Raw genomic sequence first — 56,607 nt, forward strand, 5'->3', positions numbered from 1 at the left:
CTTCCGCGAGGACCTCAAGGCCATAACGTTCGGCTGCCCGGCGCGAGGCGATCGCCGCCACGCCCGGCTCGGGGTGCTGGGCGAGTTGCCGGGCGGCCCCCGCCGTGTCGTATACTGGCACGCCTTCCAGGTGGTAGCGCGCGAGGAAGCCGTCGCACTGCGCGAGGGCCTGGGGGTGGCTGATGACGCGCCGGACCTCCTCGATCCGGGTGCCTTTGGGAGCGACCAGGCAGTGCTGGACCCGGAGGATCACCTCGCCCACCACGTGCAGGTCGTGCTCGAGGAGGAGGTCGTAGGTTTGGTTGATGCTCCCGGCCAAGGAGTTCTCGACCGGAACCACGCCGCAGTGCACCGCGCCCCCCGCGACCGCCTCGAAGACCTCGTGGAAGGTGGCGTACCCTACCGTTTCCGCGTCGGGGTACGCCGTGAGGGCCGCAGCTTCGCTGAACGCACCTTCCGCCCCCTGGTACGCCACGCGTGTCATGCCCCTAAGTATACTGAAACCCGTGATTCGCTTCCTTCAAGGCCGACTCGTGGATAAGCGCGAGGACCGCGCGGTCATCCTCACCGGGGGGATCGGGTTCGAGGTGTGGTGCCCCACCCCGACGCTCGAAACCCTGCGCGAGGGGGAGGAGGTCGCGCTCCACACGCGGCTCGTGGTGCGCGAGGACGGGTTCACGCTGTACGGGTTTCATGACCCCGTTTACCTCGAGCTCTTCGACCTCCTGACCTCGGTCTCAGGGGTCGGCCCGCGCGTGGCCCTCGGGATGCTCGCGGCCCTCCCCCCCAGCCTTCTCGGCCGCGCGGTCGCGGAAGGGGACGCAAAAGCCCTCACCGCAGCCCCTGGGGTGGGGAAACGCCTCGCGGAACGGATCGTGCTCGAGCTGCGGCACAAGATCCCCGCGCACCTCACCGCCGGTGGGGGCGCGCACCGCGCGAACCCGAACGCGCACGAGGCGATCGAGGCCCTCGCCGCCCTGGGGTTCCGCGAGGCGCAGGTCCGCACGGTAGTAGGTACCCTCGCGGCACAAGACCCGGAAGCGCCGGTAGAGGAGTTGATTCGCCGGGCGTTGCGCCAGCTGCGCTAAAGCGCCGCGGGTATAATGGCGGGCAAAGATGTTTCGTAAAAGAAGGCGGTATCAAGAACCCGTTGATATACTGGCTGAATTTAATGAGGCGCTGCTTTCTTCCCTGGAGCTCAGGCCTGTCCTGCGCCATCTGCTCGAAGCCGCCCTCGAGACCCTGAACGCGGAACGCACCGCGGTCTTCCTGTACCGCTCGGAAACGGACGAGCTGCGGGGGGAGGTGGCCACCGGGCGCGGGCAAAACTATACCGTCTCCGCCATCGCCCTGCCCGTGCGCACGCCTGGTGCCATCCAGGACGCGTTCTTCGCCCCGCCAGAAGGCTTTCTCCAGGACGGCGAGTACCTCGTGCCCATCATCGAGCAGGAAGCTCCAGCCGGAGGACGGCCCCTGTGCTGGATCGACCCTCCCCAGCGCTGCAACCTCACCCCTAGAATCACTTACGAGGACCGCCCGAAGATCTGCCCGCGCTGCCCTCACTTCGGCAGCCTCGGGGTGCTCTCCGTGGAAGGGCGGCTCGAGGAGGAAGCTGAACACCTGCTCCCGGTCATGGCCCGCTCCACCGCCCTCGCGGTGCGGAACGCCCGGGTTTTTGAAGAGGTGCAGCTGCACCGCGAGGAGCTCTCCCGTCACGCACAGCAGCTCGAGCTGATCAACGACCTCGCCCGAAAGGTCATCCGCAACCTGAACCTCGCGGACATCCTGCGCACCCTCGCCGCACGGCTACACAAGGACTTCGGGTACTACCGCGTCACCATCGCGATCAATCAAAACGGCACCCTCCGGGGGTACCTCACCCTCGTGGAGGGCCGGGAGTACTGGACCCGCGAGCGCACCCGGATCCACATCCCCATCACCCAATCCGACGACCCCTTCGCGCGCGCGGCACGCTCCCGACGCCCCGTGATCGCACAGACGGAGGACCTACCCCCCCTGGGTGGACGTCACCTCCATGGGGTACGTGCCCATCACGGCCTACATCCCGATCTCCGCAGAAGAAGAAGTGATCGGCGTGGTGGCCGTGGATTACGGGCCAAACGGCCAGCATGTCGACGAAGAGGAACTGAGCTACATCGAGATCCTGGCGAATATCGCTGGCATCGCGATCAAAAACGCCCAAGCCTACCAGGAGCTTAACCGACTGGTCACCGCGCTGCGCGAGGAACAGACGACCCTCGAAGCCCGCGTGCGGGAGCTTGAGACTCTCACCCAAGCCAGCCGGGCGTTGCGCGAAGCGGAAACTCCCTTGGATGTCGCGGAGCGGCTCGTTGAGCTGGCGCCGGCCCTCCTGCCCGCGCACGGGGCCGCGGTGCTGTTCCTCGAGGGGGAGCACCTCAGGGTCGTGGCGACCCACGGGAGTTTCCGTTCCGCGCAAGGACGCCACGTCCCGCAAGGGGGAGGCCCGGCCTGGGAGGTGCTCGAGCGCGGCACCACCCTCACCTCCCAGGCTTTCGCGCCCGGCACCCAGGTCCTGACCCCCCTCCACACCCCCGAGGGGAACGTTCTCGGGGTGCTCGCCATCGGCCGAGAGGAGGCGCACCCCTACACCCCTCACGAGGTTCGCTTGGCGGAGGTATTGGCCGAAGCTGGCGCGACCGCCCTCCTGCGCGCGCAGCGCGACCGCGAAGCGCGTCTGCTCCTCGAAGGGGCGTTGTTCGTCACGACGGAACGGGACCCCACCACCCTCGCCCAGGTCTTCGCGCACATCCTCGCCCGCGTCCTGGGGCAGGGGCGGGCCGGAGTCTGGCTCAACCCGGAGGGCGACGCGCCCTACACCCTACTCGGGGCCGCCCACCTCCCGCGCGAAACGCGGGAAGCCCTGAACCCGCACCCCCTCGATCCCGACCAGGAAGGCTGGGCGAACCAGGCCGCCACCGCGCAAACGCCCGTCACCACCCGTGCCGTAACGCTCGCCCCGGGCCCCGTAGAAACGCAAATTCGCGAAGCGCTGGGGAGCGAGGTGCTGCTGGTCGTTCCCATCCCCGGGTTCGGCATCGCCTACCTCGCCCCCACAGAACCCCGCCTCGGGTTCTCCGATCACGAGCTTCAGGTGTGCGCTACCCTCGCCCGCCTCCTGTCCGCTGGGCTCGAGCGCAGCCGGCTCGAGCGCGAACAGGCCCGGCGTGCTAAGGAGCGCGAAGCGGCCGCCGCGGTGGGCGAAGCCGTGCTCTCCACGCACGCACCCGAGCCGCTCCTCGAGCGGCTGGCCGAGCTGAGCCTCGCGTACGCGCAGGCCGACGGGGCGTACCTCGCGGTATTCCACGGAACAAAAACGCGGTTTGTGGCCACCTCCGGAGCGTTCGCCGAAACGGTGCGCACCCTGCCGCCCTTCGACGCGCACCCGCTGCCCTCGTACCTCTTACACGCAGCGGCCCAGCCCGTGCCCGACCTGGGCAGCCTCCCCCTCTTCCCCCAGAACCCCTTCCCCACCCCCCTTCCCGGCCTGCTTCTACCCCTGCAAGCCCACGAGCGCCTGATCGGAGCGCTGATCCTCGCCCGGAAGAACCGCCCCTTCACCCAAGAGGACACCGCCTGGGTCCACCTTCTCCGCACCCCCTTGGCTCTGGCCGTGCAAAGCGCCATCACCCAGGCCGACCTCGAGGCGTACACGCGCGCCGCTGAAGTGCGGGCCGCTATCGGCGAGGCGCTCGTGCGGGAACCGGAGGCAGAGCGCGGGGCGATCATCTGCGAAACGCTCGGGCAGTACCTGGACGTGCCGCACGCTTGGGTCTTCCTGACCCGCCCTCCCGAGTCCCGCCTTGCCCTCTTTGGTCGGTACGGCCCTGACCTTCAAAACCCCAGCGTCTTGCGCAGGCTCGCCGAACAAGCCGTGCGTCAGGATACCCCCGTGGTGCACCAGGATCTCACGCCTGAGCTACCGTTCGCGGCCGCTCTTCCCCTCAAAGCCCACGGCGAGACGAGCGGGGTGCTGCTCCTTGCGAGTCAAACTCCCATCCCCTCCGAGACCCTCGCCAAAGCCGCGAACGTCACCGACATGCTCGGCCTCGCCCTGGACGCCCTCAAACTCCACCAGGCGCTCACCCAGGAGCGCGCGAAGCTCCAGGACGCGCTCGAGTACATGGGCGACTGCGTCATCGTACTGGAGGGCGACATGGGGTTCGCGAACCTCGCGGCTCGGGAGGCCTTGGGTCTCCCCTGGCGCGTGCGCACCGAGGACCTCCCCCCACCCCTCCTACCCGCCCTTGAGGAGAAGGAGCTCGAGGTGCAGCTCAAGGAACGGTTCTACTCGGCCATCGGCACCCGGAAGGGAGAGCTCACGATCCTGGTGTTGCGCGACCTGACCGAGCGCAAGCGGGCCGAGGCCGCCTTGAGGGAGAGCGAGGAGCGGTACCGCCAGCTGGTGGACGCCTCTCCGGTGCCGATCGCGGTGCATACCGGGAAACGGTTCGTGTACGCGAACGCCGCGGCCGCTCGCCTGCTTGGGGCCGAGCACCCCTCCGAGTTGATCGGGAGGGAGGTGCTGGAGTTCGTGCACCCCGACTCCCTTCCCGCAGTTCGGGAACGCATCGCCCAACTCATGGCCGGCGCAGAGGAGGTGGGGCTCGCCGAAGAGGAGCTGGTCCGGTTGGACGGCCGCGTGATCCACGTCGAGGCGATCGGCCGGCGCACCGAGTACATGGGCGCGCCGGCGATCCAGGTAGCCTTTCACGACATCACCGCTCAAAAGGCCGCGGAGCGGATGAAGAGCGAGTTCATCTCCGCCGTTTCGCACGAGCTACGCACGCCCTTGGCTTCGATCATGGGGTTTACGCAGCTCCTCCTCGAGGAGCAGGTCTCCGAGGAGGAGGCTCGTGAGTTCATCCGCATCATTCACGACAACAGCCAGCGGCTGAAGAACATGGTGGACAACCTGCTCGACACCTCTCGCCTCGAGGCCGGCCGCTTCGCGGTCTATCCTAAACCCACCCCTCTCACCCCGCTGTTGGAGGATATCGCCAAGAGCTTTTTAAGCTGGGCGCAGCTTTCGAACATCACGTTCGAGCGCGAAATCCCCGAGCTGCCTTGCGCGAACGTGGACCCGGAACGCATCGGGCAGGTGGTCATGAACCTCTTATCCAACGCCTTCAAGTTCACGCCCCAAGGGGGGAAGGTCACGCTGCGGGCCTGGGTGGAGGCCGGGCAGGTGTACATCCAGGTGCAGGATACCGGTAAGGGCATCGCGAAGGAAGAGCTGCCGCACCTGTTTAAGCGGTTCTCCCGCACCCAAAGCGCGGTGGGGCAGGGGATCGCGGGTACCGGCCTTGGCCTGTACATCTCCAAGGCGATCGTCGAGGCGCACCAGGGGCGCATCTGGGCGGAGTCCACGCCCGGCCAGGGCGCGACCTTTACCTTCACCCTTCCCCTGGAGGAGAACGCCCCGCATAATGGGTAGGCGTGTTGAGCGTACGCGCGATCCATGACCCCGAAGCCTGGAACCGGCTAGTCTCGGGGTTCCCCGTTACCAGCGCCCTTCAATCCTGGGGTTGGGGGGAGGTCAAACGCCTGAGCGGTTGGGAGCCCTTCCGACTGGCCGTCTTCGAGGACGACGTACCCGTCGCGGCCGCGCAGGTCCTCCAGCGGCGGTTCGCTGGTCCGCTCGCCATGCTTTACGCGCCGCGCGGTCCGGCCCTACGGGCGATCGAAGACCTGCCCCGCGTCGCCGAAGCGCTCGCCCAATGGGCGGGGCGGGGCGTGTACCTCAAGCTCGAGCCTGAGGTGGGCTGGCCGGCGGAGGCGCCGCCGCCGGAGTTCGCACCGCTCGTTCTGGAGGAGACGATCCAACCCGAGTACTCCTTGTGGGTGGACCTCACGCTGGATCCGGACGCGGTCCTGGCCCGCATGAAGCCTAAAACCCGCTACAACATCCGCCTTTCCGCCCGCAAGGGGGTGGTGGCCGCGGTCGAAGAGGACTTTGAGGCCTTCTGGGCCTTGTTCACCGAAACCAACCAACGAGCGAAATTACTCCAGCATGATAGAAGCTATTATGAGGCCGTCCTGCGGGAGATGAACCAGCCCCATGGCGCGGCCTTCCTCTCCATCGCCCGCCTCGAGGGCAAGCCCCTTTCGGCCGGGTTGTTCGTGGCGTTCGCGGGGAAGGTGGATTACCTCTACGGCGGGTCCAGCCGAGCGCACAAGAACGTCATGGCGCCCTACGCGATGCACTGGAACGCGATGCAGTGGGGCATGGAGCGCGGCTACCGCGTCTACGACCTCTGGGGGGTGCCGCGCGTCCTTTCCCCGGAATCCCACGCCTACGGCATCTACCGCTTCAAGGAAGGGTTCGGCGGGGCACGCGTGCGCTTTCCGGCGTACGACTACCCCCTCTCCCCCCTGTACACCCCCCTCAAGCGCGCCCTGCGCCTCCGGAAAGACTTCATGAACTGGCGGATGAGGGGCACGCGCCGCGACGTGCTGTAACCAGCGGCGATCGAAGTTTAGCGAAGTTTCACGCTTTTCAGGGCCATCCTGCCTAGATTGGGAGCGTGGTTCGGTACGCCTTGGTCGTACTCGTCCTCATCGGGGTCGCCTCCTACTACTTCGCTCGCCTTCCCGTCCCCACCCCCACACCGCCCAGCACGGGCGTGACGCTCGAGGAGGTGGACCTCACCCTGTTCCCCAGCGCGGACCCTGAGGCCCGCTGGACATTCCACGCGGCTCGCGTGGAGCACAACCCCGCCCGGCGCGAATCCACGGTGTACGGGCTCGAGGCAGGCGCGCGGTACGTGGGGGAGGAGCTTGATCTTACCTTGCACGCTCCGGAGGTCGTGATCGACCGCAACGACAACCTGCGGCTGCCTTACGCTACGGTGGTGATCCCGCGGTACGAGTGGGAGATCCAGCTGGGCAGCCCCGAGATCCGCACGCCCGTCTACATCCGACAAAACGAGGGGTTCGTCGCCCCCACCATGCGCCTTAAAGGACCGGGCATCCGCATGATCGGGCGCAATTTTCGCTCGGACTTCGCCCTGGAGGAGATGACGGTGGAGAACGGGTGCGACCAAGCCAAGCTCGAGGGAGACTTTGAGGAAAGCGAGGTAGAGTGCGATGCGTTCTAGGGTGATGCTGTTCCTGATGACCGGTCTGCTGGCCGCGGGACTCGCGGCGAGCGGAGGCCGCATCCTCACGATCAAGTACGACGGCACGCGCAGCGGCAACCTGCGATTTGGGCCGTGGACCTACGAGAGCTCGCGCCCCGATGGAGTACACGGCCAGGTGGGGGACCTGGAGATCTTCGCGCCGCGCGCGGTGCTCGAGGCCCCCGAAGGCAAGAGCATGCAGGAGGCCGAGGGCGAACGAACCGCGACGTTCGAGGGCGAGGTCGTCGTGAAGCGAGGGCGCGTCACCGCGCGCGGCCCTCGCCTCGTGTATAGCGAAGCGACAGGGGTGGGCGTCCTCGAGGGGCCGGCCGAGATGCGGCAGGAGCCCGCGCGGGAAGGGGAGGACCCGGTCGAGGTGCAAGCCGACAAGATGACCTTTGACGTGGATGCGGACGTCTCCACGAGCGAGGGGTCGGTGCGCCTCACGAGCGGCAACCAGGAGGGCACGGCGGACCTCGTGTACTACGAGGAGGAGCGCGGCCTCGCGGTGTTCAGCATGCGTGAAGGCACCGTCACCCTGGTGCGCCGGCGTAGCGGCGAGCAGGGAGACCTCGTCATTCAGGCGCGGGAGGTGCGCAGCCTCACCCGGGAAAAGCAACTCATCGCGACTGGCGGCGTGACCCTGGTGGACGGCGAGATCACCACCACGGGAGACGCCCTGTACTACGACGACAACGAGGGGACCGCGATCATCATCGGCAGCCCCGCCGTCAGCAAGAACGCAGCGGAAGGCCTCACTCTCTCGGCCGGGACGCTCCTGCACGACGTGAAGAAACACCGGGTGCAGGCGTACCGCAAGCCCTTCGAGCTGCCCGAAGCGACCTTCGCGAAACAAGGGGAGTGACCGTGGCGCGGTGGGGCGGGTGGGTGCTCCGGGCGACGCCCTTGATCTTGATGGCGTGGGGGCTCTCGCAGGCGGACCTGCGCCCCACCATCACCCTGGAGCGCGGCGAGAAAACGATCCGCGCGGTCAAGAACGGCCCGGACGAGGCGGGAGTGCCGCTTTTCATCGAGTACGAGGACCTCGTCCGCGGCCCCCTCGAGGCCCTGGACCCCGCCACGGGCGTGCTTATGGTCAACGGCACCGCCTACTACACGGACGCGAAGACGGTTTGGGAAGGCAGCGTGGAGGCCCAGGACTGGGTGGAGGTGGTGTATAACGCCGACCTCCAGGACGCCCAAGGCCGCCCCTACGCGATCCGGGTCGCGGCCATCCCGCCCGCTGCGGCCCCGGAAGCGAAGACCCGAACCCGGTTGCTGCTCTTCGATCCGGAACCGTACCGGGTGGAGGTCACCTTCGGGACCCGCACCGTCGCGTACGCCCACATCGCCCTGGTGGAACGCGTCAAGGACGAGCGGGAAACCCTGGTCCTCGCGGACGGCACGGCCACCTACCTCGAGGCGGAGGACACGTTCGCGGTGGCGTTCGCCGACACCCCCCAGGCCGTCGAGGTGCGCCAAGGGGAAAGCGTGGTGTTCGGCACTCGGCTGGAGTACGACAACACCACCGGTCTCGCGGCGATCACGGGACCGATACGTTTCGAACGCGCAGGGGATCCGCCCATCCACGGCACGGCGCAATCCATGACGTACAACGTGGACGATGAAACCCTCACCCTGCAGGGTGCGGTGCAACTGGTGCAAGGAGAACGCACCACCCGCGCGGCCCAGGCCGTGGTGCGGGAGGAGGAGGGGCTGGCCTTCCTCTACGGGGATCCCGTGGCCAGCGAAGGACCGCACGGCCAGGTGGAAGGCCGGATGGTGCGCTACCACCTCGAGAGCGGGGAGCTCGTGGTGCTCGAGGGCGTCACCGGGATCTTCGAGGACCGCTAGCCGCGGGGCTCGGTGTGGCGCACCTCGATCACGGTCTCCCCCGCCGCCCGTAAGCGCTCCGCGACCGACTCGGTCGCCTCCCCGGTCACGCACGCGGATCACCAGCCGGCGCTTCCCATCAAGCCGCCCCACGGTGGCCACGGAGATGATGTTGCTCGGTTTGATCGCGCGCGCCGCCTGTTCCAGCACCCCCGGCCGGTCCTCCATATCCACGGTCAGGCGGACCCCGCCCTCCTTGAGGCCCATCACCTCGATGAAGGCCTTCAGGACGTCCGTGATGGTGATGATGCCCACGAGCTTTCCGTCCTCGAGGACCGGAAGCCCCCCGACCTTGTACTCCTCCATGAGCAAAGCGGCTTCCTCGAGCGGCTCGTCCGCCGTCACGGTGATGACCGGCTTGGCCATCACCTCGCTGACGCTCAGCTTGGAGAGAAGGTAGTTCAGCTCCCAGATGGAAAGGGTCGTGGCTTTGGAGGGCATCGCGTCCTTGAGATCCTTGTCCGTCACGATGCCCACCAGCTTCCCGTCCTGCATCACGGGAAGGCGCCGGAACCCCTGCTCCTTGAGCAGCTTGATCGCGTCAATCACCGGGGTGTCCGGCGTGATCGTGACCGGGGCCGGGGTCATCCAGTCGCGTACCAGCATACGTGCCTCCCTTCTTCATCCTCATTGTATCCGATATGCTTTACGCGCACGTTAACGCAGTACAATCCCCAGCACGCCCCGCGACACGCCGCGCGCTTCCCCGAAGGGCAGGTAGAAGGCCGCCTCGAGAAACAGGGCCGTGCGCGCCTCGAGGGCGACCTCGAGCCCCAGGCTCGAGACCAGCCCCGCGTCGGCCTGTCCCGTTACGCGCATCCCCACCCCACCCCCCAGGTACGGACGTACCCCGCTAAGGGCCGCGTTCCCTGTCAGGGCCCCCAGGTCCGGCTTAAAGAGGAACTCCCCCCCAAACCACACCCGGGGGCGGCCCGGCTCGAGGTCGGCGAACAGGCGCCAGGCCAGCGATCGTGCGCGTTCTCCTTCCAACCCCAGGCCCAGGCTGGGCTGCGTCGAGAACCGGAAGGCCACGCCGCCTTGGGCCACCGCGCTGCTCAACGCGAGGATCACGGCCAAGGCTACCAGAACGCTTCTCGTGCTCATACCGGCCATGATACTACCCCTTTTTTTGGAGGCTCTCACGCGCACTTCACCGCTTTTTGATAGATTGGCTTCCATGAAGCGCGTGCTGATTTCTCTACCTGTGCTTGTTGCCGTCCTTCTTGCTGCGATTCCCATGGCACAAAACGCTCCGGCTCCGCAGCGGGTAGGGTTCGTGGATGCGGACCGGCTGATCCAAGCTCACCCGGAGTTCTCCAAGATCCAGGAGCTACGCCAGCAAGCCGACGCGGAGATCCAGCCCCTGCTGGAGCAGCTCCAGGCCCTCGATCAGAAGATTCAGTCGGGTGAGGCCACCGCCAAGGACCGGCAGGATTTTGACGTGCTGCGCCAAGCGCTGAACGAAGCCAACCAGAAGTGGCAGCAACGCATCAACGAGGCCTTAAAGCCCATCACCGATGACATCGACGCCGCGATCGCCAAGGTCGCGCCGGAACAGGGGTTTTCCGTGGTGATGAACCGGCGCGTGGCGGCGGAGTCGAACCTGGTGGTGTTCGCCACGCCGGACACCGACTTGACGGAACTCGTGATTCAAGAGCTCCAGCGCTGAGCCGCCTTGGCTTTGGCGCCGCGCCCGGGTCTCCCCGGGCGCGTGTTTATGCACACCTCTGCGCACAGGATCGCGCTTCCCCGGTGGTACAATGCCCCTGTGGGGAAACCGAAGTCCAAACGTAACGCATCCGTCTCGCGTGGCGACCTTGAGGCCCTGGCCCTGGTGTTGTTCGGCACCGCGTTTTTCCTGGGGGTCTCGGTCTACCCCGACCCTCCACTCTCCGGCCAGGTCGGGGCCTACCTCAAAGCGGCCCTCTGGGGCAACCTGGGGCTCTTGTCCTGGTTGTTCCCCATCCCGTTCGCCCTGGCCGGGACGCTCATCCTTTTAAAGCGTCCCCTGAGGGGCCTCCTCCGGGAAAGCCTCCTCACGGGGCTCGCCGGCGTGAGCAGCCTCCCCCTAATCGCCGGGGTGGCTCCGGAATGGGGGGGCGCTTTGGGCACGTGGGCCCACCAGGCCCTGACCACCCGCCTGGGCCCCGCCGGTTTGCTGCTGGCCGTGCTGGCCCTTTCGGTTGTGCTCGACCTAGCCCTACGCCATCCCCCCTTCACCCTGGTCCTTACCGGGTTCAAACGAGGCATCGGCGCGGGGCTGAACCTCTTTCGCGCCTACCGTGCGTATCGCACGGCTCGCGCTCAGCGCGCCCGACTCCGCAAAGCCGCCTCGAGCCTCGCCCAGGAGGTCCAGGCCCTCCTCGCGCGCTACCCCGACCACCGCGCCCTCGCCACCCTGCAAGCGGACCTCAAGGCCTTCCTCAAGAACCCGGATGCGTTCGAGCCCTCCGAGCTCGAAGGGTTCCGTCGCCTCCTGGACGAGTTCACCGAAGCCCGCGCGGCCGAGCTCGCGGAGCGCCTCGCGGCGGAAAACCCAGGGTTTTCCTCCCGGATTCAAGCCTGGCTCGGCGCCCTGAACGCCCCCCTTTCGGCACACACCCCCCTGATGGAACGCCTAGAGGAACGGCGCAAGGCGCTGATCCTCGAGTTCAAGGCCATCCAGGAAAAGGAAACGCGCCTCGCGCGAAGGGCTGAGCGGGCCGCGGAGGCGTTGCGGCGCTCCGCGGCAGGGCTCGAGGCCGAGTGGAAGGCTCACGAGGCGCGGCTCGGGGAATGGCGGGCTTTGGAAGGGTTGTTGGAGGACCTGGAAGCGCGCGCCGAGTCCTGGACGCGGTGGGTCGAGTGGGCGGAGCAGGTCGGGGCCGAACGGCACGCCGAAGCCCTCGAGCGGCTGCTCGAGCACGGCCTGGAGGCCGCTCCCCCCGAGGCGGAGGAAGCCGCTCCGCCCTCCCCCGCGGATCCTCCCGCAGAGGCGACGCCTCCGGAACCTCCGGTAGAGGAAGCGACGGCCCCTCCTCCCTCCCCCAATCCTGCGCCGCGCGTTTCGGGGGGGTCGGGCAAAACGGGTTCGGTATCGGTCCATCCCACCACGACGCTGAGCCTGCCCAGCCCGGAGCTTCTGGACCCGCCCGAGCCCAAGCCCGCAAACGCACGCGACCTGCAAGCAGACGCGAAGCAGCGCGCCGAGATCATCAACGAGACGCTCTCGCACTTCGGCCTCGAGGCGCGGGTGGTGGACTGGGCCCGCGGCCCGACCGTGACCCGCTTCGAGGTCGAGCCCGCGCCGGGCGAGAAGATCAGCCGGATCGCGAACCTCGCGAACGACCTGGCGCGGGCCCTCGCGGTGGGGTCGGTGCGCGTCGAGGCCCCGATCCCCGGGAAGAGCGTGATCGGCCTCGAGGTGCCGAACGCCGAGCGGGAGTTGGTGCGGTTCTCGGAGGCGCTGCACCACCCCGCGTTCCAGCGCAGCCGGGACAAGCTCCCCTTGATCCTCGGGAAGAGCATCGACGGGGAGATGTGGGTCCGGGATCTGGCCAAGATGCCGCACCTGTTGATCGCGGGCTCGACCGGCTCGGGGAAGTCCGTGTGCATCAACACCCTGCTCATGAGCCTCCTGTACCGTTACCTGCCCACCGAGCTGCGCTTCCTGATGATCGACCCGAAGATGGTCGAGCTCACCCCCTACGACGGGATCCCGCACCTGGTGCGGGGCGTGGTTACCAACCCCGCCGACGCCGCGGGCGTGCTTTTGGGCGCGGTGGCCCACATGGAGCGGCGCTACAAGATGATGAGCCAGGTCGGGGCGCGCAATCTCGAGCAGTTCAACGCCAAGATGCGGGAGTTGGGCGAGCCGACCCTGCCCTACCTGGTCATCGTGATCGACGAGCTCGCGGACCTGATGATCACGAGCCCCAAGGAGGTGGAGCAGGCGATCTTGCGCCTCGCGCAGATGGCCCGCGCGACCGGGATGCACCTGATCCTGGCCACGCAGCGTCCCTCGGTGGATATCCTGACCTCGCTCATCAAGGTGAACATCCCCGCCCGGATCGCGTTCGCGGTCTCCTCCTCGCACGACTCGCGCACCATCTTGGACACCACCGGGGCCGAGCGCCTCACGGGCCAGGGGGATATGCTCTTCCACCAGCCGGGGCTGGCGAAGCCCGTGCGCTTGCAGGGCCCGTTCCTCTCGGACAAGGAGATCCACCGCATCACCAACTATCTGCGGGGCCAGGCCTTTGATGATGCCTTCGGTGAGGCGTACGGCGCGGACTTCGACGGTCCGGTGCAGCTCGGGGACCCCACGGGAGGCAAGGCCGGCGAGCTGGATTTTTCCGACCCCCTGTTGAAGAAAGCCGCAGAGATCGTGGTGGAGGAAGGGCAGGCCTCGGTGAGCCGCCTGCAGCGTCGGCTTTCGGTAGGGCACGCGCGCGCGGGTAAGCTGATGGATCTGCTCGAGGCCATGGGGATCGTGGGGCCCCACCAGGGCTCCAAGCCGCGCGAGGTGCTCATCACCAAGGAAGAGCTGCCCGAGTACTTCGGGGAGCCCTGAACCGCCTAAAACCCCTGTGGTTGCTGAACGGCCCGAGTTCGTCGGGCCGTTTTTCGGGACAGTTGACCCTATAGCGCGGGTAGGTTATGCTAAACATGCAAGCGGTTGTATACATACGCGCTAAGGCTAACGACCGTTAGTTAGGGAGTCAGGATGGACCGCAGGACACAGATCCTCCACACCGCCGGCCGCCTCTTCAGCCAGCGTGGCTACCACGCCACCTCGATGCGCGACATCGCCCGCGCCCTGGACCTCCAAGGCGGCAGCCTCTACACCCACATCGAATCCAAGGAGGAGGTCCTCTGGGAGATCGTCAACCGCGCGGCCGACCGGTTCCTCGCCCACGCCACGTCCATCGACCCTGACCTCCCCCCCCGCGAACGCCTCAAAGCCCTCGTGCGCGGCCACCTCACGGTCATCGCGCAAGAGCTCGAGCACGCCACGGTCTTCTTCCACGAGTGGAAGTTCCTCTCCCCCGAGCTTCAGGAGCGGATCAAGGCCCGACGGGACGCGTACGAAGCGCACTTCCGCGAAGCGATCGAATCCGGCGTGCAGCGCGGGGAGTTCAAGGTCGAAGATCCTAAGATCGCCGCCCTCTTCGTCCTCTCCGCCCTCAACTGGACCTACCAGTGGCTTCGCCCCGAGGGGCCGCTGGACCTCGAGGCGCTCACCGAACGGTACACCGCCCTGGTGCTCAGGGCTTTAGGAGGCGAAGCATGAAGTACCGGTACACCGTGGTCGAAACCCTGCCCCTCAAAAAAGGCGCGAGCGGCTCCGAGTTCGCCAAAGCCTTCCGCGAACTCGAGAGCCTCGACGGCATCGCCCGGGAGTACGGCGTCTCCCCCACCAGCGAGATCCGCATCTACCGCTGCATCACCGACCCCCAGAAGGTCAAGGTGGTCTACCGCGCCGAGGACATGGAGGCGCTTTGGCAGTTCTACCAGGACGCGGAGGTACACAACACGATCAAGCGCGTCTTTGACCGGTTCGTGGACCGCGAGCGCGTCCAGCTCGAGTACTGGCAGGAGCTTTAAGGGAGGGAAGCATGACGTACGAGGAAAAAGTCGAGGCTTTTAAGCAGCGGATCCGCGAAGGGCACAAGGTCGAGGCCGGCGACTGGATGCCGGACGAGTACCGGAAGCGGCTCATCAAGTTCATCGAGATGCACGCCAACTCCGAGATCATGGGCGCGCTGCCCGAACGCGACTGGATCCTGCGGGCCCCGAGCCTGCACCGCAAGCTCGCCGTGACCGCCAAGATCCAGGACGAGGTCGGGCACGCCCAGCTCCTCTACCGGCTCGTCGAGGACCTCGGCAAGCCCCGCGAGCAGATCTTCGACGACCTCATCCACGGCCGGACCAAGTTCCACAACGTCTTCCACTACCCCACCTACTCCTGGGGCGACGTGGGCATCATCGCCTGGCTCGTGGACGGCGCCGCGGTCATCAGCCAAGGCGCGTTGCAGCGCTCGAGCTACGCCCCTTACGGCCGCACCATGCGCCGCATCTGCTGGGAGGAGGCCTTCCACCTCAAGCACGGCGAGGACATCGTGCTCACCGCGGTCATGGGCTCCGAGAAGCAGAAGCGGTTGATGCAGGAGGCCCTCGAGCGCTGGTGGGAGCCCCTCATGATGTTCCACGGCCCCCCCACCCCCCCGGAGAAGGACAAGGACCTCGAGTGGGGGATCAAGACCAAGCCCAACGAGCAGCTGCGCCAGGAGTTCCTTTCCACCTACGTGCGCAAGATCCGGGAGATCGGCCTGAAGATCCCGGACCCCAAGCTGCGCTACAACGAATCGACCGGGCGCTGGGAGTACACCGAACCGGACTGGGACAAGCTCTACGCGGTCGTGACCGGTCACGGCCCGGCCTCCCAGGAGCGCCTCGCGTTCCGCCGGCTCAGCTACGAGGAGACCGCCTGGGTGCGCAAGGCCGTACTCGGCGAGAAGGCCGCGGTGGCCTGAAGGGAGGAGCATGCACGCCTACGAGGTATTCCGCCAGGACGAGGAAGGCGAGCCGCTGCAGCACGTGGGGAGTGTGCTCGCCCCCAACCGGGAGCTCGCCATCCAGTACGCGCGCGACGTGTACTCGCGCCGGTACGAAGCCCAACGCCTGTGGGTGGTTCCCCGCGAAGCGATCACCGAGGTGAACGACGCGGACTTCCTCCAACCCCCCCTCGACCACACCTACCGCATGGGCGCCACCTACCGGGTCACGGTCGAAAAACGCCGCCAGATCAAGGAGATGTTCAAGAAGGTTGCCCGGGAGGTGACCGGTGAAGCCTGAAGTCCAACACGCCCTGAAACGCTACCTACTCACCGTAGCCGACGACGAGATCGTCATCGGGTACCGCGACTCCGAGTGGACGGGGATCGCGCCCATCGTTGAGGAGGACATCGCGTTCAGCTCCCTCGCCCAGGACGAGATCGGCCACGCCCGCCTCTACTACACCCTCGTCGCCGAGCTCACGGGTAAGGACGCGGACCACCTCGCCCTCCTGCGCGAGAAGGACGCGTACTACCACGCGCGGCTCCTCGAGCAGCGCGCCACCCCCAAGTACCACCCGAGCGGCGAGCACGAAAGCGGCGGGGACTGGGCCTTCGCCGTCGCCCGCCGCTTCCTGTACGACCTGTTCGACGACCTCCGCATCCAAGACCACACCGCCTCGAGCTACGCGCCCCTGGCCGGCGCCGCCCGGAAGATCCAGCGCGAGGAGCGGTACCACCTCAAGCACGGGGAGGTCTGGTGGGAGACCCTCGCCACCGGCTCCCTCGAGGCCCGCGAGCGCCTGGAGCGCGCGCTGGAACGCATGTGGCCCGATCTCCTCGGCCTCTTCGAGGCCGCGCCCGGTGAAGACCTCCTCGTCGCCGAGGGGATCCTGCCCCGCACCACCGCGGACCTCCTCGAGCCGTGGCTCGAGCGGGCCTGGCCGTACTTCGACCGCTACAGCCTCCCCTTCCCCGGAAACCGCGAAGCGCAGGGCTGGGCGCTCCGCATCCAGGCCGCCCAGGGGGGCCGGCAAGGCCAGCACGGCCCAGGGTGGGACGAGCTCTACGAAGAGATGACGATGGTACGGAAGCTCGAGCCGGAAGGGGTCTGGTAGACATGCCGGCAGCGAACCCCCGCGTGACCGAAGCCCAGGTCTGGGCGTTGCTACGGGAGATCCCCGACCCGGAGATCCCCACAATCAGCCTGGTGGACCTCGGCGTCATCCGCAAGGTCGAGGTGGGCGAGGTCATCCGGGTGGAGTTCCTGCCCACCTTCGTGGGGTGCCCCGCGCTGGACATGATGCAGCGGGAGATCCGGGCGAAGCTCGAGCCCCTGGGACCGGTCGAGGTCAAGGTCGTGTACGACGAGGCCTGGACGACCGAACGCATCAGCGAGGCCGGACGGGCCAAGCTGCTCGAGGCCGGCCTCGCCCCGCCCCCTCCAGGGGACCTGATGGAGCTGCCCATGGCCCAAGCTCCTGTGGCCTGCCCCTACTGCGGCTCCACCAACACCCAGCTCGAGAACCGCTTCGGGCCCACCCCCTGCCGCGCCATCCACTACTGCAACGACTGCCACCAGCCCTTCGAGCAGTTCAAGGCGGTCTGACCGCGCGCCCGGGGGTGCCCCGCGCTCCCCGGGCGCGATACAATCAAGCCATGCCCGAGCTGAGGTTAGAGGCTCGGCCGCGCGCCGAGCTCAGCGCACGCTTTCGCTGGGAGGTACCCTCCGCTTACAACATCGGCGAGGCCACCGTGGACCGCCCCGCGGCCCGGCACCCCGACCGGCTGGCCCTCGTCGAGCCCGGCGGCCGCCAAGCCACCTTCCGCGAGGTGAAGGACCTCTCCGACCGGTTGGCCGCGTGGCTCCGCGCGCAGGGCACGCGCCCCGGGGACCGCGTGGGCCTTTTCCTGCCCCAGTCCCTCGAGGCGGCCCTCGCGCACGCCGCCGTGTACAAGGCCGGGGCCATCGCCCTGCCGCTCTCGACCCTGTTCGGGCAGGACGCCCTGCGCTACCGGCTCGAGCACGCCGAGGCCCGCCTCCTTCTCGCGGACCGGGCGGCGCTCGAACCTCTTGCAGCGGCGGTGCCGGAGGGGGTGCGCGTCGTGTACGCCGACCAGCTCCTGGAGCTGGCCGCCCAGGCCGCGCCCCTGCCGACGCCCCACCCCACCCGTGCGGAGGACCCCGCGATCCTCCTGTACACCTCCGGCACCACCGGCCGCCCCAAGGGCGCCTTGCTTCCCCACCGCACCCTGATCGGGCACCTTCCAGGATTCTGGCTGTACTCCAACTTCCCCGGGGAGCAGGCCGTCTACTGGTCTCCCGCCGACTGGGCCTGGGCCGGGGGGCTGCTCGACGTGCTTCTGCCCGCGTGGCACCACGGGTACACGGTGGTGGCCTACCGCGCGCGGCGGTTCGACCCGGAGGAGGCCCTCTGGTTGATGGAGCGGTACCGGGTCACCCACACCTTCCTCTTCCCCACCGCGCTTAAGCTGCTGCGCGGCCTGGGCCGCGTCCGCCACAACCTCGCGCTGCAAAGCGTGCACTCGGGCGGCGAGCCTTTGGGCGAGGAACTGCAGCGCTGGAGCGAGGAAAACCTAGGGGTGCCCGTCAACGAGTTCTACGGTCAGACCGAGGCCAACCTCCTCGCCGGGAACAGCTTCCGGGTGGATCCCATCAAGCCCGGGTCCATAGGGTTGCCCTACCCCGGCCACCGGGTGGTGCTCCTCGATGAGGAAGGCCACCCGGTAGGCCCGGGGGAGGTGGGGGAGGTGGCCCTCGAGACCCCGGATCCCGTAGCCTTCCTTGGGTACTGGCAAAACCCCGAGGCCACCCGCGCGAAGTTCACCGGCCCGTACCTCCGCACCGGGGACCTCGCCGTGATGGACGAGGACGGGTACCTCTGGTTCAAGGCCCGCAAGGACGACCTGATCAAGACCGCCGGGTACCGCATCAGCCCCTTTGAGGTGGAAGAAGCGCTCATGCAGCACCCCGCCGTGGCTATGGCCGCGGTGGTGGGCGCACCGGACCCCGAACGCGGCCAGCGCATCGTGGCCTTCGTGAAGCTCCGCGAGGGCGAGCGCCCCTCGGAAGAACTCACCCAGGCCTTGCAGGCAGAGGTGCGCCGCCGGATCGGGCGCCACGCCTACCCCCGCGAGGTCCGGTACCTGCAAGCCTTCCCCCTCACCCCCACCGGGAAGATCCAGCGCTTCAAGCTACGCCAGCACCTCGAGGAAGCCTAACCCCATGCGTTACCGGCTTACCTACCGCTTCGAGAACACCCACGGCGTCCCGGTCCAGCTCTACCTGAGCCTGCCCCAGGACCGTCCCGGCCAACGGGTGCGGGAACTCCGCCTCTCCCGCCGCCCAAACGCCACCTACGCCGCCGGGGAAAACACGATCGCGACCTTCCCCCTCGCCCCTAACGAAACGATCCACCTCACCGCGCACCTCGAGCTCACCCCACCCACCCCCCGGGCCGCGCCGTTCCCCCAAGCGGCCCTCCAGGGCGACCCGCTCTCCCCCCTCACCCCGGAGATCGTCGCCCTCGCCGAGAAGATCACGCAGGGTGCCGCGACCCCTGAGGAACGGCTGGCGCGGATCGTGGCGCACCTCGCGCAGCGCCTCAACCCCGCCCCACCCCCTCGCGCGCGGGGCGCGACGCACACCCTCAGGCGCGGCGCCGGGGACGCCGTGGAGTACGCCCTCCTCCTGGTGGTCCTCGCGCGGGCCGCCGGCCTGCCGGCCCGCGCGGTCTTCGGCGCGCTCGCCGGCCCCACCCGCCCCCACGCCTGGGCCGAGGTGTACCTGGGCGGGGCGTGGCGCGCAGTGGATCCCTTTCTGTACCAGGCCCTCCAACACCACCCCGCCCACCGCCTCACGCTCAACACCCGGCTTTCCACAACGGCCTACCTGCACACGCACGAGGGCCGGCGGGTGGCTTTCAGCATCGGGGTGTTCCCTCCCCTTCGCCGCGCGGACCCTCCCCACCAGGTGCCCGGCCACGCCGAACGCGTCCTGGTAGCGGAACGCCCCCTGGCCTGGGGGTACGAGACCGAGGCCGGCACCGCCCCCTTTTTACACCCCGCGTACGTGCTGGCGCTCGGCGAGTCCCAAGCCCCAGCCCAACCCGAGGCCTGGAGCGGCGCGTGGCGCCTCGAGCCCGAGGGGTGGCGGGGCCTGGTCGATCGCGCCCTCCCCTGGGCGCGGGGAGCCGCGTTAAGCGCGGGGTTGCTCGCACTGTTGGGCTTCCCCCTGCCTCCCCTCCTCAGCACCCCGCTCTACGCCGTTTACCTGGCCTCGCTCGCCCTCCAACAAGGCGTGGGATGGGCCCGGCTTCTCCTCTCCCCCCGCCTCACCGACCGGCTACACGCCGCGGAAGCCGGGCTCTTCCAAGGGTTCTTACTCTTCGTCCTCCTCCAGCAAGCCCCCCTCGCATGGGGCCTGGGGTACGCTGCGCTCTTCCTCGCGAACCGCCTCCGCCCCTAGAGCAGCGTGAACCGGGCCTCCAAGCGCGCCAGCTCCACCTCCCCCAGCCGGACGCGCACCGACTGGTTCAGCGCGAGCGCCTCCGGCACCGTGATCGAGGCCTCGAGGCCCAGTTCGGGCAGAAGCACCACCCCCTGGTACCCGCGGCGCTCCACCAGGACCCCCTCACCCTCCCACGCGCTCAAGCGCATGAGGTGCACGAGCGTCCAGTGCTTGCGGCTCAAGCGTTCCGCCTGGCGCACAGCTCCCGCCACGGCCTCCGCCGCCTCCACCCGCTCCAGCAAGGCCTGGGGCGGAATCAAAGGCTCGCCCCGCAAAAACGCGCGCAGCTGCTGGTGCGCGACCAGGTCCAGGTACCGCCGTAACGGGCTCGTGGCCTGCGCGTACACCTCAAGTCCCAGTCCCGCGTGCGGCGCGGGCACGCTCCTGAGCTGCGTACGTTTGAGTGCCCGGCGCTGGGCGAACATGCCCGCCAGGCCCTCGAGTTCCGGGTGCTCCCCAGGGGGCTCCTGCGTCGCGAAGGGGAAGGGGATGCCGTGCTCGATGGCGAACCGCGCCGCGGCCACGCCCGCCGCAAGCATCGCCTCCCGAACCAGGGCGCGGCTACGCAGGGGCGGAAGGGGCCGGATCCGCACCGCGCCGTCCACCACGCGCACCTTCACCTCGGGCAGCTCGATGAAGACCGCTCCGGCCGCGGCCCGCCGGGCACGCAACCGCTCGGCGAGGCGGTGCATCTCCAGGAACGGGGCCTCCTCAAGCCGCGCCTCGGCCTCGGCGTAGGTGAGCCGCCTCACGCGCACCCAACTGGGCACCACCTCCACCCCGAGAAGCTCCCCTTCGAGACTGAGCTCGAGGCCAAAGGAGAGCGCGGGCGAGACCTCGCCCAGCCCCAACCCAAGCCGCCGCGCCACCTCCGGGGGCAGCATGGGGATCGTACCTTCGGGAAGGTACACGCTCGCGCCCCGCTCGCGCGCCGCGCGGTCCAGGCTCGAGTCCGGCCGCACCAGCGCCCCCACGTCGGCCACGTGCACCCAGAGCCGGTACCCCCCGTCCCCCACCTCGAGGCTCAGGGCGTCGTCGGGGTCCTCCGTGGTCTCGTCGTCGATCGCGTAGGCCTCGAGGTGGGTGAGGTCCCGGCGCGACTCCTGGGGCAGGTCCGGAACCTCGAGGCAGGGCGGGTCCGGGTCCACCCCGAACCGGGCGGGGTACGGGTTCACCTCGGGCGTCCAGTAACCGACCTCGAGGAGCAAAGCGTGCGCGTTCTCCGGGGTTTCGTGCCGCCCCAGCGCGCGCAGCACGCGGCTCGTGCGCGCGCGTCCCAGCGCGAGGGCCTCCACCTCGGCCAGGCGCGTGCGGTCCGCCGCGTCCACGCGGCCCTCCTTGAGCCGCACGATGAAGGCCTCCCAGGCGGCCGCTTCTCGGGCGGCGGCCTCCCGTTGCGCCCGGAGTGCGCGGACCGCCTCGGGCGTGCGGGCCCGGAGCGCTTCGGGCGTGCCCTCAAAGTACACCCCGTCGCACACGGCCCGCCACGCCGCCCAAGCGGTCTGGGGCGTGTACGCCCCGTAGGCGAGCTCCGTGAGTTCCGCCAGGGTGGTCTCCCCTCCCGCGAGGAGTTCCCACGCCGCCTCAACCTCCCCCGAAGGCAGCGCCTCGAGTGCCGCGAGGTCCTCCAGCGGCCCGGGGTGAAGCAGCACGACGTCCTTGGGGCGGACCCGGACGCGCTTGCCGCCTTGCACCTCGAGCTCGATCTTGCCCTGCACGGCCCGCACGAGGGCCGGGCGGTGCTTGTACAGTACGAGCGCGCCTGCCTGCAACGTCACGTCGTCTAGCATACTGATTCCGACGGGCTACCGCCGGTCGCCGCTCCCCCCGATCCGGCCGCGCGCCATCCGGCTACTGAGCTTGGCGAGGTTCATCCGCGCGACCTCCTCGAGCGGCACCCCAAGGTCCGAAGCCACTGCGGCCACGTACCAGAGCACGTCCCCCAGCTCCTGCAGCACCTCCTCCCGGAGCGCCGCGTCCTCGAGGGCGGCTCGAGCGTCCGCGTGGTCCCGGAGAAGTTTCTTGATCTTGTTCGCAAGCTCGCCCGCCTCGCCCGCCAGCCCGAGCGTGGGGTAGACCAGCCACGCTTCCTCCGGGTAGAGCGCGGTACGCCGGGCTTGGGTTTGGTACTCGTTGAGCGTCATCCTTCCCTCCTTCTTCACTGTACCGCTGAAAAAACGCCCCCGGCACAACCCCGGGGGCGCGTGCATCCGCGAGCGTTTACGAGCGCAGCGCTTGCTGCACGAGCTCGACGATCTCGTCGATCGTGTCAGCCACCGGCACGCCCGCCTCGGCGAAGGCCTTGAGCTTGGACTCGGGCGTCCCCACGTCCCCCATGATGATCGCGCCCGCGTGGCCCATGCGCTTGCCTTTGGGGGCGCTGCGGCCACCGATGAAACCCACCACGGGCTTGTTCATGTGCTCCTTGATCCAGGCCGCGGCCTCCTCCTCGTCCGAACCGCCGATCTCGCCGATGACCACCACGGCCTCGGTCTCAGGGTCCTCGTTGAAGAGGGGCAGGAGGTCCTTGAAGGTCGTGCCGATGATGGGGTCCCCACCGATCCCCACGGTGGTGGTGATGCCGAGCCCCGCGGCGGAGAGGGCTGCGGCGGCCTCGTAGGTGAGGGTGCCCGAACGGCTGATCAGGCCGACCTTACCCTTCTTGAAAACGTGCCCGGGCATGATGCCGATCTTGGTCTCCTCGGCGGAGATCAACCCGGGGCAGTTCCCGCCGATGAGGCGCACGCCGAGCTCCTTGATCTCCTTCACCGCGCGCACCATATCCAAGGCGGGGATCCCCTCGGTGATCAGCACCACGAGCGGAATCCCGGCGCGCGCCGCCTCCAGCGCCGCGTCCGCCGCGGCCGGGGCAGGCACGAAGATGATGGAGGCATCGATCTCGTGGTGGGCCACCGCTTCCCGAACGGTGTCGTACACCGGGACCCCCAGCACCTCCTGGCCGCCCTTGCCGGGGGTCACGCCCGCCACGATCCGGGTGCCGTACTGGATCATCTGCTCGGTGTGGAAGCGCCCCTCGCGCCCGGTGATGCCCTGCACGAGAACGCGGGTGTCCTTGTTCACCAGGATGCTCATTCCTGACCTCCCACCATGGCCACGATCGCCTTCGCCGCCTCGATCGAGGTCGGGTACATGTAGATGGGCTTGCCCTCCAGCAGGCGCTTGGCCTCCTCCTCCGCGGTGCCCGCCACGCGCATCGCGACGGGCTTGGTCAAGAGGCCTTCCTCCAGCGCGCGGATCACGCCCTTGGCCACCTCATCCGCGCGGGTGATGCCGCCGAAGATGTTGATGAAGATCCCTTTCACGTCCGGGTCGCGCGCCACGAGCTTCACCGCGTTGTACACCACGTCGGCCTTCGCGCCGCCCCCGATATCCAGGAAGTTCGCCGGCTTTCCACCCGCGCGGTTCACCAGGTCCAGAGTGTACATCACGAGGCCCGCGCCGTTCCCGATGATGCCCACGTCGCCGTCCAGCTTCACGTAGGCGAACCCGTAGTTCGAGGCCTCGATCTCGAGGGGGTGCTCCGCCTCGACCTCCCGCAGCTCGGCCAGGTCCGGGTGGCGGTACAGGGCGTTGTCCTCGAGGTCGATCTTCGCGTCCGCCGCAACGATCTGCCCGTCCGTGGTCACGACGAGGGGGTTGATCTCCGCGAGGAAGGCGTCCACCCCCACGTAGGCGTTGTAGAGCTGCACCAGCACCGCGGCGAGCTTGTTCAGGTTACCCTCGAGGCCGGCCCGTTTCACGATCTCGCGCGCCTCGAAGGGCCGGAGGCCCTTGTGGGGATCGATGGGGTACTTGATGATGGCCTCAGGGTTCCGGGCGGCGACCTCCTCGATGTCCACCCCGCCCTCCTTGGAGACCATGAGCACGACCCGCTGGGAGGCGCGGTCCAGGATGAGCCCGGCGTAGTACTCCTTGGCGATGTCCACCGCCTCGGCCACCAGAACCTTCTTCACGGTCAGGCCCTTGATGTTCATGCCGAGGATGCGGCCCGCGACCTCCTTCGCCTCGTGGGGTTCGGCTAACTTGACGCCGCCGGCTTTGCCCCGCCCCCCCACGTGCACCTGGGCCTTGATGACCACCGTCTTGCCGAACTCCTTCGCGATGCGGTCCGCCTCTTCCGGCGTGTACGCGACCTTACCCGGCGGTACGGGCACCCCGTACCGGGCCAGGATCTCCTTGGCTTGATACTCGTGCAGTTTCACGTTCGGGCACACCTCCCAAGTGAAGGGCGCCTCGCGCGCCCCACCGGCTGCGAAAGCCGGGGTACATTATACCCTTCGCACCTCGCGTTCACCGCCCGCACAGGCGGGCTCCCTGATTCGGACTACTCGTGAATCCGCGCGAACAACAACCGTCCCACCTGGGTCTGGATGGCCTGGGTGACCACGACCTGCACCTCCTTGCCGCGGTGCTCGATCGCCTCGTCCACCACGACCATCGTGCCGTCCTCCAAATACCCCACGCCCTGCCCGGGCTCCTTCCCCTCCTTGAGGATGGTCACCTTGAGGCGCTCACCGGGGAAGTAATGGCTGCGCAGCGCGGCCGCAAGCGCCTGCACGGACAACACCCGCACCCCGTAGATACGCGCGAGCTGGATCAGGGCCGCATCGTTCGTAACGAGCGCGGCCCCCGTGCGGCGGCAGACCTCGAGGAGCTTGTCGTCCACGAGCGCCTCCCCCTCCACATCCTCCTCGAGCACCTCGAGGGAAGCGATCTGCTTGAGGCGCTCGAGGGTCTCGAGGCCGCGTCGTCCCTTGGCGCGGCGCAGGTTATCCGGGGAGTCGGCGAGCATCTGAAGTTCGCGCAGCACGAAGCGTGGTACCCAAAGGGGCCCCTCGAGAAACCCGAGTTCCGCGATCTCCGCCACCCGGCCGTCGATGAGCACGGAGGAGTCGAGGGCCTTACCCCCATTCACGCGCCGCGGCCAGGGAGGCGGGTTCGCGTGCGGACGCAAAAACTCGCGGTTGGCCAGCACCACCGCGCTGGATACCCCCACGAGCACCAGCGCGAGCAGGAGCGAGTGGTACCAGGTAAACCCCGGCACCTGAGCGAACAAGGTGGTCAGCAAGACGGAAGCGAGGAGCCCCAGGATGCCGCCCACCATCACCGCGAAGGGCACCTCGGGCGGCAGGCGGCGCCACCAGGCGCTCACCCGCTCGAGGCGCGTAAGGACGAGCGGCTCGAGGCGCGGCACGACCAAAAACCCCGCCAAAACGCCCACCACGGTCAAGTAAACGAGGTTAATGGGGCTCCCCAATAGCCCCCAGCGCTCCAGCCACCGCCCGCTTTCGTACCCCAACCATGCGAAGAACGCTACGCCAACGATCCAACTACCCCTCATGCTGCCCCACCCGCGTTACCGCTTCCTCGACGCTACGCACCACCCCTGGGTGCAAGAACTCCGTGAAGCCCGCGCGTTTCCCCTCCTTCAAGCGTTGCTCGAGCGCTTCTACGCTGCGCACCTCTCCCGCGAGCCCCACCTCTCCCACTACCGCCAGGTGCTCCGGGAGCGGCCTGGCCATCACGGCTGAGTACACCGCGAGCGCGACCGCGAGGTCAAGGCCGGGATCCACCACGCGCAGACCGCCCGCCAGGTTCACGTACACGTCCAGGTGCCCTAGCCTCAAGCCGAGACGGCGCTCGAGCACCGCGAGCACCACGTCCACGCGGCGGGCATCCAGGCCTTGCGCCACGCGCTTAGGCATCGCGTAGGGACTCCGGGCGGCGAGGGCCTGCACCTCGAGGGCGATCGCGCGTTCTCCTGAGAGGGTGAGGGCCACGACGGACCCCGGCACCCCGGTAGGGCGTTCCGCGAGGAAGGCTTCCGAGGGGTTCTCGACCCCCATTAGGCCGGCCTCCTCCATGCGGAACACGCCCACCTCCCCCACCGGACCGAACCGGTTCTTGGTGCTCCGAAGTACGCGGAAGAGCCCGGCGGTCTCCAGGTAGAGCGTGGCGTCCACGACGTGCTCGATCACCTTCGGCCCCGCGACCACACCCTCCTTGGTCACGTGCCCCACCAACAGCGCGGTTATCCCCAAGCGTTTGGCGAGACCGGTGAGTGCCTGGGTGGCCTGCCGCACCGCAACCAAGGAACCCGGCGCGCCGTCGGCCTCGATCGTCTGGATGGAGTCGATCACGACGGCGTCCGGGCGTTCGGCCTCGAGAAGCGCCTCCAGCGCAGCGAGCCGCGTCTCCCGGGAGAGGGTGAGGTCGCCGCTCACCCCGAGCCGTCCGGCGCGCAAACGCACCTGCGAGAGGGACTCCTCTCCCGCAACGTACAGCACCCGCTTCCCGGAGCGGGCCAGCCGGTCCGCGACCTGCAAGAGGAGGGTGCTCTTGCCTACCCCTGGCTCACCGCCGAGAAGGAGCACCTCGCCGGGCACGAACCCGCCCCCCAGTACCCGGTCCACCTCCCCCACCCCGCTACTGAAACGAACCTCCTCGTTCGGGGGTACGTCCGCCAAGCGCAGAATCGGCAGGGGCTCAAGGCGCGCGGCCGTAGCCGGGGAGTCCGGGACCGTCCGCTGAAAACTATCCCAAGCCCCACAACCGGGACACCGGCCAAGGGGCTTGGGGGTTACGTAGCCGCACTCTACGCAGCGATAATCCGCTTTCTTCACGTCGCTAAGCGGTCACCTCCGCACACCCTACACCAGGCTCACTTCCTCCTCCTCAAACGCCAGCTCGTCGTCCTTCAGCGTCACGAGCAACGTTCCACCCGGCTTCTTGAGCAGCACGAGCGAGAGGGGGTCCTCGATGCGCTCGCGGATGATGCCGCGCAACGCCCGGGTCGACCCGGTCTTCGGCGCGTGCCGCACCACCCACGCCGCGATCGCGGGGTCGAAGCGCACGTGGATCTCCCGCGTCTTCAACTCCTCCGCGATCTCCTCGAGCATGAACTGCGCGATCTGCACGAGCTCGTTCTCCTGGAGGGGACGGAAGCGAATGACCTCGTCCAAGCGGTCGAGGAACTCCGGCGTGAACAGGGTTTTGAGGGGGGACTCGGTGTCCACCTCGGTCTCGGTGAACCCGATGGCGGGGCCGGTGTTAAAGCCGGTGTTCGAGGTCATGATCAAAATCACCCGGCGGAAGTCCACCGTGCGCCCCAACCCGTCCGTCAAGCGGCCGTCGTCCATGACCTGGAGGAAGGTGTTGTAGATGTCCGGGTGCGCCTTCTCGATCTCGTCCAGGAGCACGACGCTAAACGGTTGGCGCCGCACCGCCTCGGTCAAGCGGCCGCCTTGCTCATACCCCACGTACCCGGGCGGGGCGCCGATCAGCTTGCTGATCGAGTGCGCCTCCTGGAACTCGGACATGTCGAAGCGGATCAATGCCCGTTCCGAACCGAACAGCGTCTCGGCCAGAACCTTCGCCAGGTGGGTCTTCCCCACGCCGGAGGGCCCTACGAAGAGGAAGCTCGCCGTCACGCGGGCGCGCCCTCCGAGCCCCACGCGGGCCCGGCGCAGCGCGGCGGCCAGGGCGTGGACCGCCTCGTCCTGCCCCACCACCTTTTTCTTCAGCTCTTCCTCCAGGTGCATCAACCGGAGGTCGTCCTTGTCGTCCACATACACCCCACCCCACGAGTCCACCACCGCCTCGATGTCCTCGCGGGTCACCATGGGGGTCCCGTCCTCGTCGTACTCCACGGGAAGGCCCAGGCTCGAGTTGAGGCGCACGCGGCTCGCGGCCTCGTCGATCAGGTCGATGGCCTTGTCCGGGAAGTTCCGCCCCGGCAGGCTGCGCACCCCGATACGCACCGCGATCTGCAGGATCTCGTCGGGGATCACCACCCCATGGTGCGCCTCGTACCGGGGCCGGAGGCCCTTCAGGATCTCCAGGGTCTCCTCCGGGCTCGGCTCGAGCACGATCACCGGCTGGAAGCGCCGCTCGAGGGCCGCGTCCTTTTCGATGTAGCGGTGGTACTCGCCGGTCGTGGTCGCCCCGATCACCTGGATCTCCCCGCGGGAGAGGGGGGGCTTGAGGATGTTCGCCGCGTCCAGCGTCCCCTCCGCACCGCCCGCCCCGATCAGGGTGTGGAGCTCGTCGATAAAGGCGATGACCTTGGCGGTCTTGAGCTCCTCGATGATTTGGCGTAAGCGTTCCTCGAACTCACCGCGGTACTTGGTGCCCGCCACGACCCCCGCGAGGTCCAGGGCCACCACCCGGGCTCCCCGCAGCACCGGGGGCACGCGCCCCTCGACGATCGCCTGGGCGAGCCCCTCGACGATCGCGGTCTTCCCCACGCCCGGATCCCCAACCAGCACGGGGTTGTTCTTGGTGCGGCGCGCCAGGATCTGGATGACGCGGTTGATCTCCTCGGTGCGGCCGATCACCGGGTCGAGCTTGCCTTCGCGGGCCTCCCGGGTGAGGTCGCGGCCGTACTCGTCCAGGAAGGGGGTGGAGGCCGGTTTTTCCTTGCCGCCCTCCCCGGCCTGGGCGAGCACGCGCCAGCGGATGGTGTCCACGTCCTTAGCGAAGTGCGTCAGGATGCGGTAAGCGACCCCATCCCCTTCGCGAATGATGCCGAGCAGGATGTGCTCGGTGCCGATCACGGGGCTGCCCATGTTGCGGGCCTCCGCCCCGGCGAGTTCCATGACGCGACGGGCGCGAGGCGTGATCGCGGGCGGCTCCCCCGAGCGCGATCCTTCCCCCCGGCCCACCAGCTCCTCCACCATGCGGCGCATCGCTTCCAGGGTCGCGCCGTACTCGGCCAGGATCCGGGCGGCCGCGCCGCCTTCCCGCATCAGGCCCAGCAGGAGGTGCTCCGGGCCGATCATGGAATGGCCCAGGCGACTGCCCTCCTCACGCGCATAGTGAAAGACCAATCTCGCGCGGTCGTCGTACCTATTCAAGGCCCTTACCCCTTTCTCCGCTCGTCGCCTCGAATGCCTCGGCCGTTTCCACGCTAACCTTCCCTGTATGATATATTAACCGCCTAGGTCCGGGGCGTTTGCGCCACGGGTTACAAGCAAACCGGAACCCAGGAGGCACAATGCGATTCCAAGACATGATCCTCAACCTGCACCGCTTCTGGTCCGAGCAGGGCTGCGTGATCAGTGAACCCTATGATACCGAGGTCGGGGCGGGCACCGCCTACCCCGCTACCTTCTTAAAAGCCCTAGGGCCCGAGCCGTGGAGGACCGCGTACGTCGCCCCCTCACGCCGACCACAGGACGGCCGGTACGGGGAAAACCCCTACCGGTTCCAGTACTACTTCCAGTACCAGGTCATCCTCAAACCCTCCCCATCGGACGTGCAGGACCTGTACCTGAACAGCCTGCGCGCGATCGGCATTGAGCCCGAGCAGCACGACGTGCGCTTCGTGGAGGACAACTGGGAGCAACCCAGCCTGGGCGCGTGGGGCCTCGGGTGGGAGGTCTGGCTCGACGGGATGGAGATCACCCAGTTCACCTACTTCCAACAAGTGGGCGGGGTGGACCTCAACCCCATCAGCGTGGAGATCACCTACGGCCTCGAGCGCATCGCCATGTACCTGCAAAACAAAACGCACGCCTACGAGGTGGAGTACGCGCCGGGCGTGACGATCGGGGACATCCGCCGGGCGTTCGAGTACGAGCACTGCGAGTACAACTTCAACCAGTCCGATCCTCAGAAGGTGCGCCGCTGGTTCGAGGACTACGAGAGCGAAGCCCTAAGGCTCCTCGAGGCCGGCCTCGTCTACCCCGGGTACGAGTTCGTGCTCAAAGCCAACCACGCCTTCAACCTCCTGGACGCACGCGGCGTGATCTCGCACGCGGAACGCCAAGCCTACGTGCAGCGCATCCGCCGCCTCGCGGAACGCGCCGCCCGGGCCTACCTGGAGAAGTACGTGACCGAACCCCAGCCGTAGAGGTGTCGTCATGGACCTGCTGTTCGAGATCGGTACCGAGGAACTCCCCGCCTGGTACGTCACCGAAGGCCTCGAAGCCCTTAAGAAACGCACCGCCGAGCGGCTCCTCGCCGCGCGGCTCGAGTACGAGGAGCTCACCGGCTACGCGACCCCCCGCCGCCTGGCGCTCGTAGTCACCGGTCTTGCCGCCCACCAAGCCCGGCTGGAGGAGGAACGCCGCGGCCCGCCCGCCCGCGTCGCGTTCCAGGACGGCAAGCCCACCAAAGCCGCCGAGGGATTCGCCCGCAAGAACGGCGTCCGGGTCGAGGACCTCTACGAGCGGGACGGGTACGTGTACGCGCGGGTCGTGGACGAAGGCCGGCCCGCCCGGGAGGTGCTGCCCAAGCTGCTCGCGGAGGTGGCGCGGGAGCTGCCCGCCCCCAAACCCATGCGCTGGGGGCACGGGGAGGGACCGTTCATCCGGCCGGTGCGCTGGCTGGTGGCCCTTTTGGACGGGGAGGTGCTGCCCCTCGAGGTCTTCGGGGTGCGGGCAGGCCGCGAGACGCGCGGGCACCGCTTCCTCCACCCCGGCCTCCTCGCCCTCCAGGACGCCGCCTCCTACGTAACGGCGCTGCACGAAGCGCGCGTCGTCGTGGATCCCGAGGTGCGGCGGGAGCGGATCATAACCGAGGCCGCGACGCTCGCGCTGGCCGAGGGGCTCGAGGTGGTGCTTCCGAAGGACCTGCTGGAGGAGGTCACCGGCCTGGTCGAGTGGCCCGTCGGCGTGATGGGCCGGTTCGACGAGCGGTACCTCGAGCTGCCGGACGAGGTGCTGGCCGAGGTGATGATCGTGCACCAGCGGTTCTTCCCCGTCCGGGGGAAAGACGGGCGGCTCACGAACCGTTTCATCGGCATCGCGAACCACCTGCCGGACCACCTCGAGACGGTGCGCCGCGGGTACGAGGGGGTGCTCGAGGGTCGGCTCGCGGACGCGCTCTTCTTCTGGCGGGCGGACCTCAAAACCCCGCTCGCCGAGCACCGCGCGCGCCTCAAGGGGATCAACTTCCACAAGGGGCTCGGCACGATGTGGGACAAGACCGAGCGCGTGCGGCGCGCGGCTGAAGCGCTCGGTGAAGCGGTCGGGGCTGATCTCGGGGTGCTCCGGGAAGCCGCAGGACTCCTCCGGGCGGACCTCGGCACCCAGATGGTGTACGAGTTTCCCGAGCTCGAAGGCATCATGGCCCGCGCCTACGCGGAGCGGCAGGGTGTGGATCCGCGGGTGGCGCGCGCCCTGGAGGAGGCCGTGCGTCCCCAGGGGGGTAGCGGCGCGCTTCCGGAAAGCACGGAGGGCGCGCTCCTCTCCGTCCTGGATAAGGCCGACACCCTCGTGGGTTTCTTCCAGCTCGGCAAGACCCCCTCCGGTTCCGCCGACCCCTTCGGTCTGCGCCGTGTGGCGGTCGGGCTCGTGCGGGTGCTGGGCGCCATGGGGTGGGACCTGCCCTTAGGGAAGGTGCTGGAGGCCGCGGCGGAAAGCTACCGGGCGTGGGGGCTCGAGGTCGAGGAGGCCGCGCTCCGCACCGCCGAGGGGTTCGTGCTCGAGCGGCTCGAGGGGCTGCTCGTGGAGGCCGGGCTTCCGGTGCTCGCGGTGCGGGCGGCTGAGGTCGCGCCCACGGTGTACGGGGTGATGCTGCGCGCGCGGTTGGTGGCGCAGCTCGCCGGGGAACCCGAGTTCGCGGGGCTTCAGCTCCTGTACAAGCGCGCCGCGAACCTGGCCCGGGAGGCCAGCGGCGTGCACGCGCCGGACCCAGCGCTCTTCCAGACCCCCGAGGAGGCGGCGCTGTACGCGGTGTTGCCCCGGGTGGAGGCGGGTGTGGCCCGCTTGCTCGAGCTCGGGACCGAGCTCATGCCCCCTTGGGACCCGGCCGCGCCGCTGCCGCGGGTAGGGCTCGAGCCGCTCGCAGCGCCCTTGCGGGAGGTCGTGGCCCTGAAGGACGCGCTGGACCGCTTCCTGGACAACGTGCTCGTGATGGTGGACGACCCCGCGGTGCGGGAGAACCGACTCGCGCTTCTCCGGCGGGTTCGCGACGCGGTGCGGCGGCTGGGCGCGCTCGAGGTGCTGGGCGGCTAGCCTCTCGGGGTTGAAGCCCCCCGGCCCACGTGTTAGCGTAGTGCATAACCTTGCACCCACCCCCCGGGGTGGGTGCGCGCTTCATCGTGGAGGTGAGCATGCGCGTTGCGGTCGTGGGGGCTACGGGAGCCGTGGGTCGGGAACTGGTCAAGGTCCTGGAAGCGCGCCGCTTCCCGCTTTCGGAGCTGCGCCTATACGCCAGCCCGCGCTCGGCCGGGGAAACCATTCCTTTCTGCGGGGAGGCCATCCCCCTCGAGGTCCTGCCCGAGGGGCCCTTGCCCGCCGATATCGTGCTCGCGAGCGCCGGGGGCGGCCTCTCTAAACGCCACGCCCCCGCCTGGGTCGCGGGTGGCAGCGTGGTGATCGACAACTCCTCCGCCTTCCGTTACGATCCCGAGGTGCCCCTCGTGGTGCCCGAGGTCAACGCCGAGGCCGCGCGGCAGCACCAGGGCATCATCGCCAACCCCAACTGCACCACCGCGATCCTCGCAGTGGCCCTATGGCCACTACACCAAGCCTTCAAGGCCCAGCGCGTCATCGTGAGTACCTACCAGGCCGCCTCCGGCGCGGGCGCGAAGGGCATGCAGGAACTCCTCGACGAAACGCACAAGGTGCTGCACGGTCAGGCCGCCGCAGCCCAGGTCTTCCCCCACCCCCTGGCCTTTAACGTCCTGCCGCACATCGACGCCTTCCAGGAGAACGGGTACACCCGCGAGGAGATGAAGGTGGTGTGGGAGACGCGCAAGATCTTCGGGGATCCCGAACTCAAGATCAGCGTGACCGCGGTGCGCGTCCCCACGCTGCGCACGCACGCGGAAGCGGTCACCGTGGAGTTTGCGCGCCCCGTCACCCCCGAATCCGCGCGCGCCGTGCTCGAGGCTGCCCCAGGCGTCCGGGTGGTGGACGATCCCGAGCGCCGCGCCTACCCCATGCCCCTCACCGCCACCGGCCGCTGGGAGGTGGAGGTGGGCCGGATCCGCAAGAGCCTGGTGCTCGAGAACGGCCTGGACTTCTTCGTGGCCGGGGACCAGCTCCTCAAAGGCGCGGCCCTTAACGCCGTGCAGATCGCCGAACTGCTGCTTTAAGCCCCCATGCCCTTAACGGCTCGCTACGGCGTGCTAGCCTAAGGGTGGAGGTACACAATGGGGCACGTGTACAAGAAGATCGAGCTGGTCGGCTCGAGCACCGAAAGCATTGAGGACGCGATCCACACCGCCATCCACCGCGCCTCGGAGACCGTACGGCACCTCGACTGGTTTGAGGTCAAGGAGGTGCGCGGGTGGATCAAGGACGGGAAGGTGCAGCACTTCCAGGTCGTGCTGCAAGTGGGGTTCCGGCTCGAGGGGGAAACACAGTAAACTTTCTTCGTGAAGGAAGCTTTGATTCACGGCCCGTGGTACATCCTGGAGGACCCAAACGCTCCAGGTGAGCACCTCACGCTGGAGGCTCTAGGGCAGAAGTTCGCGCTGATCTGGACCTCGGCGGAGGACGCCCAGACCTTCATGCAACGCACCCCCGCCACGGAGGGAATGACCGTAGGGGTGCTCGACACTTGGACGCTCAAGGAAGCCTTCCTCACCGCGGTGCAGCTCCTCAAGGTCACTCACCTCCTGGTGGGGTACCAGCCCGGCACCCACGAGGCGCCCGCCCTGTCCGTAGCGGCTGCCCTCGAGCTCGTCCGGCAGGAGCACGGAAACTGAATTCCGCGTAGCGATGACCCCCCTCATCCTGGCCTTCATCGCGGTCGCTGTACTGGCCTTACTGGCCTTGGTGGGCCTCGCTGCGCACGTTAGCGAGGACAGCCCGCCCAACCGCCTCACCACCCTGGGGTTCCCCGTACACACCAAACAGGAACTAGGGTGGTTGATCCGGGACGTGGAGCGCTCCGGGGAGGCCGTGGGGCCGTACCGGGTGCTGCGGGCCGGCGCGATCGAGGTGTGGGTCGAGAAAAACGCGGAGGACGCCGTGGTGGACTGCGTCCCGTACTACCAAGGCCCCACGCGCGCGCAGCTACGGCTGGAATGCCCCCTGGACGATCTACGGGCCTTCACTGCCCGCACGCAAGACGGCCACCCCCTCACCTTCGTCCTCCCGGATTACTGGCTTCAACGCGAGCCTCCCCCGTCCGACCCGGTAGAGGTGGCCCTGACCCTGTTCACGTACACGCTCGAGCCGGGCAGCGGTCGGCGTACGCCCCCCACCCCGCTCAACCCCACCCACCCCGATCACGGCGTGTGGCTGGTCGGCGCGGTGTTGGAGGCCGGGTGGCACACCAACCCCCTCACCCGCCAGCGGTTCGGGTACGCCTACGTGGACGCGGGCAGCGTGGAGGTCACCCTGGTCTTCGACCCGCGGGTGTACGCGCGGTTGCCGATGCGCGGCGACCTGGTGCGGGCGAGCGGCGCGCTTTTGGGCCGCGTCCTCGCCAAACCCAAGCCGTCCCCGGCGTAACGCCGGGGACGGGCGGTTGGGGGCTGGCCAACGGGCTCAGGCGCGGGGCTGCGGGTACCCCTCCGCCTCGAGCACCGCTTCCGCGACACGTCGGGTCGCAGTGATCGGGTCGAACGGATCGCGCTTGGTGAGGCGGCGCGCCGCGGCCAGCAGCACCCTGAGGTCATCCCCTTCCTCCAGGTACGGGAGGAGGAACTGCGCAATCTGGGCCGCGCGGTCCTGGGCCTCGGCCAGGTAGAGGCGGGCCATGTCCGCGTACACGCCCCCGAGCCGCTGGGCCCGCAGGAGGGCGGACTCTGCGGCGAAGACGTCGATCAGGATGTCCGCGATGCCGAGCAGCACCTCTTGCTCCGCCTCGATCCGCGGTCCGAACTTCTGCGCGGCCAAGCCGGCGGTCATCAAGGCGAGCTTCTTGAGGTTCGCGACGTACCGCGCTTCCTTGGCCCACTCGCCCTCCGCCTCCTCGCCGAAGCTCGGCTCGAGCAGCTCCTCCTGGAGCTTCATCGCGGCCTCAACCAGGGGCAGCGTGCCCTTCATGGCGCGCCGCAGGAGCATGCCGGGGATCAGGAGGCGGTTGATCTCGTTGGTGCCCTCGAAGATACGGTTGATGCGGCTGTCGCGGTAGGCGCGCTCGATGGGGTACTCCTGGATGTACCCGTACCCGCCGTGGATCTGGAGGGCCTCGTCCACCGCATAATCGAGGACCTCGGAACCCAGCACCTTGATGATCGAGGCCTCGACCGCGTACTCCTCGATGCCCTTAAGCACGGCCTCCGCGCCCTTCTTGCCCTCGAGGGCTGCGTCGATCAGGCCCATCGTGCGGTAGACCGCGCTCTCCGCGGCGAAGGTCTTGATGGCGATGCGCGCGAGTTTCTGGCGGATCGCGCCGAACGAAGCGATGGGCTGGCCGAACTGGTGGCGTTCCTTGGCGTACCTCGCGGCCTGGCCGAGCGCTTCCTTCGCGCCGCCGACCGCGCCGGCCCCGAGCTTGTAGCGCCCCACGTTCAGCACGTTAAAGGCGATCTTGTGCCCCTTACCGACCTCGCCCAGGACGTTCTCCACGGGCACCTTGACGTTCTCCAGGATCAGCTGGCGGGTGGAGGAGGCCTTGATCCCCATCTTCTTCTCCTCCGGCCCCACCGAGACCCCCTCAAAGCTCCGCTCGACGAGGAAGGCGGTGAAGTGCTCCCCGTCCACCTTGGCGAAGACGGTGAAGAGGTCCGCGAAGGCGGCGTTGGAGATGAACTGCTTGGTTCCGTTCAGGATGTAGTACTTTCCGTCCGGGCTGAGCTCAGCGCGGGTCTTGGCCCCGAGCGCGTCGGAACCGGAACCCGGTTCGGTCAGGGCGTAGGCCGCGATCCACTCCCCGGTGGCCAGCTTAGGAAGGTACTTCTTCTTCTGCTCCTCCGTGCCGAAAAACACCAGGGGCAGCGTCCCGATCGAGGTGTGCGCCCCAAACGACACGGAGAACCCCCCGGTCGGGGCGAGGTATTCAGCGATCACGGTGGAGACGACCTTCGGCAGGTCCAACCCGCCGTAGGCCTCCTCGATCTCCACCCCCAACAGCCCCAGCTCCCCCGCCTTGCGCAGCAAAGGCACGTTCAGCTCGAGCTCCCCGTGCTCGAGCCGCTCCAGGACCGGCAGGACCTCCCGCTCCACGTAGGTGCGGGTCGTGTCGATGATCATGCGGGTGGTCTCGTCGAAGTCCTCGGGGGTGTAGGTGGCCTCGGGGGCCTCGAGCAACCAACCGCCGCCTTTCTTCCAGAGCTTGGTATCCTTTTCCTCTACCATCGGTGCCTCCTTAATGCGTGTTTACGCGAAGACCTCGAACAACCCGGCCGCGCCCATCCCGCCGCCGATGCACATGGTGACGAGTCCCTTGCCGCCACCACGACGCCGAAGCTCGTGGATGAGCTGGGTGGTGAGCTTCGCGCCGGTAGCGCCCAGGGGGTGGCCCAGCGCGATCGCGCCGCCGTTGGCGTTGATCTTCTCCACGGGCATCTCGAGCTCCTGGATGACCGCGAGGACCTGGGCGGCAAACGCCTCGTTGAACTCGATCAGGTCCAGGTCGTCCATCCGCCACCCGGCGCGCTCGAGGACCTTGGGTACTGCTTTCGCGGGGCCGATCCCCATGATGTCCGGGTCCACACCCGCCACGGCGAAGCTCACGAAACGCGCGAGGGGCTGGAGCCCCAGAGCTTCGGCCTTCTCGGCGCTCATCACCAGCACCGCGGCCGCCCCGTCGGAGTAGGGGGAGGCGTTCCCCGCGGTGACGGTCCCGCCCTGCTTGAAGGCAGGCTTGAGCTGGGCGAGCACCTCGAGGGAGGTGTCCGGACGTACGAGCTCGTCCCGGGTGAAGGAATGCGTCTCCACCCGGCGCTTGGAGCCTTTCCAGTAGACCTTCTCTACCGGGACGGGCACGATCTGCTCGTCGAAGCGCCCTTCCTCCCAGGCGCGGGCGGCCTTCATGTGGCTCTCGTAGGCCCACCGGTCCTGGGCCTCGCGCGTGATGCCCCAACGCTCGGCCACGCGCTCGGCGGTGAAGCCCATCCCGATGTAGTGCTCGGTCAGCTCGGGGTGGAGGCGGGTGTGGTACCCCGACATGGGCACCTGGCTCATCATCTCCACGCCCCCCGCGAGCACCGCGTCTGCCATCCCACTCATCACGGCCTGGGCGGCCATGGCGATCGTCTGGAGGCCGCTCGAGCAGAAGCGGTTGACGGTGGCCCCCGGCACGTCCACCGGGAAGCCCGCCCGCAAGAGGGAAAGGCGCGCCACGTTCAAGCCCTGGGCCGCCTCGGGCATGGCGCACCCCCAAAGCACGTCATCGAGGATCTTGGGGTCCACCCCGACCCGCTCGACGGCAGCCTTCATCACCAGAGCGGACAGGTCCACCGGGTGGACCGTCGCCAGAGCCCCGTTCTTCTTGCCCTTGCCCACAGGGCTCCGCACCGCACTCACGATCACAGCGTCACGCATGATTCCTCCCTAGTTCCGGAGCGGCTTGCCCGTTTTGAGCGTGTGGGCGATGCGCTCCTGGGTCTTCTTGGTGCCGAGGAGCTTCAGGAAAGCCTCGCGCTCGAGGTCGAGGATGTCCACCTCGCTCACCTCGCGCGGCGGGCCGTCCCCCCCGGAGAGGACGTAGGCGAGCTCGTTCGCGATCCGGACCTCGTGGTCCGTGATCTGCCGGGCCTCGCGCAAGGACCACGCCGCGTAGCGCAGGTTGCCCAGCGCCTCCCGGCCCAGCGCGGTAATGGTTCGCGGCGCGGGCGGCACGTAGTCCTCAGCGAGCTCGAGCACCCGCCGTTTCGCGTCCGCGATGAGTCGGTCCCGGTTCATGGTGATCCCGTCCCCGTCGCGCAAGAATCCCATCGCGCGGGCCTCGAGGGCCGAGGTGCTCGTCTGGGCCAGGGCGATCAGCTCGAACGCGCGGCGCACGGCCTCGAAGGGGTCGGCCTCCTTGTAGGGCTTGAGGGCCTCGGTGAAGCGGAAGAGCATCTCCTTGGTGCCGCCCCCGGCGGGGATCAGGCCCACCCCGGTCTCGACCAGGCCCATGTACAGCTCGGCGTGGGCCTGGACGCGGTCCGCGTGCAGGGTGAACTCCGCCCCGCCCCCGAGCGTGAGCCCGAACGGCGCAACCACGACCGGGAAGGGGGCCTGCCGGAGGCTCATCGTCCCTTTTTGGAAGGCCCGCACCGCGAGCTCGAGCTCGTCCCACTCGCCCTCCTGGGCGAGCATCAGGATGAGGGCCAGGTTCGCGCCGGCGCTGAAGGCCCGCTCGTGCTCGTTCCCGATCACGAGGCCGGCGTACCCGTCGCGCTGCACGAGCTTCAGCGCGGCGTCGAGCATGCGGAAGATCCCCTCCCCGATCGCGTTCATCTTGGTGCGGAACTCGAGGAGGGCCACGCCGTCGCCCAGGTCGATGAGGGCGGCGTCCTTGCTCTCCTTGAGGACGCGCCCCTCGGCCTTCAGCTCGCTCAGGTGGATCGCGCCGGGGATCTCGGGGACGGGCACGTACCCCCCTTCGAAGGCGAGCATCGTACGCCGGCCGTTCGCCTTCTTGTAGAAGGTGCCGTCCGCTTGCTCGAGGAGGTTGGGCACCCGGAGGCCCGCGGCGTTGAAGGCTGCTTTGAGGGTGTCCAGCCCCACCGCGTCCATCTGCTTAAACGGCCCCATGCGCCAGCCGAACCCCCACTCGAGGGCCCGATCCACCGCGGCGAGGTCGTAGGCGATCTCGGGAGCTTTTTCGAGGGTGTAGTGGCTCGTCGTCAGGAAAAGCTCCTTCATGAAGGGCCCGTACGGCTCGGGCAGCTCGAGGACCGCGGCGAGACGCTTCTCGAGGGGCAGGGCCTGGACCGCCTCGAGGCCGGGGATCCGGGGTTTCTGGCGGGGGGCGTAGCTGCCCGTGCGCCAGTCGAGGGTGTGGATCTCCTTGCCCTCCTTGCGGTAGAACCCGGCCCCGGTCTTCTCCCCAAGCCGCCCCTCCGCCACCAGGCGGTCCACCCACTCCGGGAGGGTGAAGGGCTCCCCGGTGGCCTCGGCCAGCTCGGTGGCCACGTGCTTCAACACGTCCAGCCCGGTGAGGTCCGCGGTGCGGAAGGTCGCGGACTTGGGCCGGCCGATGAGGGGGCCGGTGAGGGCGTCCACCTCGTCAATGGTGAGGCCGTGCTTCTCCATGAGGTGAACGGCCTGGAGCATGCCGTACACGCCGAGGCGGTTCGCGATGAAGCCGGGCACGTCCTTAGCGCGCACGAGGCCCTTGCCGAGGATGCGGTCCGCGAAGCGCTCGATGGCCTCGGTCACCTCGGGAAGGGTGTCCGGCGTCGGGATGATCTCGAGGAGGTGCAGGTACCGGGGCGGGTTGAAGAAGTGGGTTCCGAGGAAGCGCTGCTTGAAGGCCTCGCTGCGCCCCTCGGTCAGGAGCCGCATGGGGATCCCCGAGGTGTTGGAGCTCACGATCGCGTGGGGGCTGAGGATCTTCTCGAGCTTCGCGTACAGTTCGCGTTTCGGCTCGAGTTTCTCGATGATCGCTTCGATGACCCAGTCGCAGGTCGCGAGCTTCTCGAGGTCGTCCTCGGTGTTGCCGATCTCGATGAGGGCCGCGCGTTCCTTGGCCATGAAGGCCGCGGGACGGGCCTTCATGGCGCGCTCGAGGCCGCGTTTCGCGGGTGCGTTGCGGTCGTCCTTTCCGGGAATGTCGAGGAGCACGACGGGAACACCGGCGGAGGCCACCAGGGCCGCGATGCCGCTCCCCATCGTGCCCGCACCGACGACGCCTACTTTCTTGATGCGCATGCTCTTCTCCTCCTTATACCGGGTATAAATTTATACCTAGCTTACCCCTTCTGTCTAGCCATCGGCGCACAATCCCTTGTACCTCCCCACCGTACCTGGCACTCGAGGCCCCAAGGCGTTATATTATCCTCGGTGCAAGTTTTGACCTGGTTTAAGGAGGAAGTACGCTGATGAAACCCTGGCACGCGCACTACGATCCGGGTGTGCCCCATGCCATCCCCGAAATCGAACCGCTACCCACGCTCCTGGAGCGCACCGCCACGCGCTTCCCGGACCGCGTCGCGCTCGAGTTCCTCGGCCGTCGCCTCACCTACCGCGCGCTCTGGGAAAGCGTCCAGCGCTTCGCCCACGCCCTCCAAGCCACCGGCCTCGAACCCGGCGAACGCGTCGCCATCATGCTCCCCAACTCCCCCCAGTTCGTCATCGCCTTCTACGGCACCCTCCTCGCCGGTGGCGTCGTCGTCAACACCAACCCCATGTACACCCCACGCGAGCTCGCCTACCAGCTCCAGGACTCCGGCGCCCAAACCCTCGTCATCCTCGACCTCCTCTGGCCCCGCTACGCCGAAATCCAAAACGAACACCCCCTCAAAACCGTCATCACCACCGGCATCCAAGACTACCTCCCCTTCCCCAAAAACCTCCTTTACCCCTTAAAGGTCCGGCGTGAAGGGAAGTGGCCCGGCAAGGTGGGCGGTACGGCCTGGCGGGCGTTCCTCAAGCAGGGGCAAGCCCCCGCGCCGCGGCGGCTCGAGCTGGACGACCTCGCCCTCCTGCAGTACACCGGCGGCACCACCGGACGCCCCAAAGGCGCCATGCTCACGCACCGGAACCTCGCGGCCAATGCCCTACAAACCAAGGCGTGGGTTAACGACTTCCGGGAGGGCGAGGAGGTCATTCTCGGGGTGATCCCCTTCTTCCACGTCTACGGCATGACCGTCGCTATGAACCTCGCGATGATCGGCGGGGCTACCCTGGTCTTGCTGCCGCGCTGGGACACCCAAGAGGTGCTCCGCACCATCCAGCGCACGCGCCCCACCCTCTTCCCCGGGGTGCCCACCATGTACGTGGCGATCAACACCTCGCCGCTCACCCCCAACTTCGACCTCACGAGCATCCGGGCCTGCATCTCCGGATCCGCTCCCCTGCCGGTGGAGGTCGCGCGGACCTTCGAGCGGATCACCGGGGCGAAGCTCGTCGAAGGGTACGGCCTAACCGAAGCCAGCCCCGTCACGCACTGCAACCCGATCTACGGCACCCGCAAGGAAGGCTCGATCGGGGTGCCCTTCCCTTCCGTGGACGCCCAGGTCCTCGGCCCCGACGGCCAGCCCCTACCCCCAGGCCAGATCGGCGAACTCGCCGTCAAAGGCCCCAACATCATGAAAGGCTACTGGAACCGCCCCGAAGAAACCCAGCAAGCCCTCAAAAACGGCTGGCTCCTCACCGGCGACATGGCCCGCATGGACGAAGACGGGTACTTCTACATCGTCGACCGCAAAAAGACCTCATCATCGCCGGCGGCTACAACATCTACCCCCGCGAGGTCGAAGAAGTCCTCTACGCACACCCCGCCGTCAAAGAAGCCGCCGTCATCGGCGTCCCAGACCCCTACCGCGGCGAAACCGTCAAAGCCTACGTCGTCCTCAAAGACGAGTACCGCGGCAAAATCACCCAAGCCGACCTCGAACAGCACTGCCGCGCCCACCTCGCCGCCTACAAGGTCCCCAAACAATGGGCCTTCAAAACCGAACTCCCCAAAACCGCCGTCGGAAAAATCCTCCGGCGGGAGCTGCGCGAGGAAGAGGCCCGCGCCTCCAAGGGGTAGAAAAGGTACCGCGTCCATTGCACGCGGTCCAAGGTTGAGCTATCCTAGAGGGAAGATCACCCTCTAGGAGGCCTCAGATGCAGCGTCCTTGGTACGCACACTACGATCCCGGTGTACCTCACGAGGTCGAGTACCCCGAGGTTCCCGTATGGCACCTCCTCAAGGAGAGCGCCGAACGCTACGGGGACCTCGTCGCCCTTGACTTCCTAGGGCACCGCCTCACCTACCGCGCGCTCTGGGAAAGCGTCCAGCGCTTCGCCCACGCCCTCCAAGCCACCGGCCTCGAACCCGGCGAACGCGTCGCCATCATGCTCCCCAACTCCCCCCAGTTCGTCATCGCCTTCTACGGCACCCTCCTCGCCGGTGGCGTCGTCGTCAACACCAACCCCATGTACACCCCACGCGAGCTCGCCTACCAGCTCCAGGACTCCGGCGCCCAAACCCTCGTCATCCTCGACCTCCTCTGGCCCCGCTACGCCGAAATCCAAAACGAACACCCCCTCAAAACCGCCATCACCACCGGCATCCAAGACTACCTCCCCTTCCCCAAAAACCTCCTCTTTCCCTTAAAGGCCCGCAGAGAAAAACGCTGGGTCCACCTGCCCCAGTACCCGTGGCGCCACGACCTCAAGACTCTACTCAAACGCCACGCCCCCACCCCTACCCCCGTCCCAACCGACCCCGACGACCTCGCTCTCCTGCAGTACACCGGCGGCACCACCGGACGCCCCAAAGGCGCCATGCTCACCCACCGCAACCTCGTCGCGAACGTCCACCAGATCCTGGCCTGGGCGCCCCAGCTCGAGCGCGGCCGGGAGGTAATCCTGTGCGTGCTGCCCTTCTTCCACGTCTACGGGATGACCGTGGGGATGAACTACGGGATCGCTCTAGGGGCAAAGCTCGTGCTGCTGCCGCGCTTCGAGGTCAAGGAGGTCGTGGAGGCCCTCGAAAAGCACAAGGTCACCCTCTTTCCCGGGGTACCCACCCTGTACGTCGCGGTGAACAACTTCCCCGGAATCGAACAGCGCAAGGTCGACACGCTCAAGGTCTGTAACTCCGGCGCGGCGCCCTTGCCGGTAGAGGTCCTCGAGGAGTTCGAGAAGCGCACCGGGGCCAAGATCGCGGAAGGGTACGGCCTAACCGAAGCCAGCCCCGTCACGCACAGCAACCCCGTGCACGGCACGCGGAAAAAGGGCTCGATCGGGGTGCCGCTTCCCTCCGTGGACGCCCAGGTCCTCGGCCCCGACGGCCAGCCCCTACCCCCAGGCCAGATCGGCGAACTCGCCGTCAAAGGCCCCAACATCATGAAAGGCTACTGGAACCGCCCCGAAGAAACCCAGCAAGCCCTCAAAAACGGCTGGCTCCTCACCGGCGACATGGCCCGCATGGACGAAGACGGGTACTTCTACATCGTCGACCGCAAAAAAGACCTCATCATCGCCGGCGGCTACAACATCTACCCCCGCGAGGTCGAAGAAGTCCTCTACGCACACCCCGCCGTCAAAGAAGCCGCCGTCATCGGCGTCCCAGACCCCTACCGCGGCGAAACCGTCAAAGCCTACGTCGTCCTCAAAGACGAGTACCGCGGCAAAATCACCCAAGCCGACCTCGAACAGCACTGCCGCGCCCACCTCGCCGCCTACAAGGTCCCCAAACAATGGGCCTTCAAAACCGAACTCCCCAAAACCGCCGTCGGAAAAATCCTCCGGCGGGCCCTGCGCGAGGCGGAAGCCGCGGAGGAAGAGCAAGCCACCTGACCACCCCAGCTTGGTGTTATTAAATCGCCCCCGCCAATCCCGGCGGGGGCGACGCGGGTGGGGGCGCATCAGACGCTCACGGGCCGTTCACGGCGCCGCGCGGCCTGCGCCGCAGCGAGCCGCGCGGTGAGCACCCGGTAGGGCGAAGCCGAAACGTAATCCAAGCCCAGCTCCGCCGCGAGGCGCACGGACCGGGCCTCGCCCCCGTGCTCGCCGCAGATGCCGAGCTTCAAAGCGGGGTTGGCGGCGCGACCGCGCTCGATCGCGATCCGCAACAGCTCCGCGACCCCCGCCGCGTCCAGCTCCGCGGTAGGGTCGAAGGCCCACCAGCGCGCCTCGAGGTACGCGGGCGCGAACGCTCCTGCATCGTCCCGGCTGATGCCGTAGGTGAGCTGGGTCAGGTCGTTCGTACCGAAGCTGAAGAACTCCACCTCCCGGGCGATCTCCCCGGCCAGCAAGGCCGCCCGCGGGGTCTCGATCATGGTGCCGATCGGAACATCCAAGCCGTAGGCCTCGAGAAGCGGGTCGATCAAGGCCCGCGCGGCACGCACCTCCTCCGGCCCGGACACCAGGGGGAGCATCACCTCCGGCCGGGGGTCCCGCCCCTCGGCCTTGAGTTCCCGGGTCGCCTCGAGGAGCGCCGTGAGCTGCATCTTGAGGATCTCGGGGCGCACCAGGAGCAGCCGGATCCCCCGGAAGCCCAGCATGGGGTTGGCCTCCTCCAAGACGCGCACCCGCTCGAGCAGCTCGGCCTCGTGCGGCTCGAGCGCCCCTGCGGCCTCCTTGCGCTCGAGGGCCACGCGGTCGGGCAGGAACTCGTGCAGCGGCGGGTCCAGGAGGCGCACCGTGACCGGCAGGCCGTCCATGGCCTCGAGCAGGCCCTTGAAGTCGGTCTTTTGGAAGGCGGCGAGGCGCTCGAGGGCCTGGGCCTCCTCCTCCGGGGTGCGCGCCAGGATCAAGCGCCGCACCCAGGGGAGCCGGTCCTCGGCGAAGAACATGTGCTCGGTGCGCACGAGACCGATGCCTTCCGCTCCGAGCTCGCGCGCTTTCCGGGCGTCCTCGGGGGTGTCCGCGTTCGCGCGGACCCCGAGCTTACGGAAGGGTTCGGCCCAGGAGAGGAGCCGGTCCAGGTGTTGGCTGCCCTGTCCCTGGACGAGGGGGACCGCCCCGGCGTACACGGCGCCGGTCGTACCGTCGATGGTAATGGGGTCGCCTTCCTTGAGCTCGAGGTCCCCGAGGCGGAAGGTGCCGGCCTCCACATCCAGGACCAGCCCGGACGCCCCCACGACCGCGGGCACGCCCATGCCGCGCGCCACGACCGCGGCGTGGCTCGTCATCCCGCCCCGGGCGGTCAGGATGCCTTTCGCGGCGTGCATGCCGCCCACGTCCTCCGGGGTGGTCTCGGGGCGCACCAGGATGACGGGCTTCCCCTCCCGGCTCCACGCTTCGGCAGCCTCCGCGGTGAGTACCGCGTGCCCGACCGCCGCGCCTGGGGAGGCGGGCAGTCCTTTGAGGTGTGGTTTCGGGGCCCGCGCGTAGTCTACGCGCGCCTGGAGGAGTTGCGGGAGGGTGTTGGCGTCCACCCGGTCCACAGCCTCCTCCTTAGCGATGAGCCCTTCCTCCGCCATCTCGACCGCGATGCGCACCGCGGCTTCTGGGGTGCGCTTGCCGCTGCGGGTCTGGAGGAGGTAGAGCCGGCCGCGCTCCACGGTGAACTCGAAGTCCTGCATGTCCCCGAAGTGGCGCTCGAGGATGGCGGCGACCTTTTCGAGCTCGGCGTACACGTCCGGCGCGTAGATCCGGAGGCGCTCGAGGGGCTCGGGGGTGCGGATCCCGGCCACCACGTCCTCGCCCTGCGCGTTGCGCAGGTACTCGCCATAGAGGCCCTTCTCGCCGGTGGAGGGGTTGCGGGTGAACCCCACGCCGGTGCCGGAGTCCTCGCCGAGGTTGCCGAAGACCATGGCCTGCACGTTGACCGCGGTGCCCAGGTCGTCCGGGATCTGGTAGAGGCGGCGGTAGGTCTTGGCCCGGGGGTTGTTCCAGCTTTTAAAGACGGCTTCGACCGCGCCTTTGAGTTGTTCCCAGGGGTCCTCGGGGAAGGTCTTGCCTTCCTCGCGGATGCGTTCCTTGAAGGCGTAGGCCAGCTCCTCGAGGTCCTCGGGGGCGAGGTCGATGTCCCGTTCAACCCCGGCCTGGGCTTTTTTGGCCTCGATCAGGCGGTCGAAATGCGCCGCGTCCACGCCCAGCGCGACCTCACCGTACATCTGGATGAAGCGGCGGTAGCTGTCCCAAGCGAAGCGGGGGTTGCCCGTGGCGCGCGCGAGGGCGGCCACCCCGTCGAGGGTGAGGCCGAGGTTGAGGATGGTGTCCATCATGCCAGGCATGGAAACCGGCGCTCCGCTGCGCACCGAAAGTAGAAGGGGGGGGCCTTCAGTCCCCCCAAAGCGTTTTTGGGTCTGGGTCTCAAGCCGCGCTACAGCGGCCTCGATCTCGGCCCATAGGCCTTCGGGCAGACCCTGGCCGGCCAGGTAGGCGCGACAGGCCTCGGTGGTCACGGTGAACCCTGGGGGCACCGGCAGGCCCAGCCGCGTCATTTCCGCGAGCGCGAAGCCTTTGCCTCCCAAAAGGTCACGCCCTAAGCCGTCCGCGGCGTCAAAGGCGTAGATCCAACGCATCACACGCCCTCCTCTCCCCTTCAGGGTAGCGGGGCGTGGAAACGTGGAAATGGTGTATACGAAGGGTTAGTACACCATCTACACCAACGCGCGGGCGCGCGCCACCGCCTCACGGAAGCATGCCACCGCCCGGTCCACCTCCGCTTCCGTGGTGTACCGCCCCACGCTAAACCGCACCGAGGCGCGGGCCTCCGCCCGCGTGCGGCCGATCGCCATCAGAACGTGGGAGGGCTCGAGGCTACCCGCACTACACGCCGAGCCCGAGCTCGCCGCGACCCCCAACAGGTCCAGGTTCAAGAGCAGCCCCTCCCCGTCCGCCTCCAGCACCGTGACGTTCACGTGCTTGGGACCGCGCTGGGTGGGGTGGCCGTTCAACTCGACGCCTTCCACCGCCAACAGGCCCCGCTCGAGCCGCTCGCGCAGCGCCGTCATGCGGGGCTGCTCCTCCGGGAGGCGCGCCACCGCTTGCTCGGCCGCGTAGGCCATCCCCACCACGCCGGCTAGGTTCTCGGTGCCCCCGCGCCATCCCTTCTCCTGCTTACCCGGAATGAGGGGGGTGAGCTCAAGACCCCGCCGCACATAGAGCGCCCCAGCCCCCTTGGGCCCATAGAACTTGTGTGCGCTGATCGAGACCAGGTCCGCCCCCACCTCGTCCACCCGGAAGGGGATCGTGCCGAAGGCCTGTACCGCGTCGGTGTGGAAGACCACCCCCCGCTCGCGGCAAAGCGCGGCGATCTCCCGCACCGGGTACAGGGTTCCGAGCTCGTTGTTGAGCGTCATCACGCTCACGAGCACCGTGTCCCCCCGCAACGCCTCGGCCACCTGCTCAGGATGAATCAGGCCGTAGCGGTCGGGCTCGAGACGGGTGACGGCAAACCCGCGCTGCTCGAGCCAGTGGGCCGCCCCCAAGACGGCCGAGTGCTCCACGGCCGTCACGACGAGATGCCCCCGGCCGCGCGCCAGCATCGTGCCCATCAACGCGAGCGCGTCCGCCTCCGTACCCCCTGAGGTGAACACAAGCTCGCGTGGGTGCGCGCCCAATGCAGCCGCGAGCCGCTCCCGAGCTTCCTCCAGGAGGGCTTTGGCCTTCCGTCCCACCGCGTGCACTGAGCTAGGGTTGCCCCAGACCTCGAGGGCCTCGAGCATGCGGGCCTTAACCTCGGGGTCTAGGGGCGTCGTGGCCGCGTAATCCAGGTAGATCATGGGGTTACGAGGGGTTGGGAGACGGGGGCGCCTCGGGCTCGATCTGAACGAGTTTTCGCGCCTCGATGAGGCGGCGTTCCTCGATGAGATCGCGGAGCGTGGTCTTGCCCAAAACTTCACGCATCGCGGCGTCCACGCGCTTCCACAGGTTCTCGGTCGAGCAGTGCCCCACCTGCCAGCACGACTCGGGGTCCTCGAGGCAGCTGACGGGCGCGAGGCTGCCCTCCATGGCCTCGACGACCTCGAGGGCGGTGATGTTCTCAGGGGATCGCGCCAGGCGATACCCCCCCTTGGCTCCGCGCACGCTGCGGATGAACCCCGCTCGGCGCAGCGCGGCGGCGATCTGCTCGAGGTAGTGCTGGCTGATCTCCTGCGCTTCCGCCACGTCTTTGAGCGGAACGGGCCCAGGCCCGCGCAATCCGATCTCTACGAGCGCACGCAGGCCGTACTGGGCTTTGGTCGATACCCACATGCCTCTATCTTAAACCCATAAAAGCCGGGTGACAATATATACTTTCTAGCGCCGCAGCAAGAGGGCCAGGAAGAACAGGGTCGCCTGCACCAGCACGATCGCCGCGCCGCTTGGAACGTCCCATCCGTACGAGATCCACAACCCCACCGGGGCGCTGATCACGCCGATCAGGACGCTCACAAGGGTCATCCCGTAAAAAGTCCGACTCAACAAGCGCGCCGTCGCTGCGGGAATCACCATAAAGGAAGCCACCAACACGATCCCCACCACCTTGACCGCCACGACCACCGTCACCGCGATCAACACGGTCAGGAGGTAGTCGTCCCGCTCCACCCGCAAGCGATCCGAGAGCGCGAGCTCCCGGTCGAAGGTTGCATAAGCAAACCGTCCCCACGCGGGTAAGGCCAAGAGCGTCCCCCCCACCACCCCCAGCACCACCCAAAGGTCCGCCGGCACGACCGCAAGGATCGAGCCGAACAAGTAGGCAAACGCGTCCGCGGTGTACTCTCGCCGCAAGGACAAGAACAGCACGCCCAAGGCCACCGCGAGCGAGAAGAAGATGCCTACGGCCGTGTCTCCCCCCAGCGCGGTGCGCGCCCGCACCCAGGCGATCCCTAAGGCCACCACCACCGTGAAGGGCACCGCGACCCAAAGGGGATTCGTGCCCAGCAAAATCCCCAGCGCCACCCCTCCAAACGCCGCGTGGGCTAGGCCGCTCCCCAGGAAACTCATGCCGCGCTGCACCACGAACACTCCGTAGTAGCTCGCCAACCCCCCCACCAGGATTCCCGCGATCAACGCGCGCTGCATGAACGGCAGACTCAAGGCTTCAAGCATCCGTTCCTCCCGCGTTAAAGGCCATGCGGTGCGCGTGTCCCACGTGCCCAAACGCTCGGCGCAGGCACTCCTCGGAAAGGGCCCGTTCCGGAGGTCCAAACCCGATCAACCGACGGTTCAACACCAGCACGTGCGAGGCGTGATGGCGCGCGGCCTCCCAATCGTGCGTCACCATCAGGATCGTCGCCCTCGTCTCTCGCTGGTAGGCCTCCAGCAACCGGTACAGGTCCTGCTCCCCGACCGCATCGATCCCGGTAGCAGGTTCATCGAGAAGCACCAGCTCCGGACGGCGCACCAAAGCGCGCGCCAGGTAGACCCGCTGCAACTCCCCCCCCGAAAGCCGCGCGAGAGGGCGCTCCACGAGGTGCGCTGCACCCACCCGCGCCAGCGCCTCGAGGGCCGCCGTGCGCTCCGCCCGCGACACCCGCATCGGCCACCGCCGCCGCAGCCCGCTCACGACCAGCTCAAAGGCCAGCGCAGGAAAGGTGCGGTCCAGGGTCTTGACCTGCGGCACGTACCCGATCCAGCCGGGCGGAACCTCCCGGGGCCGCCGCCCCAGCACCCGCAGGTGGCCCTGAGCAGGCTCCACCAACCCCAGCACGGCCTTGATCAGCGTGGACTTCCCCCCCCCGTTCGGTCCCACGATCGCCACAAAAGCTCCCTCCGGAACCGTGAAGGCAACGCGTTCGAGCGCCTGGTGGTCGCCGAAGCGCACGGTCAGGCCTCCGACCTCGAGGACCGGCGGACGCCGCTGCCCTGCCCGATCATCCCCCTTATTGAAAGAATCTTTCATTTTTCCTCCTGACACCCGGGGCACACCCCGTACACCTCCAGGCTATGCCCCTCCACGACGAACCCGGTCTCCACGGCGAGCAGCCGCTCCAGCAGGTCCAACGCGCACGCTTCAAACGGCACCGCCCGCCCACACACGCGACAGACCAGCGCGTGCCCGTGCCCCGGCCGCGCCGCGACGTAACGGTGCTCCCCGCACGCGTCATGAAAGCGCCGGAGCAACCCCAACTCCTCCAGCAACGCCACCGTGCGGTACACGGTCGCCAGCCCCACCCCCCGCGTCGCGAGCGCCCGGGCGGCCTCCGCGACCCCGGCCCCGCTGGGACGCTCCACGAACCAGTTCCACACGGCCTCGCGTTGCGGGGTCAGCCGCACCCCAGCCGCGCGCAAGGCCCGCACCAGTTCCTCTCGCGTGGGTCGCTTCCCGTCCACCACTAATGAAAAATATTATCACCTAGATCCGCGCTGGCCAACACCTACCCCTGCCCAAAGTACCGCATGAACCAGTCCTGCAACCCCACCCAGGCCGCCTCCCCCCCGCGCGGGAGGTAGGTCACGTCCCCCGGCTCGCGGCGGAACCAGGTGTACTGTCGTTTCGCGTACCGCCACACCCCCCGCCAGTCCGCCTCGAGGGCCTCCTCGAGGCTCCACTCCCCCCTGAGGTAGCGCACCACCTCCTTGTACCCGATGGCCTGTAGCGCCGTAGGCATCCGGGGATAGCGCTCGAGCAACCCCCGCACCTCCTCCACCAGCCCCCGCGCGAACTGCGCCTCGGCCCGCGCCCGGATCCGGGGGCGCAACCAGGCGCGCTCGGGCCAGAGCACGAGCTTCCTGTAACGAAACCGCGGTGCCCGTTTCGGAAACGCGCTCGGGGGCCTGCCCGTCGCGCGCAGCACCTCGAGGGCCCGCACGAGCCGCCGAGGGTTCCCCCGCACCCGCCGCGCGTCCAAGGGGCTTGCCGCCTCGAGCTCCCGCAGCAGCGCCTCCGCGCCCCGCGCCTCGAGCTCCGCCCACAGCGCCGCCTGCACCTCGGGGTTGGGCGGCGGGAGCGCGTGGTACCCCTCGGAAAGCGTGCGGATGTAGTACCCGGTCCCCCCCACGACGAGCGGGATGCGCCCTCGCTCGAGGATCCCGGCGATCGCGCTTTCAGCATGCGCGACCCACCGGATGACATCAAAGGGTTGGTCCGGCTCCACCACGTCGATCAAATGGTGCGGCACCCCCCGCATCTCCCCTGGCGTGGGCTTGTCGGTGCCAATATCCAGCCCCTTGTACACCATGGTGGCGTCCGCGTTCACGACCTCGAGGGGGTACTCCTGCCCGAGCCGAATGGCGAGAGCGGTCTTTCCGCTCGCCGTCGGTCCGGCCAGGATGGGAATCCAATCCTTCATCCATACCCATAGTACGCGCAGTACACTGGAATAGCGGCTGGAGGTGATTCGCTTTGTCGCTGGAACGGCTGGACCGCTGGGAAGCTTTGGAACGCTTGGGCGAACTCAAGAAACGCTTGGATGAACTCGCACGCCGCTACGCCGGCGAGGAAGGGTTCGGCCAGTGGATGCCGGACGTGGACATTCTGGAAGAGGACGACCACTACCTGATCCTGCTCGACGTGCCCGGGGTGAAGCCGGAGGACCTCGAGCTTTACGAGGAGGGCCGTACCCTCACCCTCGCCGGGATCCGACACCCCCGCGAAGGGCAGTACCTCAAGCGGGAGCGGCCCGAGGGGTACTTCCAGCGGGTGATCGTACTGCCGGAACCCGTCGCGGAAGGTTCAGCCGAGGCGAGCCTCAAAAACGGCGTGCTCGAGATCCGGATCGCTAAACGCCCCGGGCAGCGGGTCCAGGTGCGTCCAGAGTAACCCTGCCTTGCTAAGGGACCGGGCGTTCAGGAAGACTGTTGCGGTACGTTCTCCCGCACCACGGTGTGGCACCCACGGCAGCGGGGCTCGTACACCTCGTGCGCGCCCACCAGGATGACGGGATCGTCGTAACGGGCGGGCTGCCCGTTAATGAGTCGTTGCGTGCGGGTCGCGGCCCGCCCGCAGCGAGGACAAACCGCGCTGAGCTTCTCCACCCATTCCGCGCGCGCCAACAGCTCAGGGATGATGCCAAAGGGCTCCCCCCGGAAATCCAGGTCCAGTCCGGCCACGATCACCCGAACCCCCTGCTCGGTCAACTCCATCACCAATTCCACCAGCCCCGCATCAAAAAACTGGACCTCGTCCACCGCCACAACCTGGGGCAGGGGGTCCTGGAGGCGTGCGCGGAGTTCCCTCGAGTCCGCGACGGCCACCGCCTCGACCCGTGTGCCGTCGTGACTAACCACGTCCGAAGCGTGGTACCGGTCATCCAAACGGGGCTTGAAGACCTGGACCCGCTGGCCGGCGATCAATGCGCGCTTGACCCGGCGGATCAACTCCTCGGACTTCCCGGAGAACATAGGGCCTACGATGGCTTCCAGCCACCCCGGATACCAGGGCAGGTACGGCATACTTCCCTCCTATATGTCGGTGGATACTGTACCACGAAAAACGGCCTGCCCGGGGCAGGCCGTAGGGACGCGGGGGGGTTAGGCCTGTTTCTTCTTGAGGCCTTTCTTGTAGGAATCGCCGAACCGGCGCTGGAAGCGCTCCACACGCCCTTCAGTATCCACAAAGCGCTGCTGCCCGGTGTAGAAGGGGTGGCAGGAGCTGCACACCTCCACGTGAATCTCAGGCCGGGTCGAGAAGGTCTCGATCACGTTTCCACAACCGCAGATGATGCGGGCAGGCACCAGCTTCGGGTGAATCTTCTCCTTCATGCGCTCCTCCTCTCGCACGGTCTTGGCCGTGCGACCACAGCGTTCTTCACTCTAACACCCCCCGCACGCTAAGGCAAGCCAACAGGCTGCTCCCCGTTTTCCCGGGTCAACGCAGCCCTACGGGCAGGCGAGGCTGGCGCAGGTGACGTTCTCCTCGGGCGGAAAGGCGGGGGGAGCGTCCTCCCACGACAGGGTGATGGTGCCGCCCACGAAGCTGTCGTCGATCAGGCTGTCGCCGATGACAACGAAGTTGCTGTCCATCTCCAAGATCAGCGGCGTAAAGAGCGTCAACTCATCGACCGCGATGCTGGCGGTTTCGGTGCTGACCTCACCAAAGCAGTCCCAGTGCTCGGTGGCCTGCGCGTCGAACTGTAGGTCGACGTCGTTCCAGGTCAGCGTCTCCGTGTCGAGGGTGGCGCTGAAAATAAACCAGTCGCTGCTGCTCTCGCCGGGCAGGCCGGGTGGGGTTTTGCTGGGGTCGAACCAGGGGATAGTGCCGCTATCGTTCACGGTAACCGTGCAAGCGCCGTCAAACGAGGAAGCGCTGAGCGTCTCCGTCCAGGTGCAGCTCGAGTCCTGCGTGGCGTGCACCGGTATATTTTTCGGCAGGGTCGGGGAGGTTCCGGGAGCGGTGCGGTAAGGGTGAACGTCCGCCCGGACGGTGAGGGTACAGGTAACGGTAGTACGTGAGTCCCAACTGTCGAAGAGCAGAAAGTCGGTGAGGTGCATTTCGGCGTCGTAGGTGATGCGCAGCTGCCAGCGGGTGAGCGGCACCGCGTTGCTGCGGCGGCGACCCACCTCGACCTCAACCGGGCCGGCGTCCTGACCGGGCGGTAGCTTGGCGACCACTTCGGTGGCCGACCACGAGAGCACGTCGAGCGGCAGCCCATCGACCGAGACCTTGGCGTCGGCCTGCGACTGTGCCCCGAACATCCCTGAGAGGGTGAGCTTGCCGGCGATCTCGTCGACCGCCAGGCGTTCGATGCTGGGGGCGAGCAGCGCAAACGCCGGTTGCAACTCGACGAAAACCAGCCGCGTCTCCGGGTCCTCGTGCGTCGGGGGGTTGCCTTTGTAATCGACCTCGTACTCTTTGCGCTTCATCTCGTTCCACACCGCCAGGTAGTCGAACGGCCGCTGGGCGGCGGTTTCGGGCAGATAGCGGTTGCTGCCCAGCGCCCGGTCGAAGAAGTAGTTGGCGGCAAGGTTGGCGGCACCGTCGCTAACGGGCTTGGTCCAGCCGGCGTAGACGGAGGCGCCGGCGGCCAGAAAGCCGCTCTGCATGCCGGCGCCGGTGTAGCTGCTGCAGGCGTTGATGAAGACCAGGCTGTGCTCGCTGAAGCTCATGTAGGTGCTGACGAAGTCGCCGGTGAAGGCGTAGTGCGTTTCGAAGGTATCGGTTCCATCCGGCAGGGTGTCTTCGAGGGCGGTCATCCAGACGAGCCGCAGCGTCTTCAGGTCGTCGTCGTACTTCAGTTCGCCCGCAGCGCTGACCGGGGTCGCGGTCCAGATGCCGTAGCGCGTCTTGCCGTCGCGGCCTTGGCCCTCCCCGCCGTGAGCGTCGAGGTAGAATACGCCCACTCCGGATACCGACTTGAGCAGGTCGACGGTGGGCGTGGGGCTGCTCGCCTGATAGCCGGCGTCTGCGAGCCAGCCGCGAATCCGGGCGCTGGGGCTGACGAAAGCGGTGCCGAGGGCGTTCATCACCAACGCCCGGCGCACCTTGGGTAGCTCGAGCTCGCCGGCCTGCAGCGGCCGCAACGCCGGTCGGGCGGGGGCATACGGCTCGAGCGCCGCCGGGTCCGCAGCCGTGTTCGTGCCGGTGCCGGTCATCGTGTTGGTCTCGCGATTGTCAACCACCAGGTAGAGCCGCCCGTCGGTAAAACGCCCCCACACGGTGTGGTCGTCGGCCACGCCAGCCGCCTCGAACTCGGGCAACGAAACCATGAAGTCGGCCAGTTGCTGCAGCTCAGCGACGCTGCGGCCGTCGAGGCGGCCGCCGTACAGCTCATCGATCTTGGCGATCACGGTGGTGACGGCCTGCTCCCGCTCGGCGTAGGGCAGCGGCGCGCCGGTCACCGGCGGCTGCGGCGGCTGTCCGCCGCCGCTCGGCTGACCGCAGCTGGCGAGCGCCAGCACCATCAGTGGCGTTAACCTCCACAAAGCGCGATTCCAAACGGTAAAGGTGCGGTGTGCACGGGCGCCATGCCGCACCCTCAAACGCAGTCCCTCGCAGTAGGTACCGCAGATGTGATGCACTTTGCGCAGCATCGAATATAGGCGCAATATTACGGGAAAAATCTTTTTCATCCCGTTTCTCCTTTCTACGGAAGGAATGGACCTCATTATAGCGAATCCCTTGCTGCACCGATGGATGAGTTTCCAGGATGAAGCAGCAAACCCCGATGCTTCCTGGCCGATCTCGGGAGATCCTGAGCCCGACTGGTCTGACGGCGAAGGGGCATGTTCCGGGTTGCCTCACGGTTGTTCCGAGTTCCCGAGGTCAGGGTTCCGCATAGGTTGTGGGGCATGGGAGAGACAAGGTATCAGCCCGTCTTGACAATACCCCACCTAACTTTTATATATTGGAGAGCGAAAGGAGGTGAGCCGAGATGAAGCGCTGGCAGGACTGGGGCAGCCTGGTTCTGGGGATTTGGCTTGTGCTCTCCCCGTGGCTCCTCGGCTACAGCACGACCCCCAGCGCCTTCTGGAACGCCCTCATCGTGGGCGCAGCCGTCACGATCCTCTCCATCCTGGCGCTCAGCGGAGGGCAGCTGTGGGAAGAGTGGACCGACCTAGTCCTCGCCGTCTGGCTCATCCTCTCGCCGTGGATCCTCAACTTCACCGCGAACACCGCCGCGTTCTGGAACGCCGTCATCGTAGGCGTCCTCATCGGCGTACTCGCACTTTGGGTGACGCGCCAGCACCCCAGGCCAGCCTAAACCCGGCCGCCCCCTAAGGGGGCGGCCTTAAGACTTGACGCCAGCACGGCGCGCAGGGTAACTTAGGCTGACCTTTAATCCGGTCCCGTGAGGCCGGAAAGGAGTGAAAACCGTGAAGCACCGAACCCACCTCAATACGGGACGCGCCGCGCCTGGAAGGCGCATTTTTTTTGGAACGGGGGTAAGCCGTGACGTTTAAAGCCCGCATCCTGGAAGCGCCCGAGATTCGGCGCATGCTCCGGCGCATCGCGCACGAGATCCTCGAAAAGAACAAAGGCCCTGAGGACCTCGCCCTGGTGGGGATCCACACCCGCGGCGTACCGCTCGCCCAACGCCTTGCCGAATCCATCCACACCTTCGAAGGCGTAACGGTGCCCGTAGGGGTGCTGGACATCACCCTTTACCGCGACGATCTCTCCGAGATCGCCCACCAGCCAAAGGTGCGGGAAACCAAGATCCCCTTCGACATCTGGGGCAAGAGCATCGTCCTGGTGGACGACGTGCTGTACACCGGACGCACCGCCCGCGCTGCCCTCGACGCCTTGATCGATCTTGGACGCCCCCGGCGCGTCTACCTAGGCGTGCTGGTGGACCGCGGGCACCGGGAGCTGCCCATCCGAGCGGACTTCGTGGGCAAGAACCTACCCACCGCCCGCACCGAAGTGGTCAAGGTCAAGCTCGAGGAAACCGACGGGGAGGACGCGGTCGAGCTATGGGAGCTCTAAAACACCTTCTGGACTTCACCGGCTGGGAAGCCTCCCAGGTGGAGGACCTGTTCGAAACCGCAAAGCTCATGCAAGAAGTCCTGGAGCGCCCGGTTAAAAAGGTGCCTGCGCTTCAGGGGTTCACCGTAGCCACCGTCTTCTTCGAACCCTCCACCCGCACCAAGATCTCCTTCGAACTCGCCGCGCGCCGCATGTCCGCCGACGTGGTGAGCTTCAGCCCCGGCGGCTCGAGCCTCAAAAAAGGCGAGTCCTACAAGGACACGCTCCTCACCCTCGAGGCGATGAAGGTGGACGCGTACGTGATCCGCACGGACGCGGCCGGGGTGCCCTACCAGGCCACCCGCTGGGTGAAGGGTGTGGTCATCAACGCGGGGGACGGCCGCCGCGCCCACCCCACGCAGGCTCTACTGGACGCGTTCACGCTTACCGAAGCGCTCGGCGGCCTCGAGGGTAAGAAGATCGCGATCGTGGGGGATATCCTGCACTCGCGGGTCGCACGCTCTGACGCGGAACTCTTCTCCCTGCTGGGCGCTGAGGTCTGGGCCGCGGGTCCTGCGACGCTGCTTCCCCAGACCCTTCCCGGCGCCCGGCTTACGACGAGCCTTAAGGAGGCCCTGAGCGACGCGGACGCGGTGATCGCCCTTCGACTGCAAAGGGAACGCATGGAAGCTGGTATTCTGCCCTCCATCCCGGAGTACGTGGCGGGCTACCAGATCACGCCGGAGCGCCTGGC

At 67.8% G+C, this 56,607-nt stretch carries 51 protein-coding genes and 2 pseudogenes (2 of these 53 only partly in view); 29 read left to right on the forward strand and 24 right to left on the reverse strand.

Going from position 1 to position 56,607, the window contains the following annotated elements; translation table 11 throughout:
• Window positions 1-484, reverse strand: partial view of a prephenate dehydratase gene (gene pheA / locus MARKY_RS06800; protein WP_041657913.1) — the 5' portion only. The gene continues 353 nt to the left of window position 1, outside the view; only the first 484 of its 837 coding nucleotides appear in the window; its start codon is at window positions 482-484; the stop codon falls past the left edge of the window.
• 22 nt (window positions 485-506) lie between these two features.
• Here pheA and ruvA point away from each other — a divergent pair, with 22 nt between their 5' ends.
• From ruvA to MARKY_RS06830, 7 genes are all read left to right on the forward strand, one after another.
• The gene (gene ruvA, locus MARKY_RS06805) at window positions 507-1,088 is read left to right on the forward strand and encodes a Holliday junction branch migration protein RuvA (RefSeq protein WP_041657915.1); all 582 of its coding nucleotides are present in this window, start codon (window positions 507-509) and stop codon (window positions 1,086-1,088) included.
• Between the two features lie 28 nt (window positions 1,089-1,116).
• Window positions 1,117-2,220, forward strand: coding sequence for a GAF domain-containing protein (locus MARKY_RS12285; protein WP_245526767.1), 1,104 nt, complete (start codon window positions 1,117-1,119; stop codon window positions 2,218-2,220).
• A gap of 49 nt (window positions 2,221-2,269) precedes the next feature.
• Window positions 2,270-5,476 (forward strand): ATP-binding protein, encoded by a 3,207-nt coding sequence (locus MARKY_RS11420; RefSeq protein ID WP_281004381.1) that lies wholly within the window; start codon window positions 2,270-2,272, stop codon window positions 5,474-5,476.
• 2 nt (window positions 5,477-5,478) lie between these two features.
• Window positions 5,479-6,501: a lipid II:glycine glycyltransferase FemX gene (locus MARKY_RS06815; RefSeq protein ID WP_013704139.1), complete on the forward strand. Its 1,023-nt coding sequence runs from the start codon at window positions 5,479-5,481 to the stop codon at window positions 6,499-6,501.
• 65 nt (window positions 6,502-6,566) lie between these two features.
• Entirely contained in the window at window positions 6,567-7,139 is a 573-nt protein-coding gene (locus MARKY_RS06820) for a hypothetical protein (RefSeq protein ID WP_013704140.1), read from the forward strand.
• Window positions 7,140-7,155: 16 nt separating this feature from the next.
• The gene (locus tag MARKY_RS06825) at window positions 7,156-8,025 is read left to right on the forward strand and encodes an LptA/OstA family protein (RefSeq protein WP_245526768.1); all 870 of its coding nucleotides are present in this window, start codon (window positions 7,156-7,158) and stop codon (window positions 8,023-8,025) included.
• A 2-nt stretch (window positions 8,026-8,027) separates the two neighbouring features.
• Window positions 8,028-9,014 carry an LptA/OstA family protein gene (locus MARKY_RS06830; RefSeq protein ID WP_013704142.1) on the forward strand — a complete coding sequence of 329 codons (987 nt, stop codon included), beginning with the start codon at window positions 8,028-8,030 and terminating at the stop codon, window positions 9,012-9,014.
• Here MARKY_RS06830 and MARKY_RS12290 read toward each other — a convergent pair.
• The 3 genes and pseudogenes from MARKY_RS12290 to MARKY_RS06840 form a co-directional block, all read right to left on the reverse strand.
• Window positions 9,011-9,103: a hypothetical protein gene (locus MARKY_RS12290; protein ID WP_425357334.1), complete on the reverse strand. Its 93-nt coding sequence runs from the start codon at window positions 9,101-9,103 to the stop codon at window positions 9,011-9,013. The genes MARKY_RS06830 and MARKY_RS12290 overlap by 4 nt on opposite strands.
• 49 nt (window positions 9,104-9,152) lie before the next feature.
• A pseudogene (locus tag MARKY_RS12100) lies at window positions 9,153-9,659 on the reverse strand (CBS domain-containing protein); the annotation flags it as partial.
• Window positions 9,660-9,710: 51 nt separating this feature from the next.
• Window positions 9,711-10,157: a hypothetical protein gene (locus MARKY_RS06840; protein WP_041657922.1), complete on the reverse strand. Its 447-nt coding sequence runs from the start codon at window positions 10,155-10,157 to the stop codon at window positions 9,711-9,713.
• A gap of 73 nt (window positions 10,158-10,230) precedes the next feature.
• On the opposite strand from MARKY_RS06840, the gene MARKY_RS06845 reads away from it, so the two are divergent.
• The 10 genes from MARKY_RS06845 to MARKY_RS11425 all read left to right on the forward strand — a co-directional run bounded on the left by MARKY_RS06845 (window position 10,231) and on the right by MARKY_RS11425 (window position 20,078).
• The gene (locus MARKY_RS06845; protein ID WP_041657924.1) at window positions 10,231-10,722 is read left to right on the forward strand and encodes an OmpH/Skp family outer membrane protein; all 492 of its coding nucleotides are present in this window, start codon (window positions 10,231-10,233) and stop codon (window positions 10,720-10,722) included.
• Window positions 10,723-10,770: 48 nt separating this feature from the next.
• Window positions 10,771-13,605 (forward strand): FtsK/SpoIIIE family DNA translocase, encoded by a 2,835-nt coding sequence (locus tag MARKY_RS06850; protein ID WP_013704145.1) that lies wholly within the window; start codon window positions 10,771-10,773, stop codon window positions 13,603-13,605.
• Between the two features lie 153 nt (window positions 13,606-13,758).
• Window positions 13,759-14,325, forward strand: coding sequence for a TetR/AcrR family transcriptional regulator (locus MARKY_RS06855; RefSeq protein WP_013704146.1), 567 nt, complete (start codon window positions 13,759-13,761; stop codon window positions 14,323-14,325).
• On the forward strand, window positions 14,322-14,639 hold the full coding sequence (locus tag MARKY_RS06860; RefSeq protein ID WP_013704147.1) for a hypothetical protein: 318 nt from the start codon (window positions 14,322-14,324) through the stop codon (window positions 14,637-14,639). The genes MARKY_RS06855 and MARKY_RS06860 overlap by 4 nt, the downstream gene beginning before the upstream one ends.
• 11 nt (window positions 14,640-14,650) lie before the next feature.
• Complete coding sequence (gene paaA / locus MARKY_RS06865) at window positions 14,651-15,568, forward strand: 1,2-phenylacetyl-CoA epoxidase subunit PaaA (protein WP_013704148.1); 918 nt, start codon at window positions 14,651-14,653, stop codon at window positions 15,566-15,568.
• Window positions 15,569-15,578: 10 nt separating this feature from the next.
• Window positions 15,579-15,890 (forward strand): phenylacetic acid degradation protein PaaB, encoded by a 312-nt coding sequence (locus MARKY_RS06870; RefSeq protein WP_013704149.1) that lies wholly within the window; start codon window positions 15,579-15,581, stop codon window positions 15,888-15,890.
• Window positions 15,880-16,707, forward strand: coding sequence for a 1,2-phenylacetyl-CoA epoxidase subunit PaaC (paaC, locus tag MARKY_RS06875; RefSeq protein WP_013704150.1), 828 nt, complete (start codon window positions 15,880-15,882; stop codon window positions 16,705-16,707). The genes MARKY_RS06870 and paaC overlap by 11 nt, the downstream gene beginning before the upstream one ends.
• Window positions 16,708-16,709: 2 nt before the next feature.
• Entirely contained in the window at window positions 16,710-17,198 is a 489-nt protein-coding gene (gene paaD, locus MARKY_RS06880; RefSeq protein WP_013704151.1) for a 1,2-phenylacetyl-CoA epoxidase subunit PaaD, read from the forward strand.
• 50 nt (window positions 17,199-17,248) lie between these two features.
• On the forward strand, window positions 17,249-18,832 hold the full coding sequence (locus tag MARKY_RS06885) for an AMP-binding protein (protein WP_013704152.1): 1,584 nt from the start codon (window positions 17,249-17,251) through the stop codon (window positions 18,830-18,832).
• Window positions 18,833-18,836: 4 nt separating this feature from the next.
• Window positions 18,837-20,078: a transglutaminase family protein gene (locus MARKY_RS11425; RefSeq protein WP_013704153.1), complete on the forward strand. Its 1,242-nt coding sequence runs from the start codon at window positions 18,837-18,839 to the stop codon at window positions 20,076-20,078.
• On the opposite strand, the gene MARKY_RS06895 is transcribed toward MARKY_RS11425, so the two are convergent.
• The 7 genes from MARKY_RS06895 to MARKY_RS06925 form a co-directional block, all read right to left on the reverse strand.
• Window positions 20,075-21,910 carry an RNB domain-containing ribonuclease gene (locus MARKY_RS06895; protein WP_013704154.1) on the reverse strand — a complete coding sequence of 612 codons (1,836 nt, stop codon included), beginning with the start codon at window positions 21,908-21,910 and terminating at the stop codon, window positions 20,075-20,077. The two genes, MARKY_RS11425 and MARKY_RS06895, sit on opposite strands and share 4 nt — an antisense overlap.
• Window positions 21,911-21,925: 15 nt before the next feature.
• On the reverse strand, window positions 21,926-22,264 hold the full coding sequence (locus tag MARKY_RS06900; RefSeq protein WP_013704155.1) for a nucleoside triphosphate pyrophosphohydrolase family protein: 339 nt from the start codon (window positions 22,262-22,264) through the stop codon (window positions 21,926-21,928).
• 76 nt (window positions 22,265-22,340) lie between these two features.
• Window positions 22,341-23,213, reverse strand: a complete 873-nt coding sequence (gene sucD, locus MARKY_RS06905) for a succinate--CoA ligase subunit alpha (protein ID WP_013704156.1) — start codon at window positions 23,211-23,213, stop codon at window positions 22,341-22,343.
• On the reverse strand, window positions 23,210-24,343 hold the full coding sequence (gene sucC, locus MARKY_RS06910) for an ADP-forming succinate--CoA ligase subunit beta (protein WP_013704157.1): 1,134 nt from the start codon (window positions 24,341-24,343) through the stop codon (window positions 23,210-23,212). The genes sucD and sucC overlap by 4 nt, the downstream gene beginning before the upstream one ends.
• Before the next feature lie 122 nt (window positions 24,344-24,465).
• Window positions 24,466-25,482 carry a PIN/TRAM domain-containing protein gene (locus MARKY_RS06915; RefSeq protein WP_013704158.1) on the reverse strand — a complete coding sequence of 339 codons (1,017 nt, stop codon included), beginning with the start codon at window positions 25,480-25,482 and terminating at the stop codon, window positions 24,466-24,468.
• Complete coding sequence (gene radA, locus MARKY_RS06920; protein ID WP_013704159.1) at window positions 25,472-26,764, reverse strand: DNA repair protein RadA; 1,293 nt, start codon at window positions 26,762-26,764, stop codon at window positions 25,472-25,474. The genes MARKY_RS06915 and radA overlap by 11 nt, the downstream gene beginning before the upstream one ends.
• Window positions 26,765-26,791: 27 nt before the next feature.
• A complete protein-coding gene (locus MARKY_RS06925) occupies window positions 26,792-28,996 on the reverse strand; it encodes an ATP-dependent Clp protease ATP-binding subunit (RefSeq protein ID WP_013704160.1) in 2,205 nt (734 codons plus the stop codon).
• A gap of 155 nt (window positions 28,997-29,151) precedes the next feature.
• Between MARKY_RS06925 and MARKY_RS06930 the strand changes: the two genes are divergently transcribed.
• The 6 genes from MARKY_RS06930 (at window position 29,152) to MARKY_RS06955 (ending at window position 34,552) form a co-directional block, all read left to right on the forward strand.
• Window positions 29,152-29,994 carry a glycine--tRNA ligase subunit alpha gene (locus MARKY_RS06930; protein WP_245526770.1) on the forward strand — a complete coding sequence of 281 codons (843 nt, stop codon included), beginning with the start codon at window positions 29,152-29,154 and terminating at the stop codon, window positions 29,992-29,994.
• Between the two features lie 10 nt (window positions 29,995-30,004).
• Window positions 30,005-32,101, forward strand: coding sequence for a glycine--tRNA ligase subunit beta (gene glyS, locus MARKY_RS06935; RefSeq protein ID WP_013704162.1), 2,097 nt, complete (start codon window positions 30,005-30,007; stop codon window positions 32,099-32,101).
• Window positions 32,102-32,199: 98 nt separating this feature from the next.
• Window positions 32,200-33,186, forward strand: coding sequence for an aspartate-semialdehyde dehydrogenase (locus MARKY_RS06940; protein ID WP_013704163.1), 987 nt, complete (start codon window positions 32,200-32,202; stop codon window positions 33,184-33,186).
• 57 nt (window positions 33,187-33,243) lie between these two features.
• The gene (locus tag MARKY_RS06945; protein WP_013704164.1) at window positions 33,244-33,459 is read left to right on the forward strand and encodes a dodecin; all 216 of its coding nucleotides are present in this window, start codon (window positions 33,244-33,246) and stop codon (window positions 33,457-33,459) included.
• 9 nt (window positions 33,460-33,468) lie between these two features.
• Entirely contained in the window at window positions 33,469-33,801 is a 333-nt protein-coding gene (locus tag MARKY_RS06950; protein WP_013704165.1) for a DUF3234 domain-containing protein, read from the forward strand.
• 13 nt (window positions 33,802-33,814) lie between these two features.
• Window positions 33,815-34,552 carry a hypothetical protein gene (locus tag MARKY_RS06955; RefSeq protein WP_013704166.1) on the forward strand — a complete coding sequence of 246 codons (738 nt, stop codon included), beginning with the start codon at window positions 33,815-33,817 and terminating at the stop codon, window positions 34,550-34,552.
• 36 nt (window positions 34,553-34,588) lie between these two features.
• Here the strand turns inward: MARKY_RS06955 and MARKY_RS06960 are convergent, their stop codons facing one another.
• The 3 genes from MARKY_RS06960 to MARKY_RS06970 are packed head-to-tail and all read right to left on the reverse strand — an operon-like array spanning window position 34,589 to window position 39,847.
• Window positions 34,589-36,343: an acyl-CoA dehydrogenase family protein gene (locus MARKY_RS06960; protein ID WP_013704167.1), complete on the reverse strand. Its 1,755-nt coding sequence runs from the start codon at window positions 36,341-36,343 to the stop codon at window positions 34,589-34,591.
• 21 nt (window positions 36,344-36,364) lie between these two features.
• A complete protein-coding gene (locus MARKY_RS06965; RefSeq protein ID WP_013704168.1) occupies window positions 36,365-37,531 on the reverse strand; it encodes a thiolase family protein in 1,167 nt (388 codons plus the stop codon).
• A 9-nt stretch (window positions 37,532-37,540) separates the two neighbouring features.
• Window positions 37,541-39,847: a 3-hydroxyacyl-CoA dehydrogenase/enoyl-CoA hydratase family protein gene (locus MARKY_RS06970; protein ID WP_013704169.1), complete on the reverse strand. Its 2,307-nt coding sequence runs from the start codon at window positions 39,845-39,847 to the stop codon at window positions 37,541-37,543.
• A 170-nt stretch (window positions 39,848-40,017) separates the two neighbouring features.
• On the opposite strand from MARKY_RS06970, the pseudogene MARKY_RS06975 reads away from it, so the two are divergent.
• Together MARKY_RS06975 and MARKY_RS06980 are read left to right on the forward strand one after the other, a co-directional pair.
• Window positions 40,018-41,672: pseudogene (locus MARKY_RS06975) on the forward strand (long-chain-fatty-acid--CoA ligase).
• 77 nt (window positions 41,673-41,749) lie between these two features.
• Window positions 41,750-43,429, forward strand: coding sequence for a long-chain-fatty-acid--CoA ligase (locus MARKY_RS06980; RefSeq protein ID WP_013704171.1), 1,680 nt, complete (start codon window positions 41,750-41,752; stop codon window positions 43,427-43,429).
• Between the two features lie 68 nt (window positions 43,430-43,497).
• Here MARKY_RS06980 and ppdK read toward each other — a convergent pair whose 3' ends face one another.
• The 7 genes from ppdK to miaA form a co-directional block, all read right to left on the reverse strand.
• Window positions 43,498-46,104 (reverse strand): pyruvate, phosphate dikinase, encoded by a 2,607-nt coding sequence (gene ppdK, locus MARKY_RS06985; protein ID WP_013704172.1) that lies wholly within the window; start codon window positions 46,102-46,104, stop codon window positions 43,498-43,500.
• 78 nt (window positions 46,105-46,182) lie between these two features.
• On the reverse strand, window positions 46,183-47,307 hold the full coding sequence (locus MARKY_RS06990) for a cysteine desulfurase family protein (protein ID WP_013704173.1): 1,125 nt from the start codon (window positions 47,305-47,307) through the stop codon (window positions 46,183-46,185).
• 4 nt (window positions 47,308-47,311) lie between these two features.
• Window positions 47,312-47,779: an RrF2 family transcriptional regulator gene (locus MARKY_RS06995; RefSeq protein WP_013704174.1), complete on the reverse strand. Its 468-nt coding sequence runs from the start codon at window positions 47,777-47,779 to the stop codon at window positions 47,312-47,314.
• 45 nt (window positions 47,780-47,824) lie between these two features.
• Complete coding sequence (locus MARKY_RS07000) at window positions 47,825-48,616, reverse strand: metal ABC transporter permease (RefSeq protein ID WP_013704175.1); 792 nt, start codon at window positions 48,614-48,616, stop codon at window positions 47,825-47,827.
• Window positions 48,609-49,409 carry a metal ABC transporter ATP-binding protein gene (locus MARKY_RS07005; protein ID WP_013704176.1) on the reverse strand — a complete coding sequence of 267 codons (801 nt, stop codon included), beginning with the start codon at window positions 49,407-49,409 and terminating at the stop codon, window positions 48,609-48,611. Before MARKY_RS07005 ends, MARKY_RS07000 begins: the two co-directional genes overlap by 8 nt.
• Window positions 49,406-49,840: a Fur family transcriptional regulator gene (locus MARKY_RS07010; RefSeq protein WP_218916171.1), complete on the reverse strand. Its 435-nt coding sequence runs from the start codon at window positions 49,838-49,840 to the stop codon at window positions 49,406-49,408. Before MARKY_RS07010 ends, MARKY_RS07005 begins: the two co-directional genes overlap by 4 nt.
• Window positions 49,841-49,884: 44 nt before the next feature.
• Window positions 49,885-50,799, reverse strand: a complete 915-nt coding sequence (miaA, locus tag MARKY_RS07015) for a tRNA (adenosine(37)-N6)-dimethylallyltransferase MiaA (RefSeq protein ID WP_013704178.1) — start codon at window positions 50,797-50,799, stop codon at window positions 49,885-49,887.
• Window positions 50,800-50,852: 53 nt separating this feature from the next.
• Between miaA and MARKY_RS07020 the strand changes: the two genes are divergently transcribed.
• A complete protein-coding gene (locus MARKY_RS07020; protein WP_013704179.1) occupies window positions 50,853-51,269 on the forward strand; it encodes an Hsp20/alpha crystallin family protein in 417 nt (138 codons plus the stop codon).
• A 26-nt stretch (window positions 51,270-51,295) separates the two neighbouring features.
• Here the strand turns inward: MARKY_RS07020 and MARKY_RS07025 are convergent, their stop codons facing one another.
• From MARKY_RS07025 to MARKY_RS07035, 3 genes are all read right to left on the reverse strand, one after another.
• Entirely contained in the window at window positions 51,296-51,901 is a 606-nt protein-coding gene (locus MARKY_RS07025; protein ID WP_013704180.1) for a thymidine kinase, read from the reverse strand.
• Between the two features lie 78 nt (window positions 51,902-51,979).
• Window positions 51,980-52,210 (reverse strand): 50S ribosomal protein L31, encoded by a 231-nt coding sequence (rpmE, locus tag MARKY_RS07030; protein WP_013704181.1) that lies wholly within the window; start codon window positions 52,208-52,210, stop codon window positions 51,980-51,982.
• Window positions 52,211-52,327: 117 nt separating this feature from the next.
• A complete protein-coding gene (locus tag MARKY_RS07035; protein WP_013704182.1) occupies window positions 52,328-54,517 on the reverse strand; it encodes a hypothetical protein in 2,190 nt (729 codons plus the stop codon).
• Between the two features lie 302 nt (window positions 54,518-54,819).
• On the opposite strand from MARKY_RS07035, the gene MARKY_RS07040 reads away from it, so the two are divergent.
• The 3 genes from MARKY_RS07040 to MARKY_RS07050 form a co-directional block, all read left to right on the forward strand.
• Window positions 54,820-55,149, forward strand: a complete 330-nt coding sequence (locus tag MARKY_RS07040; RefSeq protein WP_013704183.1) for an SPW repeat protein — start codon at window positions 54,820-54,822, stop codon at window positions 55,147-55,149.
• Window positions 55,150-55,337: 188 nt separating this feature from the next.
• A complete protein-coding gene (pyrR, locus tag MARKY_RS07045) occupies window positions 55,338-55,874 on the forward strand; it encodes a bifunctional pyr operon transcriptional regulator/uracil phosphoribosyltransferase PyrR (RefSeq protein WP_013704184.1) in 537 nt (178 codons plus the stop codon).
• On the forward strand, window positions 55,862-56,607 hold the 5' portion of the coding sequence (locus tag MARKY_RS07050) for an aspartate carbamoyltransferase catalytic subunit (protein WP_013704185.1). It continues 172 nt past the right edge of the window; the window shows 746 of its 918 coding nt (coding positions 1-746); the start codon lies at window positions 55,862-55,864; the stop codon falls past the right edge of the window. Before pyrR ends, MARKY_RS07050 begins: the two co-directional genes overlap by 13 nt.

The organism is Marinithermus hydrothermalis DSM 14884 (assembly GCF_000195335.1).
In the GTDB taxonomy this organism is placed as follows: Bacteria; Deinococcota; Deinococci; order Deinococcales; family Marinithermaceae; genus Marinithermus; species Marinithermus hydrothermalis.

What these genes read in the sequence shown, in the direction of transcription:
- MARKY_RS06980 (WP_013704171.1), top strand. Translation starts at nt 41,750, where the DNA reads ATGCAGCGTCCTTGGTACGCACACTACGATCCCGGTGTACCTCACGAG.
- MARKY_RS06970 (WP_013704169.1), bottom strand. Translation starts at nt 39,847, where the DNA reads ATGCGCATCAAGAAAGTAGGCGTCGTCGGTGCGGGCACGATGGGGAGC.
- paaD (WP_013704151.1), top strand. Translation starts at nt 16,710, where the DNA reads ATGCCGGCAGCGAACCCCCGCGTGACCGAAGCCCAGGTCTGGGCGTTG.
- sucD (WP_013704156.1), bottom strand. Translation starts at nt 23,213, where the DNA reads ATGAGCATCCTGGTGAACAAGGACACCCGCGTTCTCGTGCAGGGCATC.
- MARKY_RS06845 (WP_041657924.1), top strand. Translation starts at nt 10,231, where the DNA reads ATGAAGCGCGTGCTGATTTCTCTACCTGTGCTTGTTGCCGTCCTTCTT.
- MARKY_RS06840 (WP_041657922.1), bottom strand. Translation starts at nt 10,157, where the DNA reads ATGAGCACGAGAAGCGTTCTGGTAGCCTTGGCCGTGATCCTCGCGTTG.
- MARKY_RS06945 (WP_013704164.1), top strand. Translation starts at nt 33,244, where the DNA reads ATGGGGCACGTGTACAAGAAGATCGAGCTGGTCGGCTCGAGCACCGAA.
- MARKY_RS06860 (WP_013704147.1), top strand. Translation starts at nt 14,322, where the DNA reads ATGAAGTACCGGTACACCGTGGTCGAAACCCTGCCCCTCAAAAAAGGC.
- MARKY_RS07040 (WP_013704183.1), top strand. Translation starts at nt 54,820, where the DNA reads ATGAAGCGCTGGCAGGACTGGGGCAGCCTGGTTCTGGGGATTTGGCTT.
- paaA (WP_013704148.1), top strand. Translation starts at nt 14,651, where the DNA reads ATGACGTACGAGGAAAAAGTCGAGGCTTTTAAGCAGCGGATCCGCGAA.
- MARKY_RS06870 (WP_013704149.1), top strand. Translation starts at nt 15,579, where the DNA reads ATGCACGCCTACGAGGTATTCCGCCAGGACGAGGAAGGCGAGCCGCTG.
- MARKY_RS06900 (WP_013704155.1), bottom strand. Translation starts at nt 22,264, where the DNA reads ATGACGCTCAACGAGTACCAAACCCAAGCCCGGCGTACCGCGCTCTAC.
- miaA (WP_013704178.1), bottom strand. Translation starts at nt 50,799, where the DNA reads ATGAAGGATTGGATTCCCATCCTGGCCGGACCGACGGCGAGCGGAAAG.
- MARKY_RS11425 (WP_013704153.1), top strand. Translation starts at nt 18,837, where the DNA reads ATGCGTTACCGGCTTACCTACCGCTTCGAGAACACCCACGGCGTCCCG.
- rpmE (WP_013704181.1), bottom strand. Translation starts at nt 52,210, where the DNA reads ATGAAGGAGAAGATTCACCCGAAGCTGGTGCCTGCCCGCATCATCTGC.
- MARKY_RS07000 (WP_013704175.1), bottom strand. Translation starts at nt 48,616, where the DNA reads ATGCTTGAAGCCTTGAGTCTGCCGTTCATGCAGCGCGCGTTGATCGCG.
- MARKY_RS06965 (WP_013704168.1), bottom strand. Translation starts at nt 37,531, where the DNA reads ATGCGTGACGCTGTGATCGTGAGTGCGGTGCGGAGCCCTGTGGGCAAG.
- MARKY_RS07005 (WP_013704176.1), bottom strand. Translation starts at nt 49,409, where the DNA reads ATGAAAGATTCTTTCAATAAGGGGGATGATCGGGCAGGGCAGCGGCGT.
- MARKY_RS06915 (WP_013704158.1), bottom strand. Translation starts at nt 25,482, where the DNA reads ATGAGGGGTAGTTGGATCGTTGGCGTAGCGTTCTTCGCATGGTTGGGG.
- MARKY_RS06940 (WP_013704163.1), top strand. Translation starts at nt 32,200, where the DNA reads ATGCGCGTTGCGGTCGTGGGGGCTACGGGAGCCGTGGGTCGGGAACTG.
- MARKY_RS06895 (WP_013704154.1), bottom strand. Translation starts at nt 21,910, where the DNA reads ATGCTAGACGACGTGACGTTGCAGGCAGGCGCGCTCGTACTGTACAAG.
- MARKY_RS07035 (WP_013704182.1), bottom strand. Translation starts at nt 54,517, where the DNA reads ATGAAAAAGATTTTTCCCGTAATATTGCGCCTATATTCGATGCTGCGC.
- MARKY_RS06995 (WP_013704174.1), bottom strand. Translation starts at nt 47,779, where the DNA reads ATGTGGGTATCGACCAAAGCCCAGTACGGCCTGCGTGCGCTCGTAGAG.
- ppdK (WP_013704172.1), bottom strand. Translation starts at nt 46,104, where the DNA reads ATGCGTTGGATCTACGCCTTTGACGCCGCGGACGGCTTAGGGCGTGAC.
- MARKY_RS12285 (WP_245526767.1), top strand. Translation starts at nt 1,117, where the DNA reads ATGTTTCGTAAAAGAAGGCGGTATCAAGAACCCGTTGATATACTGGCT.
- MARKY_RS06990 (WP_013704173.1), bottom strand. Translation starts at nt 47,307, where the DNA reads ATGATCTACCTGGATTACGCGGCCACGACGCCCCTAGACCCCGAGGTT.
- MARKY_RS06850 (WP_013704145.1), top strand. Translation starts at nt 10,771, where the DNA reads ATGCACACCTCTGCGCACAGGATCGCGCTTCCCCGGTGGTACAATGCC.
- MARKY_RS06855 (WP_013704146.1), top strand. Translation starts at nt 13,759, where the DNA reads ATGGACCGCAGGACACAGATCCTCCACACCGCCGGCCGCCTCTTCAGC.
- MARKY_RS06960 (WP_013704167.1), bottom strand. Translation starts at nt 36,343, where the DNA reads ATGGTAGAGGAAAAGGATACCAAGCTCTGGAAGAAAGGCGGCGGTTGG.
- MARKY_RS06955 (WP_013704166.1), top strand. Translation starts at nt 33,815, where the DNA reads ATGACCCCCCTCATCCTGGCCTTCATCGCGGTCGCTGTACTGGCCTTA.
- MARKY_RS07025 (WP_013704180.1), bottom strand. Translation starts at nt 51,901, where the DNA reads ATGCCGTACCTGCCCTGGTATCCGGGGTGGCTGGAAGCCATCGTAGGC.
- MARKY_RS06825 (WP_245526768.1), top strand. Translation starts at nt 7,156, where the DNA reads ATGACCGGTCTGCTGGCCGCGGGACTCGCGGCGAGCGGAGGCCGCATC.
- MARKY_RS06885 (WP_013704152.1), top strand. Translation starts at nt 17,249, where the DNA reads ATGCCCGAGCTGAGGTTAGAGGCTCGGCCGCGCGCCGAGCTCAGCGCA.
- MARKY_RS06930 (WP_245526770.1), top strand. Translation starts at nt 29,152, where the DNA reads ATGATCCTCAACCTGCACCGCTTCTGGTCCGAGCAGGGCTGCGTGATC.
- glyS (WP_013704162.1), top strand. Translation starts at nt 30,005, where the DNA reads ATGGACCTGCTGTTCGAGATCGGTACCGAGGAACTCCCCGCCTGGTAC.